Source organism: Kribbella sp. NPDC058245 (assembly GCF_042882005.1).
Lineage (GTDB): Bacteria > Actinomycetota > Actinomycetes > Propionibacteriales > Kribbellaceae > Kribbella.
Genome location: NZ_JBHVWY010000012.1, coordinates 54,866 through 111,114, shown reverse-complemented (window position 1 = coordinate 111,114; position 56,249 = coordinate 54,866). Strand labels below are relative to the sequence as shown.

Here is a 56,249-nt window from a genome sequence, read left to right as displayed (position 1 = left end):
GGCGGGAAGGGCGTGGGGGTGGCGGGGGCGGACCGCCAGCACCGTCGAACTCTGCACGGCTCGGACAGTCCACGCTCAGCATCACCTGCACGAGCAGCCGCACGAGAGGTTAGACGGTGACCCAGGTCCGGCATCCCGGGGGCGCGCGCCGGACACAATCCGGGGATGAGCACCCCCCGCGGGGACCTTGAACACGCTATGCCTTGTTCACAGTCCCCATTTCCTGTCCACACCCCCAGCAACTACAAGCACGTCACCCACCGCCAACGGTGGCACAGCGCCCAGCCAGCCCACCGGTCAACCGACCCACCACACGGGGAAGAGACCAGTACGCCGCACCACCCACGAATGGATCAGAAGAGCCCAAAACTTAGCCGGACGCCGATCGTCCGGAATCGTCGTTAGCGTGAGGACTATGACTGAGAACTTGGTGGGGCGGGACTTTCGTGGGGGTTTGGTGCGGGAGGTGGACTTTCGGGGCGCTCGGTTCGAGCGGGTGGGGTTCATCGGAGCCGTCATGCGTGGGGTGGAGTTCAACCGGGCTTCGGTCGATGGGGACATCGAGGGGTTGGTGATCAACGGGGTGGAGGTGGGGCCGTTGATCGAGGCGGAGCTGGATCGGCGGGATCCCGAGCGGGTGAAGATGCGGCCTGCCGACGCGGACGGGTTCCGCGAGGGGTGGGACGTGGTGGAGCGGTTGTGGGCGGGGACTGTGGAGCGGGCCCGCGCGTTGCCGCCGGCGAAGTTGCATGAACGGGTGGACGGTGAGTGGTCGTTCATCCAGACGTTGCGGCACCTCGTCTATGCGACGGACGTGTGGATGTGCCGGGTGATTCAGGGCGATCCGGAGCCGTGGGATGCGCTGAGCCTGCCGTTCGACGGGGCGACGCCGGATCCGCGGTTGCCGTGGGACCTCGACGTACAGCCGAGTCTCGACGAGGTGCTGAAACTGCGGCACGACCGGATGGGCCGCGTCCGCCGGTACGTCGACCAGTTGACCGACGCGGAACTCGATTCACAGACCACGCCGGTCGAGGGTCCGAGCTGGCCCCGGCGGCGGCGTACGACATCAAGATGTGTCTCGAGATCATCCTCAACGAGGAATGGCAGCACCGCCTGTACGCCGAGCGGGACCTACAGTTGCTGTAGTCGCTGCTGTATCGCGGCGGGGCAGCGGGTGTCGTGATCGTCCGTGCACAACATCGCGGCGGGATCGTCGAGGACCAGTTGGCGGGTCGCGTCGAGGACGGCGGCGATCGGTACCCGGCGGGCGCGGCAGTCGCCGATCATCACCTCGGTGGTTGCCGGACGCAACAGTGGCTCGATCAGATCGAAGTGTGTGCTCGACCCGGAGATGTTCGGGAGCTCCGCCCACGACCCGTCGCCGACCTTCGCGTACCGGTAGAACCGCGACCGCCCCAGGTGCTGCTCAGCCACGTGAATCGTCGTGTTCGACGTGTGCCCGACTCCCAGCAGCAGTACGTCACCGCCGAGCGCCTCGATCGGGCCGAGCGGCCAGTCCAACCGCTGCGCCGCTAGAACTTCCGACGCCCGCTCCCCCACGGCCAGGAACGCCATCAGCGGATGCGAACTCCGCAGCGGCGCGAACGACGTCCGCAGTACGTCGGGGATCCGCCCCAGCCACCGATCGACCGGCAGATCATCCCGGTACGCCGTCGCGCGGGCGACGCTCGCGTCGAAGGTCGCCCAGTCCTCGGTCGGCGGATACGCGTTGTGCGATCGCGCCAACCCCGGCGGCGCCCCAACCCCGGTGAGGTCGAAGGTCCACCCCGGCATCAACACCGTGCCACAGGTCTCCACGAGCGCCTGGCACACCGCCTCCGCCCCACCATCGACGTACCCGAAGGAACTGAGCGACGAGTGCACGAGTACGTCGGACGACCGGTCCAGCCCCAACCGTCGCAGGCCGTCGGTGATCTCGGTGCGAGTGACCATCGCAAAAGCATGTCAGCTGAAACCCCACCACGCCTTAGAATTTCGGCATGCGTGAGCGGGTATTGAGGGCGGCGGCGGAGTGGTCTTGGGTGCCGCCGGATGCGCGGGACGTCGTCACCGACGACTACCGGGCGATTGTGTACGGCGGACGTGGGCCGACCGTGCAGTGGTCGTCGACCGGGCGGCCGCTCGATGAGGTGATCGCGGAGGTGCGCGAACTGGGACAGCCGGTGCGGTGGTGGGTGGATGATCGCACCCGGCCGGCGGATACCGGAGAAGTCTTGCAGGGCAAGGGATTTCGCGAGGTCGAGGTGGTTGAGGTGCTGGCGCATGAGCTGCCAGGCGACCTCAGCGCGAGGCTCGACGTACCGGATGATGTGGTGGTGCGGCCGGCGTTGGATGCGGCCAGCATCGAGGCGGCCGCGGCGGTGGACTCCGAGGTGTTCGGATGGCCGCCGCCGAGCCGGAATGAGCTCGATCACGAGATTGCCGCGGCGGCGCGCGGTGAGCGGTCGCCGCTGCGGTTCGTGGCGGAGATCGACGGCGAGATCGTGGGCGCGGCCGGGTACACGTTGCTCGGTGACGTGGTCGGCCTGTGGGGTGCCAGCGTCCTGGAGAAGGCGCGCGGCCGAGGTGCCTACCGAGCCCTGATCGCCGCCCGATGCGAGGCCGCGGTCCAGGCCGGCGCAAACCTCGCGCTCGTCAGCGCCCGCACCGCGACCAGCGCCCCCACCCTCCTCAGAATCGGATTCATTGCCTACGGCACCAAACGCTGCTACCAGCTCTGAACGCACCGGTAGGTCGTGAGCGCACCGATCAGGTGAGAGGGTTGGGGCGTGGAGGCGTTGAAGCGGTGGGCGTTGGCGGCCGGACTTGGGTTGGGACTGGTCTGGGCGGTGGTGGTGTCGGCGTCGATGCCGAGTTGGTGGGATCCGAGCAAGTCGTGTTTCGAGAAACTCGGCCCGAGGGTCAGCCCGGACGCGACCGTCCATACCGGCTGGTTCCCGCCGTCCGCGACCTGTGACTTCGGCGGCGGCGACGTTCGTGACTACCTCTCGACCACCCAGTCGGTGGTCCTCTCGATCGCCGGCCTCCTCATCCTGGCGATCATCGTCGCGGGCATCGCCTTCACCCTCCAAGGCCTCAAAGGCGACCCGGGCCTGACGAGATCGGCCGACGGCGTCGATCTCAAACGGAGGCACCGCAACCACCTCCTGTACGGCGCTCTCGACGTACTCGTGGTCGTCGCAGTCCTGACCGGGCTCAATGTGGCAGCCATCATCTTCGGCGAGCTCATCGGTGGGATCCTGTTCGCGATCACCGCTCTCGCGGGCCTCGCCGCGCTCGCCGCCGTCCTGGACCGCCATACCGGTCCACTCCCCAGCACTGCGCTCGCCAGCCGCCGCCGCGGCGCCGCGACCGGTGCGATCATCCTCGGCGTGGTCGTCGCGGCCACCGGCCTCACCGGCCAACTCCCGTTCTTCCGCCTCTGGGCCGCCCCACTCGCCGCCGTCACGTATGCCGTCGTCGTCCACCAGCAGTGGACCAAAGCAGCCGTCCCCGTAAAGTCTGAACTGTGAGCATCATCGGCGGAGCAGGTCAGGTCCTCAGTGAGGACGAGGTCACGACGTTCATCGGTACCGCGCTGGACGGTGCAAACCTTGCCGGCCGCAGCGTCTGTGTGATCGTGCCGGACGCGACGCGTAGTTGCCCGCTGCCGCTGCTGATCCGCGCGGTGCACGATGCGCTGCACGGCAAAGTCAGTAAGCTCACCATCTTGATTGCCCTCGGCACCCATGCCGAGATGACGCCGGAGGAACTCCGCAAGCACCTCGGCGGCGAGTACGACGGAGTGCTCAACCACGAGTGGTGGAAGCCGGAAACCTTCGTCGACCTCGGCACGATCAGCGCTGAGAGGGTCCGCGAGATCTCCAACGGAATGCTGAACGACGAGGTCCCGGTGCGGCTCAACCGAGCCGTCGTCGAGCACGACGTGGCGCTGGTCGTCGGCCCGGTCTTCCCGCACGAGGTCGTCGGCTTCTCCGGTGGCAACAAGTACTTCTTCCCCGGTGTCGCCGGCCAGGAGGTCATCGACGTCTCGCACTGGCTCGGCGCCCTGATCACCAGCGCGAGCATCATCGGCACCCTCGGCGTCACCCCGGTACGCGCCCTGATCAACGAGGCCGCCGCGCTGATCCCGGCCGAGAAGCTGGCACTCGCCGTCGTCGCCCAATCCGGTACGGATGCGCTGCACGCCATCGCGTTCGGCGACACCGTCGAGGCGTGGCAGGAGGCGGCTCAGGTCTCCGCGCAGACCCACGTCACCTACCTCGACAAGCCGGTACGACGGGTTGTCTCGGTGATGCCCGAGAAGTACGCCGACATCTGGACCGCGGCGAAGGGCTTCTACAAGCTCGAGCCCGTGGTCGCCGACGGCGGCGAGGTCATCCTCTACGCGCCACACGTCACCCGGATCGCCGCGATGCACCCCGAGATCGAGGAGATCGGGTACCACTGCCGCGACTACTTCCTCGGCCAGTGGGAGAAGTTCCGCGACGTCCACTGGGGCGTCCTGGCCCACTCGACCCACCTCCGCGGCGCGGGCACCTGGGATCCGGTCACCGGTGAGCACCTCCGCGTCCAGGTCACCCTCGCGACCGGCATTCCGGAGGACGTCGTACGGGGGGCGAACCTCAACTACCTCGACCCGGCGACCGTCGATCTGGCCGCGTACGACGCCGACCCCGACACTCTCGTCGTACCGAATGCCGGTGAGGTGCTGCATCGCCTGGCAGGAAGCGGAAAGACCGGTTCCCACGAGGCGTGACCGACCGGTAACCTCGGGCCCTATGACAGAGGTCGTGATCATCGGGTCCGGTTTCGCCGGTTTATGCATGGCGATCAAGCTCAAGCAGGCCGGATGCGAGGACTTCGTCATCCTGGAGAAGGCCGACCGCCTCGGCGGCACCTGGCGCGACAACACCTATCCCGGGTGCGCGTGTGACATCCCGTCGTACCTCTACTCGTTCTCCTTCGAGCAGAACCCGCACTGGACGCGGATGTTCGCACCCTGGGACGAGATCCTCGAGTACCTCGAACGCACCGCCGACAAGTACGGCGTCGCCGACAAGATCCGGTACGGCGCCAAGGTCACGGAGGCCGCGTTCGACGAAGAGAGCGGCTACTGGACGGTGACGGTCAACGACGAAGAGGTCATCCAGGCCCCGGTCCTGGTGGCCGGCGTCGGCGGTCTGCACGAACCCAAGCTGCCCGACATCCCGGGCCTCGACTCCTTCGCCGGTACGACGTTCCACACCGCGCACTGGGATCACACCCACGACCTCACCGGCCGCCGGGTGGCCGCGATCGGGACGGGTGCCTCGGCGGTGCAGTACGTGCCGCAGATCGCGCCGATCGTCGAGCACCTGGACGTCTACCAGCGGTCGGCGGCGTGGATCACGCCGAAGCCGGACCGCGCGATCGGGCCGCGGGAGCGCGCTCTGCATGCCCGCTTCCCGGCCGGACAGCGGCTGATCCGCAACGCGATCTACTGGGGGCTGGAGGCGCGCGGTGCCGGCTTCGCAGGCAATCCGCGGTTGATGAAAACCCTTGAGCTGCAGGCGAAACAGCACCTGCGCAAGCAGATCCCGGACCCCGATCTGCGGGCCCGCCTGACGCCGGACTATCAGATCGGCTGCAAGCGGATGATGGTCTCGAACGACTACTACCCGGCCTTCAACCGGTCGAACGTCGACCTGGTCACGACCCCGATCACCCGGATCACGCCGACCGCCGTCGTCACCGCCGACGGCATCGAACGGCCGTGCGACACGATCGTGCTCGGCACCGGGTTCGCGCTGTCGGCGAACCTGACCCGGATGCCGATCCTCGGCAAGGACGGCACCGATCTCGCCGAGCACTGGAAGCGCGACGGCGTCGGCGCTCACCTGGGCATCACCGTGGCCGGCTACCCGAACCTGTTCCTGCTGATCGGGCCGAACACCAACACCGGTCACTCCTCCGCGGTCTTCATGATCGAGGCGCAGGTGCGCTACGTGATGCAGACGCTCGACCTGCTCCGGCGCCGAGGAGCGAAGTACGTCGAGGTCCGCGAGGAGGCTCAGCAGAAGTTCGTCGACGGCGTCCAGCGCGACCTCAAGGGCACCGTCTGGGAGTCGGGCTGCACGAGCTGGTACAAGGACGCCGACGGGCGGAACACCGGTATCTGGCCGCACTTCACGACCAGCTACTGGCGCCGTACCCGCAAGCTCGATCCCTCGGACTTCGTGCTCGTGAAGTAGGGGTCGCCCGGACTCCCTAAGGATGAGTCCTCAGGGTCGGGTATACGACCTAGGGATGAAGCGAATACCGGTCTAGGGACCGATGTCCGGAAGGGCGATCTGAAGGAACCTTGAGATATGGAAATCCTTCAGATCGCGGGAGCAGCAGCCATCGTCATCGGCATCATCGTGATGGCCCTGCTCGCCATCGTGCCTTCGGTCGTAGACCGTTAAGTCTCTCCCCAACGGGAGAGTCAGTCGGCGGACAGATGGACCAGCAGGTCCTGCCGGGTCAGTACGCCCACCGGCTTGCCGTCGTCCAGCACCATCAGGGCGTCGCGACCCTCGAGCAGCTCGACCGCCTTGCTGACGGCCTCGCCGGCACCAAGGGACGGCAACGCCGCATCCATGTGCTGCTCGACCATGTCGGCCAGCCGCGCCTTGCCGGAGTACAACGCGTCCATCAGCGTCCGCTCCGACACCGCGCCGGCCACCTCGGCCGCCATCACCGGTGGCTCCGCGCGGACCACGGGCATCTGGGAGACGCCGTACTCGCGCAGGATCGCGACCGCTTCGGCGATCGTCTCGTGCGGGTGGGTGTGCACCAGCGGCGGCAGGCTGCCGTCCTTGCCGGCCAGCACGTCACCGAGCGTGGTGCCCTGCCGGGCGTGCGCGAGGAACCCGTACTGCGCGAGCCAGTCGTCGTTGAAGACCTTCGTCAGGTAGCCACGGCCGCCGTCAGGCAGCAGTACGACGATCACCGCGTCGGGATCGTTGATCTCCTGCGCGAGCCGGATCGCCGCGGCGGCCGCCATACCGGCTGAGCCGCCGACCAGCATCGCCTCTTCGCGGGCGAGCCGCCGGGTCAGCGCGAACGAGTCCGCGTCCGAGACCTCGATGATCCGGTCGCAGATGTCACGGTCGTAGGTCTCCGGCCAGAAGTCCTCACCGACGCCCTCGACCAGGTACGGACGGCCGGAGCCACCGGAGTAGACCGAGCCCTCGGGGTCGGCGCCGATGATCTGCACCTTGCCGCCCGAGACCTCCTTGAGGTACTTGCCGGTGCCGCTGATCGTGCCGCCGGTGCCGACGCCCGCCACGAAGTGGGTGATCCTGCCGTCGGTCTGCTCCCAGAGCTCAGGACCGGTGGTCTCGTAGTGCGAGCGCGGGTTGTTCTCGTTGGCGTACTGGTTCGGCTTCCAGGCGCCCTCGATCTCGCGGACCAGGCGGTCGGAGACGTTGTAGTACGAGTCCGGGTGTTCCGGCGCGACCGCGGTCGGGCACACCACGACCTCGGCGCCGTACGCCTTGAGCACATTCCGCTTGTCCTCGCTGACCTTGTCCGGGCAGACGAAGACGCACTTGTAGCCCTTCTGCTGGGCCACCATCGCGAGGCCGACCCCGGTGTTCCCGGAGGTGGGCTCGACGATCGTGCCGCCCGGCTTCAGCTCGCCGGAGGCCTCCGCGGCCTCGATCATCCGGACCGCGATGCGATCCTTCACCGAGCCACCGGGGTTGAAGTACTCGACCTTGGCCAGGACGAGTGGTTTCGCCCCGTCCGTGGTCTTGGTCAGTCTGACCAGCGGGGTGTTGCCGACCAGGTCCAGGAGAGATTCTGCGTAGCGCACAGCCTCAGACTAGCGATCCTCGTGTCGTTTCCCCTATTTCACTTGCGTGTACGTGACAGCGTGTAATCCTTGTACTCATGAGTAAAGGCAAAGCCAGGGCCGCGAAGAGATTGGCCCAGGCCGCAGCCTTCGGGGGCGGGGGGCTCGGACTCATCGGAGCCACGCTGTACGGCGTACTGACCGCAGAGGCCGAGTACGCCAAGCGTGTGATCGGCCCGATGCGGTACTACCCCACTCCGGGGAGCGGTCTGTACGGCAGATATCCAGGTCACCCGATCACGTTCGCCATGCTCGGCGACTCCAGCGCGGCCGGCTACGGCACCGACACCCCTGACGAGACTCCCGGCGTGATGCTCGCCTCCGGGCTCACCGACCTGGCCGAGCGCCCGGTCCGGCTGGTCGACGTCTCCAAGACCGGTGCCAAGTCGTCCGATCTGGCCCAGCAGGTCGACGCCGCCCTCCAGGCCGGACCGCACGTCGCGGTCATCCTGATCGGTGCGAACGACATCAAGGCGCAGATGTCGCCTTCGGTCTCCGTCCGGCTGCTCTCAGCCGCAGTACGGCGGTTGCGCGCGGCGAACTGTGAGGTCGTCGTCGGCACGTGTCCGGACCTCGGCGTGGTGCCGACGATGATGCCGCCGCTGCGCCAGTTCGCCCGGGCGTGGAGCCGCCGGCTCGCGGCCGCGCAGACCATCGCCGTGGTCGAGGCCGGCGGCCGGACGGTGTCGCTCGGCTCGCTGCTCGGACCGACCTTCAAGGCCGACCCGTTGATGTGGGGCCGGGACAACTTCCACCCGTCCGCCATCGGGTACGCCGCTGCCTCGGCCGCGCTGCTGCCCTCCGTGGCGGCCGCGATGGGCGTTGGGGCGGAGTCGTTCGTCCACCCGGAGTCGTTCCGGGGCGAGAAGATCCTGCCGATCGCGGACGCCGCCGTACAGGCTGCTCGCACGGCCGGCACCGAGGTCGTGGCGACCGAGGTGGCTGGGCGCACGCGCGGGCCGCGGGGTCGCTGGGCCGAGCTGCGGCACCGCCGCAGGCACCCGAAGGCCGAGATCGACCGGGTCGAGCCGGAGGCCGAAACCGAATCCGGGTCTTTGATCAACAGCTGAAACAAGTTCCGGAACCGGCAGGGCGTTGACTGGGAGCGCTTCCAGTCACACGCTCCAACTCCCGCCCCATGAGTTCCGGAGGTCGTCATGACCAGGTTCCGCCCCGCCCTGCTCGCCGTCGCCGTACTGGGTCTTCTCGGTGCTGCACTGACACCAACAGCCGGCCAGGCCGCCACCACCGCGATCGGTGGCAGCTTCGTCGACAACTTCGACGGGTTCGACACCGGCCGCTGGCACAAGGCCGACGGCTGGAGCAACGGCAGCATGTTCAACGTCGGCTGGCGTGCCGACCACGTCTGGTTCAGTGGCGGGGTGATGGGCCTCAACCTGGACACTGCCTCCTGCCCGGGCGGCTGTTCGGGTAAGCCCTACGCCTCCGGCGAATACCGGACCAACAACCTCTTCTCGTACGGGCGGTTCGAGACCCGGCTGAAGGCGGTCAAGGCGTCCGGCACGGTGACGTCGTTCTTCACCTACACGGGCTCGAGTGACAACCAGCCGTGGGACGAGATCGACGTCGAGATCCTCGGCAAGAACACCACTCAGATGCAGACCAACTACTTCACCAACGGCGTCGGTGGCCACGAGACGATCATCAACCTGGGCTTCGATGCCTCGACCGGCTACCACGACTACGCGATCGAATGGTGGAACCAGGGCACGATCAACTGGTTCGTGGACGGCCGGCTTGTCCATCAGGAGAACGGATCCCGCGGCGCGCTGCCGACCCATCCGATGCGGATGATGCTGAACCTGTGGCCCGGGATCGGCGTCGACGGCTGGCTCGGACCGTTCAACTACACCGGGCAACTGACTGCGACGTACGACTCGGCGCGCTACACCAAGTACTGAGCCCTGCCTCACGCCTGAGCCCATCTCCCACTTGAACCCATCTCCCGAAGGGGACACGTCCTGAAATGGGACAGACATGAAGAAGGCCTTGCCTGTAGGCGTCTTCGTGGTGCACAGTCGATAGCAACGCGATACCCCGATCAACGGGAGGCGACGATGGGCTTGAACCACTCCGAGGAAACGCACCAGCGTTTGGTGGAGAAGGTGCCCAGATGCACCGGACGCGGCATGACCGAGTGGTTCCAGCTGATGAACGACGGACCGTCGTTCCTGCGCTTCGACGACCGAGTGCGGTGGCTCTCCAGCGAGTACGAGCTCGCGCATGGGCACGCAACCGCCATCGTCCATGAGTACGACCTCGTCAAAGCACACCGGCGAATGAGCTGACAGCCGAACAGGAGAAGAGTTCCGTAGAGAGGACCTGCCCCTACAGGTGGAGGGGCGGGTTCTCTTTGTTTACAAGGGCTTCTGAGCGATCAGATCCAGTTCGTTGCCTTCGGGATCGGCGATCGAGCAGCGACCCGGTTGTTCGTCGCGGATGTTTCCACCGGCCTGCAGCGCTTGCTCGACGCGGGCCGGTAATTGGTCGTGCGCGACGTCGAGTTCGAGCCGGATCCGGTTGCGCTGCGCGCGCCGCTCGGTCTCGCCCGCATCCATCTGCTGGAAGATGAAGCCCGGGTTGAGCCGCCGCGGATCGTAGCTGTCGTCGGTGCCGACATACCCGAGAGCCCTTGTCCAGAACGCCTTCACCGCCGGTGCGTCGACTGCCGCGAGCCCGATTTGCACGAAGCGGATCGTGTCCGGCTTGGCGGTCAACCCCAGATCACGTGCTGCGGTCTGGACCTGCTTTGCCAGCTCAACGAAAGGCTCGCCGGCTACTTCCCACGCATCCTTGCCGTGGTCGATGATGACGCCGTCGGCGCGAACGTCAAGCATCAACGCGATCCCGGCCGCATCGGCCAGGTGGGCAACGGCTGTCACCAGCTGAACCGCCTGCTCTGCTGATGTGGTGGGGTAGAAAGTCATTGCTGCGAACAACGTTTGCCAGTCTTCCGCTGCGAACGCGTCGCCCGGGACCAGATCCAGTTCGTTGCCTTCGCTGTCCGGGAGCATCACACCCCAAGCACCCGTCGGCTGCCGCCCCGCCCTGACGGCCTCGACGGTCTGCGCCGGTCGGACCACATCGATATGGAAGCGGTTCTGCAGCGGCCGTGCGTCCTGGCGCTCCACGACCAGGAGCTCCGGGTCGCGGTGCAAGGGGTCCTCCAAGCGTTGGCCGTCTGGATAGCCGAACCCGTTGCGCCAGAACTCCCGGACGCCAGGCACATCCACCGCGTCAAAGACGATCCGCAGCTCCTGCAGCGCCGCCGGATCACTCGGGACCCCCGCCAGGGCTGAGATCCACTCGGTGTCGTCTCCCGCCGGCACCCGGACTCGGACCCCGCTCGGCCGCACATCCACCTCGGGCAACGGACCAGCCGCGGCGATCCGCCGTACCAGCTCTGCCCCTGCCGTCAGCGACGGCTGCTCGAACCACGCCGCCGTTCGCTGCCCGATAGCCCGCCACCCGTTGTCAGCCATGCGAGGGAGCCTAGGCCTTGTTCCGGACAATCCCCGTCCGGATACGGCCGAAGGGCCGGCCCTGGTGGGCCGACCCTTCGATTCGTCTGTGGTGCGTGGTGACTAGTCGCCGCCGCGGAGGATGGCGAGGATGCGCAGGATGTTCCAGTACAGCCAGACCAGCGTGACGGTCAGGCCGAAGGCCGCGCGCCAGGCCTCGTTCTGCGGGGCGCCGGCGCGAACGCCCTGCTCCACCATGTCGAAGTCGAGGATCAGGTTGAAGACCGCCAGGCCGACGCCGAGGGCGGCGAACAGCAGGCCCAGCGGGCCCATCCCGCTGATCCCGGTGGTGATCCCGAGTAGTCCCAGCACGAAGTTGACCAGCAGCACCCCGGCGAAGCCCATCGTCGCGAGGATGACCATCTTCTGGAACCGCGGTGTCACCTTGATCGCGAAGTACTTGTACGCCGCCAGCGTCAGGCCGGCCGTCACCATCGTGGCCAGGATCGCCTGCACGACAATGCTGGAGTCGCCACCGACGTAGCTGACGATGACCTTGCTGCCGACCCCGAGGAAGACGCCCTCGAACGCCGCGTAGACCATCACCAGCACGGGGTTGATCTTGCGCGAGAACGACAGCACCATCGCGATCGCGAAGGCCAGCAGCGCACCGCCGAGGAAGGCCGGCAGCACCAACCGGTCCGGCACCTTGTTCCACGCGATCGCACCGACGACCGCCACGACACCCAGCGTGATCGCCGTCTTGATGATCACATCGTCCAGCGTCATGGGGCGGCTGCCGGCCGGTGCACCCTGGTACTGCTGGGGCGGCACACCCGGTCCGCCGTACTGACCGGGCTGCTGACCGTACGGAGCGGCCCCCGGATAAGCCTGGCCATGGCCAGGCGCAAACGCACTCGACCGGTTCAGGACCGGGTTACTGCTCTGCATGACATTCCTCCTGGTGACCCACATCCGGGGCCGTATCGAAATACTACGGTCCCACCCTTAACAACATCTGAGAACCCGACTCCCGTTCCCCAACCGAAATCCCAGTGGGGCAACAATTTCAATAAGCCACCGATGCATTCAGCCACCGCAACCGCTCGGCAGGCAGCACCCCGGCCCCAGCCCACAGCCAGCGCAGCACATTCGCGGCATTCATCGGGCGCCGCACGTGCTCCAGCCCCTCACGCATGGCCTCAGTGCCGAGAATCTCCTGCAGTCGCCGGTCGACCCGCCGGTACAGCCAACGCGCATAGGTCGCAGAGATCAGAAGCACCGCCAGCACGACCGCCGCCATGGTGACCGCCCATTCGGGCAACAACGGCAACGCGAACAGCCGGTCGACGACCACGACAGAGGCTGCCGCCATGACGAGATAGCCGACCTGCAGGATCCGATGGTGCCGGTGCATGCCGAGCGCCGCTCTCTGCAGGGACTCCGCCACTACAAGGTCGAACAAAGGCGTACACCACTGCGACACCCGGCGGTCCAACTGCAGGACCGGCGCAGCCACGCCCCGAGGCCTCAGTACTGCCCAGATTTTGGCGTTGTCCACCCAAGTGATCGACGGCAGTGGATACCCCACGGCGGTCGCCAACTCCCCCACGCGCACAGTCAGTTCCTGATCGTTCACGGGCTCAGGTTAGGCGGCGGAGGCGGTCGATGGAGCGGGGGCGCATGCCCATGCGGATCCAGAAGAGGTTGGCCGGGCGTGGGCGGGTGGTGGCGTCGAGGCGGAGGGCTTCGATCAGTTGCTCGCGACCGAGGATCTGGATCAGGCGGTCGTCCTGGCGGCGGGCGAAGTGCCGGGACCAGATCGCGATCGGGAGGATGCAGAAGGCCAGTACGACGACGAACGCGACGATCGGAAGGACCAGCACCACCGCGCCATAGGTGTCAGCGATGTAGCTGCCGACGCCGGCGATGACGCCGATCAGCACGATGAGGCCGATCCGGATGCTCCAGATCAGCGTCTTGTACTCCCGATTGATGCCGAGGCGGTCCGACACCAGCGCTTGGGCAATCAGGAAGTCCTGGAGCGGCTCGGGCTTCTCCTCGAGATGCGAATGGACGACCAGCGCCGGACCGAGGGGGCCGGGTGGGAGCGTGAAGGCACAGGGCTGCTGTTCACTGCCGTCGATGCGGTTGATGGGCGGGGCGTCGTGACCGACCCGGACGGCCATGGCGGCGACGCGTTCTTCGAGATCCACGAAGAGGATCATGACGCAGAGTGGTCTGGACCGCCAGAGCGCGCGGCTTGGCGTCGTACCTGTATGGGCAGGTACGACGCTTGCCGGCGGCCACCCAGGACGTCTTGCTCCCGCAGGCCGGTCAGTGGGGTTGGGCGATCAGGGCGGTAGCGACCTGGTCGGCCAGGGCTACGGCCACCTGGCGTTGTTCGAGGTCGGGGCGGGCGATGTGGGTCGCGGCGGTGAGGAGGAAGCGGCCACGAACGCGGCCGGCGTGCTGGATAGGGAGTTCGATCTCGGCGTTGGTGGGGAGCCCGTCGCGCTCGACCTTGAGGACGTGGCCGCCGCGGGTGACCGTGCCGTCGGGGTTGAGCTGCGGCGCCGACGTCCGGTTGCCACCAGCAACGAAGCGCACCCGGTCGATCCCCAGTACGACGGTGATCTCCGCGGCCACGTGGTCGATCAGGTCCTGCGTGGAACCACCTTCGGAGACCGCCTGCGAGGTGGTGATCACGCCGTCCAGGTAACCGCGGTGACGGGACGCGCGAGCTTGTTGCCGTCGGCCCCAGATCGCGATCTCACTGACCGCGACCCCGATCAGCACCAGCAGGATCGTGGTCTCGACGTCATCGCCGCTGTCGATCGTGAACCGGTTGTACGGAACCGTCAGGAAGAAGTCGAACCACACCGCACTCGACACCGCGGCCAGCACGCCCGCCGACCGCCACCCGGCCGCGGCGACACCGACGATCACGACCGCCAGCAGCAGCGCGGCGTTCGCATTGTCGAAGCTGTCCCGCAGCAACGCGAGCAGACCACACACCACCGGCGGCACGACCAGAGCGAGCGCGAGCACACGATTGCGATTCACAATCCCATTGACTCTCTTCAACGCGCTGCGATCAACCCCTCTCACAGACGTCTATCAGCCGTAATCCGGTGGCCCGGCGAGCGCTGCCGCCCTACCGTGCTGAGCTATGCACACCCTCCGCCCGGCCACGCTCGACGACATCGACTTCCTCCTGAACGTCGCCATCGAGGCGACCCGCACCCAAGGCCGCCTGTCACCGGAGGCCGACGAACCGGGCTGGCGCGAGGGATACGCCGACTGGACCCGCGAGCAGATCGCCGAGGACCCCACCGGTACCAGCGTCATCGAGCTCAACGGCCGACCCATCGGCCGCCTCCGCGTCACCCGCCACCCGGCGTCGATCGAACTGTGCGGTATCCAGCTCGACCCCGCCGTACAGAACCAAGGCATCGGTACGGCGATCATCCGCGCCCTGCAAGAGGAGGCGGCCGCTCGCGGCGTCCCCCTCGACCTCGGCGTCGAACGCGACAACCCCAACGCCCGCCGCCTCTACGACCGCCTCGGCTTCCGCAAATTCGCCGAAGACGACCGCGAAGACAAACTCCGCTGGCGCAACGACATCTGGACCGCCGAGGTCGCCGCCCACTACGACACCCCGGGCGACGGCATGTTCTCCGCGGACACGCTCGGCCCGACGACCGCCCGGCTCGCCGAACTCGCGGGTTCCGGACGGGCCCTGGAATTCGCCATCGGGACCGGACGGGTCGCCGTACCGCTGGCAGCCCGCGGCATACCGGTCAGCGGCATCGAACTCTCCCCGCCGATGGTCGAGGTCCTCCGCACGAAAGCCGACGAGGCCACGATCCCGGTCACGATCGGCGATATGGCGGCCGTCCGGGTGCCGGGCGAGTTCTCCCTCGTCTACCTGGTGTTCAACACGATCTCCAACCTGCTCACGCAGGAAGACCAGGTCGCGTGCTTCCGCAACGCCGCCCGGCACCTCTCCCCCGGCGGCCGCTTCGTCATCGAGCTCTGGGTCCCCGAACTCCGCCGCCTCCCACCCGGCACACCCGCCACGGTAGGTATCGCCGACCCCGACTACATCCTTCTCGACACGTACGACGTACTCCATCAGCACGTCACGTCGTACCACTTCCGTTTCACCGCGGACAGCACCGAGGCGCACCTCGAGCGCTCACCCCACCGCTACATCTGGCCGGCCGAACTCGACCTGATGGCCCAGCTGGCCGGCTTCACCCTCGAGTCCCGCCACGCCGACTGGACCGGCACCGAGTTCACCGCCGCCTCCCCCTCCCACGTCTCCGTCTACCGCCAAATTTGAGGGGATCTCCGTTGAGGTTGCCGGTTCTCCCCTCGAATTTTGAAGGGAGAACCAGCAACTTGAGGGGATCTCCCCTGAAATTGCCGTTGGCTGGGGCGGGTCATTGGGTCGCCTGAGAGGGGCCGTACCGAAGGACTGGTAGTACGTCACCCAACCTGCCCGTCGCGACGCTCAGCATGCCCGCCGATCCCGGCTTCAGCACGCCCTCTACCAGTCCGTCGGTACGCATACTGCTGTACATGGCAGACGAAGCGTTGTTCACGCGGCTGGCGCCGGTACTGAATGTCTCCGACCTCGCCGCCGAGCGGGCGTTCTACGAGAAGCTCGGTCTTCCGGTGATCTACGAGGGCACGGAGTATCCGGACTTCATCGCGTTCGGTACGGAGACGATCCATTTCGGGATCCAGCGCGCGAGCCGGGAGAACGATCCGCCGAGTGTGCTGACGTGGCAGATCGCGGTGTCCGACGTCGATGCGGCGGCTGAGGTGTGCCGGGCGGCGGGGCTGGAGTTCGAGCTGGAGGTCAACCGGCCGGCGCCGGACTGGACGTACCGGCGGCTGCTGCTGCGGACCCCGAGCGGCTATCGGCTGGCGCTGGAAGGGCCGACCGAATAGGCGGTGTCTTGCGGTTCCGTGACGGCTGAGCGGATGGCTCGGTGATCGCGGGGAACAGGGTCACGATAGGCCTGTGGATGATCACTCCCGCGAGGGATTCCGGTGGGTGAGATCACTCCCAGAGGGTTTGTGAAAGTTTTCACGAACGGATAACCTGAAGTAGACATGAAGTCGTAAAGCCACTCAGGGAGAGTGAACCGGATGACAGCCCAGGTGCCGCACATCCTCGTCGTCGGAGGCGGTTACGTCGGGATGTACACCGCGTACGGACTGCGTCGCGCGGCCAGGAAAGGCAAGATCAAGGTGACCGTGGTGGACCCGCGGTCGGTGATGACGTACCAGCCGTTCCTGCCGGAGGCGGCGGCCGGTTCGGTGGAACCGCGGCACGTGGTGGTGCCGCTGCGCAAGACGCTCAAGGGGTGCCGGGTGGTGACCGGCCGGGTGACCGGGATCGACCATGAGCACAAGGTCGCGAAGGTGATGCCCGAGGAGGGCCCGGAGTACGAGCTGCCCTACGACCAGGTCGTGGTCGCGCTCGGCTCGATCGCCCGCACGCTGCCGATCCCGGGTCTGGCCGAAGAGGCGACCGGGTTCAAGAACGTCGAAGAGGCGATCGCCCTGCGTAACAAGGTGCTGGACCGCCTGGACGTGGCGAGCTCGCAGCCCGACCCCGCGCTGCGCAAGTCGGCGCTGACCTTCGTCTTCGTCGGCGGTGGGTACGCCGGTGTCGAGGCGTTCGCGGAGCTGGAGGACATGGCCCGCTACGCCACCCGGTACTACGACAACGTCAAGCCAGAGGACATGCGCTGGATCCTGGTCGAGGCGACCAACCGGATCCTGCCCGAGGTGGGCCCTGATCTCGGCAAGTACACGGTCGACCAGCTGCGCAAGCGCAACATGGACATCAAGCTGGAGACCCGGCTGGAGTCCTGCGAGAAGGGCCGTGTGGTCCTCAGTGACGGCGAGGAGTTCGACGCCGACACGATCGTCTGGACCGCCGGTGTGAAGGCGAACCCGGCCCTGGCCGCGACCGACTTCCCGCTCGACGAGAGGGGCCGGGTCAAGTGCCTGGCCAACCTGCGGATCGAGGGCGTCACCGATGCCTGGTCCGCCGGTGACAACGCCGCCGTACCGGACCTGACCTCGGACAACGGCGCGTACTGCGCACCCAACGCCCAGCACGCCGTCCGCCAGGCCAACCGCCTCGCCGCCAACATCCTTCGCACCGTCGACGGCCAGGCGCCGCAGGACTACGAGCACAAGTACGTCGGTTCGGTCGCCAGCCTCGGCCTGCACAAGGGTGTCGCCCAGCTGTTCGGCATCAAGATCAAGGGCTGGCCGGCCTGGTTCCTGCACCGCACGTACCACGTCAGCCGCGTCCCCACCTTCAACCGCAAGGCCCGCGTCATCCTCGACTGGACGCTGGCCCTCTTCTTCCGCCGCGAGGTCACCTCGCTCGGAACCCTCCAGACCCCCAACGAAGAGTTCCGCCGCGCTACCGAGTCCTGACGGTTTCCCCTTCCCTGCCCCGGCCACCAGTTGTGGCAGGGGACAGGCAATCGGGGCCGGAGACCTGTGGCACGGGGTCTCCGGCTACCAGTGCGTGTCTCGCGCCACAACTGGTGGCGCGGGCCGGGCTCAGTGGTCGACGGGTGGCGTGCCCCAAGTGGTCGGGGTGTCGGTCATCTGTACGTCGATCCGCCCGCCGTGCGTGGTGAACGACTCCGGCAGCCATGACTCGGAGCGCTGCCGCCCGTTCAACTGGGCCGACTGCACATACTGATTCGCATCGGTTGTCGCCGGAGCGTTCACAGTGATCCGTACGCCGTTGCTCCGGCGGAGCTCGACCTTCGGGAACAACGGGCTGCCGACGAGGAGTTCAGCCCGGCCCGCGGTCTGCGGGAAGAGACCGATGGCGGCGTAGATGTACCAGGCCGAGAGCGTGCCCAGGTCGTCGTTACCCGGCAGCCCGGCCGGGCCGGTGCCGTAGACGGTGTCGACGATCTCGCGGGTCGTGGCCTGCGTCTTCCACGCGACGCCGAGGCCGTTGTAGAGCCACGGCGCGTGCAGACCCGGCTCGTTGGTCGGGTCGTACCGGACTGCGCTGCCACCCTTGACCGCCCAGTTGCCGTTCGCGTCGTGGAAGAACCCGTCCAGCCGCTCGACAGCCTTGCCGTTCATGAGCGTGGCGAGCCCGGAGACGTCCTGCGGGACCATCCACGTGTACGTCGCACTCGAACCCTGCGCGAATCCCGTCTGAGTGTCGGGGGCGAAGCCCGGCTCCCAGGTCCCGTCGGCTCTCCGCGCACGCTGATAACCGACGGCCGGGTCGAAGGTGTTCTTCCACCAACTACCTCGCGCCTTCAGATCCGGTGCGCTGACTCCGAGCCGTTCTGCCCACTGGGCGAGGGAGTAGTCAGCCAACGAGTTCTCGAGAGTTTCGGCAGCGCCGCCCCAGCAGTGGCAGGCGTCCTGGGGTGCGTACTGCTTGGCGATATAGGTGTCGAGCGCAGGTCGTTGCCCCGTGCATTGCCCTGGGCAACCACCGTCGTTCTCGGCCTCGGCGTTCTGCACGCGAGCCTGGTGCGCCAGCGACTCGAACGCACCCCGTACGTCGAAGTTGCGCACCCCCATCGCGGTGAACGTGGCCAGCGTCGGTGCCGCCGGGTCGCCGGTCATCACATGCGTCGGACCGTTGTTGTGCAGCCAGCGATCCCAAACGCCGTTATTTTGCTGGGCAAACTGATACATCGACTGCGCGAAGTCACCCGCGACATCCGGCTTCAACAACGCGAGCAGCTGGATGTGCGCCCGATACTGATCCCACCCGGAGAACGTCCCGTACTGCGCCTTCTGACCGCGCGCGAGCCGGTGAATCTTCAGATCGCTGCCCAGGTAGCGCCCGTCGACATCGTTGAAGATGTTCGGCTGCAACAGCACGTGGTAGAGCGCGGTGTAGAACGTCGCACGCTGCGCATCCGTCCCGCCCGTGATGTCGATCGCGTGCAGTTCACGTTGCCAGGCCGCGTACCCTTCCGCCGCAATCCGGTCGACGGTCGCGTTCCGCCGTACCTCGGCTCGCAGGTTCTGCTCGGCGCCGGCCAGGCTCACGTACGAGATCCCCAGCTTCATCCGCACCTTCGCGCCGGGCGCGAACGACACGTAACCGCCCGAGCCACGACCGGCCCGATCCGCGCCGGTCGCGTAGCCCTCGCCGCCGGTCGTGTGCGTGCTGCCCGCGGCCAGGTCGCCGTTCTTCCAGGTGCCGTTGGCAACGACCGGCTGGTCGAACGACGCGGTGAAGTACAGGCGGTAGTAGGTCTTGCGGTTGTTGATTCCCCCGTTGGCCCGGCGACCGCAGAACGCGCCGGTGAGCACGGATCCGGTCACCTTCCGGCCGGTCGGGTCGATGGTGATCTCCGCGTCCTCGCTGCCGTTCAGGGAGTTCGACGTACGGAAGAGCAGGTTCGCGGTCTGGTCGGCCGGGAAGGTGAACTCGCCGACGCCGGCCCGCGTGGTCACCGCCAGGTCGGTCTTCACACCGGAGTCCAGCGCGACCGTGTACCGGCCGGGGACGGCCTTCTCGTTCGCGTGACTGAAGTTCGTCGCGTACTTGGCATCCTTCGTGTCGGCTGTTGGTGACGAGTCGACCGTTCCGACGTACGGGAGGATCGGGATGTCACCCGCGGCACCGGGGTTGCAGCCCGCGCCACTCAGGTGCGTGAGGCTGAACCCGCGGACGCGCGTCACGTCGTACTGGTATCCGTTGGCCGCACCCGTGCTGGTCTGGTCGCCGCGCGTGCTCGTCGGGCTCCACGAGATCATCCCGAACGGCCGGACCGCGCCGGGCCAGGTCGTCCCGTCGCGCTGCGAGCCGATCAGCGGATCGACGTACGACGCGGGGTCGTAGGACGGATTGTGCGCTTCAGCTGGTACGGCGGGGATCAGCAGAGCGAGGGTGAGACCGGCTGCGACGAAGCGCATGGGGGAGCCTCCCGTTGGGCGGACGGACGTTCCAACGATAGAAGCTACAGGTGACCGGGAGGTGTCCTACTCGTGGAGCCAGTCTGCGTCGTGCACGAGGAGCGCGATCTGGACCCGGTTGTTCAGGTCGAGTTTGGTCAGAATCCGGGAGACATGCGTCTTGACCGTCGGGACGCTGAGATAGAGCGTCGCGCTGATCTCCGCGTTGGACTTGCCTTCGCCGACCGCGACGGCGATCTCCCGTTCACGCTCGTTCAGCCCGGCCAGCCGGCCGACGGCCTTGGTCTTGCGCTGGTCCTGCCCCGAGGCCGCGACACGGGTGATCAGTCGCTTGGTGACGGCTGGCGACAACACCGGCTGCCCGCCGGCGACCCGCCGTACCGACTCGACGATCTCGGCCGGTGGGGTGTCCTTCAGCACGAACCCGGCCGCCCCGGCGCGTAAGGCCCGCAGTACGTGCTCGTCGGCGTCGAACGTGGTCAGGATGATGATCTCCGGCGCGCCCGGGCGTCGCCGTACCGTCTCCGTCGCGGTCAGGCCGTCGGTGTTCGGCATCCGGATGTCCATCAGTACGACGTCCGGCGCGAGCCGCTCGATCAGCCCGGTGATCCCGGTCCCGTCGCCGGCCTCGCCGACCACGCGAATGTCCGGCGCACCGCCCAGCATCAGCTTGAGGCCGGCGCGCAGCAGCGGGTCGTCGTCGACGATCACTACCCGGATCATGACGGCCACGGTAGCCAGGCCTGGAGCCGGAAGTCGCCCTCGGGGGTGCGGCCATGATCGAATCGGCCGTCCACCAGGGCGGCTCGTTCCTTGAGTCCCTTGAGGCCTTGCCCCTCGCCCCGGCGCGGGTTGGGGGCCGGGTTGCGGACCTCGACCTCGAGTCCGTTGCCTGGGGCACCTGTCACACTGATGGCGACTCGCTCCCCCGGCGCGTGTTTCATCGCGTTGGTCAGACCTTCCTGGACGATCCGGTACGCCGTACGGCCAATGTGGTCGGGGAGGGCGCCGGCCACGTCCTGCTGGATTTCCACCTGTACGCCGGCCGCCTGGGACGCCTCGACCAGCGCCGGGAGGTCCGCGAACGTCGGTTGTGGCAGCTCCCCGACGGGAGCCCGCAGTACGCCGATCACCTCGCGCAGATCCTGCAGCGCTTGATGTGCACTGGCCCGGATCACCTCAGCCGCCGCGGTCACCTCCTTGGGCGACGCGTCCTCGCCGCGGTAGGCGAGGGCGCCTGCGTGCACACTCAGGAGTGAGAGCCGGTGGCCAAGTACGTCGTGCATCTCGCGAGCGATCTCTTCCCGGGCTCGGAGCTGACCCTGCTCGGCCTGGAGCCGAGCCACGGTCTCAGCCCGATCAGCCCGGTCCCGCAGGGTTTGCAGGAGCTGGCGGCGGGAGCGGATGTACAGGCCCCAGCCGGCGACCGCGAGGTAGATCGCGATGGCCGCGACCGCCACCGCGACCCCGTCCGCCTGTTTCTTGACCTCCAGGTAAACCATCAGCGACACCGCGTTGACCGCGAACACCAGCAGCGTGATCCGCAGCGGCCGGTAGACCGCAACGGACAAAATCAGGATCAGCGTCGGCCCGCTGGCCGTCTCGGAGAACACCGAGACCACCGAGGCGATCAGGGCCAGCTGCACCGGCCAGCGCCTACGGAACCACAGGGTCAGGGACAACACCAGCCCCGAGATCAGGTCCAGCGCCGCCATCACCTCCCCGCCCGGCGGCTTGACGCTGTCGTCGAAGACGATCAGGCCGAAACCGATCGCGGCCACGAACACGACGCTGTCCACGATCCAGTCGCGAGTACTGCGTCCCGGCCGGTCCATGAGCACGACGGTACCGCCGGTCGAGCGCCTATCGGCGGCATCGAAGCTGTCCGGATACCGAAGTCGAGGTGATCCGCTCCTTTGGTTGACGGTAGGTTCCCGGCATGAGTCAGCTCGCAGTCACCGTCATCGGCCCGGACCGCCCGGGCATCATCGCGGACGTCACCGAGGCCCTCGCCGGGACCGGGGTCAACCTCGAGGACTCCACGATGACGCTCCTGCGCGGTCATTTCGCGATGATGATCGTCTGCTCCGGTTCACTCGACGAGGTCAAGGCAGCCGTCGAGCCACTCCGCGGTGACCTGGTCATCACGGTCCGCGCGATGGGCCCGGAGAACGAGCACGCGGCGATCGGACCGTCGTACCTGCTGAGCGTGCACGGCGCCGACCGCCCCGGCATCGTCGCCGCGGTCACCCGGATGCTCGCCGCCGCCGGCGGCACCATCACCGACCTCGCCACCCGGCTGAGCGGCGACCTCTACGTCCTGACCGCAGAGGTCGAGCTGCCGCTCACCGCCGACCTCGAAACCCTGGACCGCGCCCTGGAGATCGCCGCCGAAGAGCTCGGCGTCGGCGTCTCTCTCAGCCCGGCGGAGAGCGACGACCTGTGAGCGTCGCCCACCTCAACCAGACCCTCGCCAGCTGGAGCCCCGCCCAGCTCACCGTCGTCGGCGACGTCCTCGAGGTCGTCCGCGCCCCCAACCCGGTCCTCGCAACTGAAGGCTTGGCCGTCGACCCGCTCGACCCGGTGACGGTCGCCCTGGCCGCCGACCTCGTCGCCACCATGCGCGTCTCCCCCGGCTGCGTCGGCCTCGCCGCCCCCCAGGTCGGCATCTCCGCCCAGATGTTCTCCCTCGACGTCACCGGCCACCCCAAGACCCGCACCTGCCACGGCGTCTTCGTCCTCTGCAACGCCGTCATCGTCGAGGCCTCCCGCCAGGAGAAGGCCCGCGAAGGCTGCATGTCCGTCCCCGACTTCACCGGCGACGTCAAACGCGCCACCAGGTTGACGGTCACCGGCGTCCTCCCCGGTACGACGGACCAGGTCACCATCACCACCGACGCCTTCGAAGCCCGCGCCCTCCAGCACGAGATCGACCACTGCACCGGCAAACTCTTCCTCGACCGAGTCGCCGGAGCGCACGCCGTACACCCCCGCAAGGTCTACAAATAACGTACCCTCGACCCGCGCCCGGGTGGCGGAACGGCAGACGCAGCGAGCTTAAACCTCGCAGCCGAAAGGCGTACGGGTTCGAATCCCGTCCCGGGCACTGGTAATCCCCCCGCGTGCTCCGCAGCCGCTTCCCTCGTCGCTCCGCGCTCCACTCTTCCAGCCCGGCCGAGCAGGTTCGCAGGTGGTCACGGCCGCCTGCAAGGTTCCTCCCCAAACCGCTTTGGGGAGGAACTGCACCAGTGCCGAGGTGATTTGGGGAGGATCGCGGACCGATTCGGGGGGCAAATCCTCCCCACATCGGGGTGATGGCGGCGTATCGCCCCCCGAACCGGTTTGGGGAGCCATGAGCGGGCTCCTTCTGGGTGCCTCTGAGGATGCCCATCACCCACCAAGTCGGATGGCATTGGGGTCGGCACGCTCACGCGAGCGTGGCTGGCGGGCGCCGAACGAGGTTGGTGGGTGATGGCGGTCCGCATCTTCAGTCGCAGAAGGCCTTGTCTAGGAAGGCGTCTACGGCGGGGTCGGGGTTGGTGGTGAAGGTGGGGGTGACGAAGAGGGTGGCTCGGCGGTGGAGGTCTTCGGTGGCGTAGGACCAGGCTTGGTAGGCGAGGGCGTCGCCGTCGTTGCCGTAGACGGTGGTTCCGCAGGTGGTGGTTTTCCGGGCCAGGCCTAGGCCGTAGTGGCCGTTCTCGGTTCCTGGGGTCTTCATTTGGTGGAGGAGCGCGGGCGGAAGGAGGTCGCCGCCTAGTAGGGCTGTCATGAAGCGGTCGAGGTCTTTGGTGGAGGAGATCATCTCGCCGGCGGCGCCGAAGAGGGACGGGTTCATGGAGGTGAAGTCGAGGAGTTGGCCGTCGGGGGTCGGGACGTAGCCGTGGGCGTGGGGGCCGGGGATCCGGGGGCTGGTGCCGGGGACGCTGGTGTCGTGGAGGTGCAGCGGGCGGATCAGGCGGTGCTCGATCTCAAACGCGTAGGTGTGGCCGGTGACCTTCTCGACGATCTTGGCCAGCACGAGGTAGTTCGTGTTCGAGTACTTGTATTCGGGGCCTGGCTTGGATGTCGGCGGGTTGGCGAGGGCGCGCTGGATGAGTTCGTCGTTGGTCCAGGTCCGGTACCGGTTGGCGTAGAACTCGGGCTGGGGTGGGCGCGGCAGGGTGTAGAGGACGTCGTACAGGCCGCTGGTGTGGTTCATCAGCTGCCGCACCGTGGCGCCGTTGGTCGGCAGACCGGGCAGCCAGCGCGCGACCGGATCGTCGAGCCGGAGCAGCTTCTCGTCGACCAGTTGGAGCGTCACCGTCGCCAGGAACGTCTTCGTGATGCTGCCGATCCGGAACTGCCCGGTCAACGGCACCGGCCGCGGCGAACCCAGCTCGGCCACACCGCTCCGACCGCGCCAGACCGCGGCGCCGTTATGCACCTCCGCTTGGGTACCGACGGCGGCCGCGCTGACCACGTCGTCCAGCCCGCGTTGCAGCCCGTACGGCGTTGCCTGGGCTCGCAATGGCAAGGCCAGCAAGGCGATCACGGCAACTCCGACAAGTCCCACACGTCTCTTCATCCCCCCACCCTGACCCGCAACGAAACAAAGAGCACCCGGGATCGCCCCGAGTTCTCCCCCGGCCTTTATTCGGTTGACATGGGTGACCGCGGTCGAGGACGGTGGCCATTCACCGACACAAGGAGTGGATCACCCCATGCGCCAACTCGTGAGCTCGTTGCCCTACACCGACTGCTCACGAGGACACACATGGACCGATCTCCCGTACTCCCCCGCCACTGGCTGAACCTTGGCGTGCTGGCGCATGTCGACGCCGGCAAGACGAGCCTGACCGAGGCGCTGCTGCAGCTCGGTGGTGCTGTCGCGCAGCGCGGTCGGGTCGACGACGGTACGACGCAGACCGACAGCCTGGCGATGGAACGCCGTCGCGGGATCACCATCCGCGCGGCCGTTGCGACCTTCTACGCCGCGGATGTGGGCGTCAACATCGTCGATACCCCGGGCCACCCTGACTTCATCGCCGAGGTGGACAGGTCGTTGTCCGTCCTGGACGGTGCCGTGCTGGTGGTCTCGGCGGTCGAAGGTATTCAGGCGCAGACGATCGTGCTGCACCGCGCGTTGCGCCGCCTCGACGTGCCGACGATCTTCTTCGTCAACAAGGTCGACCGGTCCGGCGCGGATCCCGGCCGGACGATCCGGCAGATCCAGCGGCATCTCACCGAATCCGTTGTCACGTTGAGCGCAGTACACGATCCCGGTACGGCGAACGCCCGGGTGGAGGCGGTCGGGCGGGAAGCGCTGTGTGCGGAGCTCGCGGGTTACGACGATGCGCTGCTCAGGGACTGGGTCGACCACGGACCGCCCTCGGCTGAGCGGCTCTGGCAGAGTCTCCGATCGACCAAGCAGGTCTCGGCCGTCCTGGCAGGGTCGGCGCGGACAGCAGTCGGTGTCGAGCAACTGATCGACGCAACGCTCCGTCTGTTCCCGACGTCGAGCGGCGACCACACAGGCCCAACCTCCGGGCAGGTCTTCAAGATCGAACGGACAAGCAAACGGGCCCGCGTCTGCTCGATCCGCCTTCGCACCGGATCCCTCGCCGTACGAGACCATGTGGCGCAAGGTGTCGTGACCGCGCTGCAGATCCAGCAACCCGGGGGTGCGATCGCCGGAACGCGCGCGACCGCGGGTCAGATCGTCCAGGTCGAGGGGCTGGATCAGGCACGGATCGGCGACTGGATCGGTACCCGGCCGACCGATGTACCGGCTCCGAATTTCCTGCCGCCCGCACTGCAGTCCACCATCACGGCGGTTGATCCTGGTCAGCAGAACGACCTGCACAAGGCGCTGACGGAGCTTGCCGATATCGATCCGCTGATCACGTTGCGGGTTCGGCAGGACGAGCTGCACGTGAGCCTGTACGGGAAGGTGCAGCAGGAGGTGATCGCCGAAACGCTCGCCACCGAGTACGGCATCGAGGTGGTGCTCGGTCAACCGTCCGTGATCTGCGTCGAGCGCCCAGCCGGGAAGGGCTACGCCGTACTGCGGTATGGCAGTCCCGAGCAGCAATACCCGTACACGATGGGCGTCACGGTCGAACCGGCCGCGCCTGGAAGCGGCATAGAACTGGTGGTCGCCGCCGAGCACGGGAGTCTTCCGCTGCACGTCTACGGCACGATCGAGGGATTCCGCGAGACGGTGTTCAGGTATCTCGACGAGCCCCTGGCCGCCGGGCCCAACGGGTGGCAGGTCACCGACGCCAAGATCACTGTTGTCGAGAGCGGCTACCCACCGGCCGCTCCGCATCCCGCCCACGTCCGCTACACCACCGCCCTGGTCGTCAAGGAGGCTTTGGACAAGGCCGGAACCACGGTGTGCGAACCCATCGACGGGGTCAGCGTCGAGTTCCCCAGCGAGACGATGCCGGAGGTGCTGAAGGTCCTGGGCCGGTACGGCGCGATCGCGGAGACGACCGCGTTGTCGAGTGAGCTCGCCGTCGTACGGGGTGCTGTGCGGACCGGGTCGATTGATGCCCTACGCAACGAACTGACGAGCGCGGCGCATGGGCTCGCGGTGCTGGACGCCCGACTCGACCACTACGCGCCGGTCAGACGTCAGCCAGTTCGCGGGCGCGGGTGAGGACGGCGTCGGTCATGGCTTCGGTGAGCCGGCCGGTGAAGGTGTTCTGCTGGCTGGGGTGGAAGCAGCCGATGACGGTGACGCCGTCGATCTGATGCTCCACAGCGTGACCGAACTTGGGGCGTGGCTTCGGTACGGCGGCGCCCAGCGAACTGAGTCCGGCCAGCAGCGCGTCGTACCCGAACTTGCCGAGGCAGATGATCACCCGCGTAGTCGGCAGCACGAGCTCGAGTTCGCGGCGGAACCACGGGGCGCAGGTGTCGCGCTCGACCGGCATGGGTTTGTTGGCGGGCGGCGCACAGCGTACGGCCGCGATCATCCGGGTCGCGTGCAACTGGAGCCCATCACCTGCATGTTCACTGGTGGGCTGATTGGCGAGCCCGACCCGGTGCAGCGCCGCGAACAACCAGTCGCCGGACCGGTCGCCGGTGAAGACGCGGCCAGTACGGTTCCCGCCGTTCGCGGCAGGCGCCAACCCTGCAATGAGAATCCGTGGCTCTGAAGCTCCCCAGCCCGGAATCGGACGACCCCAGTACGGCTGGTCCGCGAACGACGCACGCTTGCTGTGGGCAACATCTTCCCGCCACTCCACCAACCGCTCACACGCCCGGCACACCGAGACCCGAGCCTCGATCTCCGCCAGTCCCCCGACGGCCAGCTCCACGACCTCATCCGCCGACCGCGCAACCGCCGTACCGGGCTCTGCCGGATCCTCCGGCCAACCAGTCCCCGGTGGCACCGGGCTCTCGAACAACTCCCCGGTCAACGGATGCGGCAGCTTCATCCCATCAGACTAGTCATCGGCATCGCCTTGGGAGCACGCCGATGGTGGTGTACCCGCGAGCGACGCTGGCTGCAGCGCAGCCCCTGCCACCAGTGGTGGCCTGAGACACCTTGCGATTGCCGGAGACCTGTTGCACAGCGTCTCCGGCCCCAGTTCCCTGTCTCCGGCCGCAAGTGGTGGCGCGGGACAGAGGGTGCAGGGACTTTTGCCTGTCGAATCTGGTCTATTTCACTCCCCGAGGAGGCGGCGGGGCGGCCGCCCCCTGCAGGTGTTAGCCGACGAGCTCGGGCTGGGCGACGACCGTCGTACGGCGGGCGGTGGGGATCGCCAGCGCTAGTACGACGGCGGCGGCGGAGAAGGCGGAGAGCAGCAGGAAGGTGTTGGTGAAGCCGGACTCGGCGGGGAGGCCGGACGGTTGGAGGTGGCCGGTGATGATGGAGCTGGCCAGCGCCGTACCGATGGAGCCGCCGATGGTGCGGATGTTGGCGTTCATGCCGGTGGCGGCGCCGGTGTGTTCGCGCGGAACGCTTTGGACGATGAGGCTGGTCATCGAGGCGTAAGCGAGGCCCAGGCCGATGCCGAAGATGGCGGTCGAGATGGCGACCTGCCACGGCTGGTCGTGGAACTCGGCGAACATCAGCGACGCGACGAGGCTCAGCGCGGAACCGCTGATGACCTGCAGTTTCACCGGGAAGTACGGCGCCAGGTGGCCGCTCAGCGAACCGGTGACGGCCATCGTCACCAGCATCGGGAGCATCAGCAGGCCGGCCTCCGAGACGGTCGATCCGAACCCGAAGCCCGCCACGGTCGGGATCTGCATGAACTGCGGCACGAAGGCGTAGACCGCGAACATCGCGGCACCGAAGAGCAGCGCGACCAGGTTCGTCGTCCAGACCGCCGGCAGCCGCATCATGCGCATGTCGATCAGCGGGTTCTTCGACCGCAGCTCCACGCTCACCCAAGCAGCAGCCAGTACGACGGCCGCCGCGAACAGCCCGATGGTCCGGAAGGAACCCCAGCCCCACGAGCGTCCGCTGCTCAATGGGAGCAGGAGTGCGATCAGCCAACTCGATAGCAGTACGGCGGCCAGCCAGTCGATGCGTCCGGCCGAGCGATGCGGTGAGGCCGGGATGAAACGCCGTACCAGCACGATGGCGACGATCAGGACAGCGAGCGGCAGCCAGAAGAGCCAGCGCCAGCCGAGGTTCTCGACGATCGGACCGGCGAGCACAATGCCGAGCCCACCACCCGCAGCGATGATCGCCGAGACGACGCCGACGGTCGCGGGGACGCGTTCGGCCGGGAACTCGTCGCGGATGATCCCGAACGAGAGCGGGACGACGACGCCACCGACGCCCTGGATGACGCGGGCAATGATCAGTACGCCGATGGTCGGCGCGAGGGCGGCGAGCAGACAGCCGATCGCGAGGGCGACCAGTCCGATCAGGAGCGTACGGTCCTTGCCGTACATGTCGCCGACACGTCCGAGCAGCGGCGTCGAGACCGACAGCGAGAGCAACAAAGCGGTGAACACCCAGGTGGCGGTCGCCGGAGTGGTGTGCAGATCGTGCTGGATCACCGGTAGCGCGGGGCTGACCAGTGACTGCAGCATCGAGAGCGCGGCGACGACGGTGGCGAGCACCGCGAGCGTGAGCCGCGAGGAATGTCCAGGCATGCCAAAGTCCTTCGAAAGAAGTGTGGAGTTTCTCGGCCTGGTAAAGTCGAGGTATACCTCCACTATAGCGGAGGCATACCTCCGGTATCAAGATGAGACGGTGACCCCATGGCGACGGACACGACCAGACCCGCCCTCCGGGTCGACATCAAGCGGCCGCAGCGCGCGGACGCCCGGCGGAACTTCGACGCCCTGCTGACCGCCGCCCGCGACGCGTTCGCGACCCGCGGCGTCGAGGCGTCCCTCGAGGAGATCGCCCGCCAGGCCGGGGTCGGCATCGGCACGCTCTACCGGAACTTCCCGACCCGCCAGGACCTGCTGAACGCGGTCTACTTCGGCGAGATCGAGGAGCTCTGCATCGCCGCCGAGGACGTCGCGGACCTGCCTCCGTGGGAGGCGCTGACCAGCTGGCTGCAGCGCTTCGTCGCGTACGTCGCGACCAAGCGCGCGATCTGGGAGTCGCTGAACCGCGACACCGACAGCTTCCGCGAGGCCCGCGCGGCGATGTACGCGGCCGGCACCCCGCTGTTCGAGCGCGCCCAGGCCGCCGGCGAGGCACGCACCGACGTCTCCTTCGACGACCTGCTCCGGATGGTCAACGGTCTCACCGGCGCCGGTTTCGTCGACGACGCCCAGCGCGACCGCGTCCTCCAGATCGCCCTCGACGGCGTCAGAGCACGATAATCAGGGCCCGCTAGCGCAACAGGGAGAGCGCGACTCCGTCGAGGATGTCGTGCTCGGAGACGATGACCTCGCCGACCGCCATCCGGTCGTAGAGGCGCTGCAGGATCAGCGCGCCCGCTCCGATCACATCCACCCGGCCTGGGTGGATCGCCGGGTTCTGGATGCGCTCCGCCTTGGTCGAGCGAGTCAGCCAGTACGACGTCTCGCGCAACTGCGGTCCCGAGATCCGCGCGTGGTGGATCTTCGCCGAGTCGTATTCGACCAGCTTCCCCACCACCGCAGCAACCGTCGTGACCGTCCCCGCCACCCCGATCAGCGCCCGCGCCGCGGTAACCGGCACGGTCGTCGTGTCCAGCAGCGCGTCGATGTCCTTGGTCGCGGCCGCCAGCTCAGCAGCCGTCGACGGATCAGTCTTGATGTGCCGCTCGGTCATCCGCACCGAACCGACATCCAGCGACTCAGCTGCCAGCACTCCCGACGCGTCCCCGAGAATCAGCTCGGTCGACCCACCGCCGATGTCCGCGACCAGGTAAGGACCCGGTACGGCGAGCGCTCCGAGCCCGCCCGTGGCTCCCCGGAAACTGAGCGAGGCCTCTTCCGCACCGGAGATGATCTCCGGCTGGACCCCGAAGCGCGCGGCGATCCCGGCGAAGAATTCGTCCCGATTGCTCACGTCCCGTGCGGCGGACGTCGCCACGAAGCGAGTCCGGACCACGCCGGCCGCGCGGATCACATCGGCGTACTCGTCGGCAGCCTTGAACACCCGCTCCAACGCCTCCGGAGCGAACCGTCCGGTCGCGTCCACGCCCTGCCCGAGCCGAACGATCTGCATCCGCCGGTCGATCTGTTGCAGCCCGCCATCAGCGCCGCCGGAAGCGATCAGCAGCCGGATCGAGTTCGTGCCGCAGTCAATGGCTGCGACCCGCTCAGACACAGGGCCCCCGGCGACCCCAGTCCTCCAACGCATCGAGCGTCTCGTCGCCGAGCGGGTTCACTCCGCGCCCAGCCGCCAGCGAGTGGCCGGCCAGGACGTGCAGGCACTTCACCCGGGTCGGCATCCCGCCCGCGCTGATCCCGTCGATCTCGTCGACGTGCTGGATCGACTCCCGGTGCGCGAGATACGACTCGTGCGCGGCCCGATAAGCCTTGGCCAGCTCAGGGTCCTCACCGAGCCGGTCGGTCATCTCCTTCATCACGCCGTCGGCCTCGAGCGTGCCGATCGCCGACGCCAGCCGCGGGCACGTCACGTAGTAGGTCGTCGGGAACGGCGTACCGTCCGGCAACCGGGGCTCGGTCTCGACCACGTCCGGCAGGCCGCAGCTGCAGCGGTGCGCGATGGACCGGATACCGCGCGCGGTCCGGCCGAGCTGCTTGCCGACGGCCTCGATGTCGTCGGGGCTGACGCTCAACGGATCACCTTTCGGGCGAGGGGGTCAGGATCGGTTTCGGCGTCGGTGCCGTCGGCCGCTTCGTCGGTGCCGCCGGTGGCTTCCCGGCGCCTTCGACACTCCCCCACAACTTCGTGTACCAAACCGGCTTCGGAGCCTCGTCGCCCGGCTCCACCGGGGCGCCCGGCTCCGGCGGTGCGCCGAGCGGCTTGCCGTCGGCACCGATCACCCGGTAGCCGACCTCACCCGGCATCACCCAGCCGAGCCGCTGCCGCGCCTGCGCCTTCACGAACGCGTCGTCGTTCCAGCGGTCGATCTCGTTCTGCAGTTCCGTGACCCGCTTCTCGCGGTCGTGGATCTCCTGGTTCAGCGCGGTGATCTGCTGGTGCTGGTCGAACCACACCCGCAGGCTCTGCGCGTACGACACGATCAGCGCACCGAGCACGAGCAGTACGACGGCCGCCCGGCCAGTGAGGTTACGGGAGCCTCGGGTCCGGACCGGGCCGGCGCCCGCCGAAACCGCCGGACGGCGTTTCGGCTGGTCACCCCGACGGGCCGGTGGACGCGTCTGGGTACGGCTGGAGGGCCGTGATCCTGGACGTGCACCGGATTCCCGTCGGGACGACATGTCTTTTCTCCTGCGTCAGCCCTGGTAGCGAGGGAAGGCCGAGCGACCGGCGTACACGGCCGCGTCGTCGAGCTCCTCCTCGATCCGGAGCAGCTGGTTGTACTTCGCCGTCCGGTCGGACCGGGCCGGGGCGCCGGACTTGATCTGGCCGCAGTTGGTCGCGACCGCGAGGTCGGCGATCGTGGTGTCCTCGGTCTCGCCCGAGCGGTGGCTCATCATGCAGGTGAAGCCGTTGCGGTGGGCCAGGTCGACCGCGTCCAGGGTCTCGGTCAGCGAACCGATCTGGTTCACCTTCACCAGCAGGCTGTTCGCGGACTTCTCGTTGATGCCGCGCTGCAGCCGCTCGACGTTGGTGACGAACAGGTCGTCGCCGACGATCTGGATCTTGTCGCCGAGCTGGGCGCTGAGGTTCTTCCAGCCTTCCCAGTCCTCCTCGTTCAGCGGGTCCTCGATCGACACGATCGGGTACGACGCCACCAGGTCGGCGTAGTAGGCGATCATCTCGTCGGCCGACTTCTTGCCGCCCTCGAAGGCGTAGACGCCGTCGGTGTGGAACTCGCTGGCCGCGACATCCATCGCCAGGGCGATGTCGGTGCCGAGCTTCAGGCCGGTCTTCTCGACCGCGACCGCGATCAGGTCGAGCGCCTCGCGGTTGCTGGCCAGGCTCGGCGCGAAGCCGCCCTCGTCGCCCAGACCGGTGGACAGGCCGCGCTCCTTCAGGACCGCCTTCAGCGCGTGGTAGACGCTCGCACCCTGCATCAGGGCCTCGCCGTACGTCGCGGCGCCGATCGGCGCGATCATGAACTCCTGGACGTCGACGTTGCTGTCCGCGTGCGCGCCGCCGTTCAGGATGTTCATCATCGGGACGGGCAGGACGTGCGCGTTCGGGCCGCCGACGTAGCGGAACAGCGGCAGGCCGGAGCTGTCCGCGGCCGCCTTCGCGACGGCGAGGCTGACGCCGAGGATGGCGTTCGCGCCCAGCTTGGCCTTGTTCGGGGTGCCGTCGAGGTCGAGCAGCGCGTGGTCGATCAGCCGCTGCTCGTGGACGTCGTACCCGACGATCTCCTTGTCGATGTCCTCGAGGATGGCCGTGACGGCCTTCAGGACACCCTTGCCGCCGTACCGGGCCTTGTCGCCGTCCCGGAGCTCGACGGCCTCGAACTGACCGGTGGAGGCACCCGACGGCACAGCGGCCCGGGCAACGGTGTCGTCGTCGAGGAGAACCTCGACCTCGACAGTGGGGTTGCCGCGCGAGTCGAGAATCTCGCGGGCGCCGACGGCCTCGATGGTGGCCACAATTGACTCCCAGGTTTCGATGACGAATCGGCTCCGAGCCTAGCGGTGAGACCACCGGGCAGGGTGGACCGCGTCCACGATCGCATCCGGCGGGACCTCCCGAACCAGCAACACCCCGTTGGGCGCCCGATACACGGCCAACTTAACGGGATTCACACCTAGCAGCACCTCCGCCCGCGGCCGGTGGCTCCGATCGGCCGCCAGATGGACGTGTGTCCGCCGCCCAGGCTTGAGTCCCTCACGCTGAATCAACGGAACCACACCCTGCGTAGTTCCGTGCCACAGGAGATCGGTGGGGTGAACCCGTTCCCAACTGTTCTCCAAAGCTTCACGGGTGACCGGCATTCCGGCGAGCGAATGCCCCTGACACGCCCGGATCCGCTCCCCGTCCACCTGCAACCGCTGTTTGTCGTTCTCCTCGACCGCTCTGTCGAGTCGCGCTCGGTCCAGCTTGAGGATCTTGAGTACGTCGGCGATCGCGGCCCAGCCGTCAGCACTCATCGCGAGTCCACGCTCACCCGCGGTGTGCCGGAGCAACTTCGACAACGCTCGGCTGTCGGTGCTCACAGCATCAGCTTCTTGAGCTCGTCACCACGATCGCCGCGGGTGATCACGTAGTACCGGATCGGTGGAAGGTCCTTCACTGGGATCTTCCGTACGGCGCTCGTCGTGCGCACCGAGCCGTTGACGACCGCCGGACCGACCCCAAGCTTCACGAAGTGGACCAGCAATTCCCACCCCTCCGCCTCGACCGCAACTGACCACCGCACGCCCTGGTCCAGCAGCGCTCGCTCCAACTGCTCGCGATGCGGCCGACCTTTCGGCGGTACGACGAGTGTCTCGTCCTGGAGGTCCTTCAGCCGGACGGTACGGCGCTTGGCCAGCCGGTGATCGGACCGGGTGATGAGTGTCTGCGGATACTGACCCAGCAGTTCACAATCGAGGTCATCCGGTGGGATTCCGAGCGCGGTCACGCCGACGTCCGCCGTACCGGCTCTTAATGCCTCCAGCGTGCGCGACGCATCGCCGGTGAGTAGTCGCAGCTCGCGGCCCTTGCCGACGTACCGGCGGATCGGTTCGCCCAGCAGGTAGAGGTAGGCGCCGGAGCCGGCCATCAACACGGTCGGCCTTGGCGGCGCGGCACCCAGGGTGCGGAGAAAGTCCGTCGCCCGGTCGGCCTCTTCGTTGGCATACAGCGCGAGCCGCTCGCCCGCATCCGTCAGGTGTAGCAGGCGTCCACACTTCACATACAGCTCGTGACCCAGTCGCTCCTGCAGCTTGCGGATCCGGGTGTGCAGAGCGGGCTGACTCACGTGCAGCTCCTCGGCAGCCCGCGTGAAGTTCCGGTGTCGCGCGAACGCCGCGAACACCCGCAGATCCTCAGCCACCAGAGTCATCGTGGAAAACTATAGCTCTATCGACAATTGCTAGTTCCGTTGAAGTTCTGCAGTGTCGACCCTGGAACCATGAACAAACTAGGTATCGACATCGGCCGGGTGATCATCAACGGCACAACAGGTCCCGGCGACACGTCGTTCTTCGCCGGCGACACCACGGCGATGCTCCGGACTCCCGCCGTACCGGATGCTTTCGACACGATCGCTCGCCTGGTGCCGCGGTTCGCCGACACCTGGCTCGTCTCCAAGTGCGGTCCGCGGGTTCAGGCCCGGTCGATGGAATGGTTGCGGCACCACGACTTCTTCGATCGCACCGGCATCGCCGCGGATCACGTCCGGTTCTGCCTGCGTCGGCCCGAGAAGGCCTTGCACTGCGCGGATCTCGGGCTGACCCATTTCGTCGACGACAAGGCCGACGTGATCGCCGCCGTACGACCGGTCGTGCGGCACGCCTACCTCTTCAAGGACTGGGCCTCCACCGAGGCCGCGATCCTGGAGTCACTCGCCCCGGCGGTCTCCGCACCTCGACCTTGAGCACCCACCAACCAGTCCGGGGCCGCAGATGTGGCTGAACCGTGCTCAAGGTGCCGCTGGCGACGCGTCAATCGGCGTGAGCTTCAAGGACTGGGGAGGATTACCCTCCGGATTCGGCACGAAATGCTCCCCAGACCGACGTTGAGTCCTTCACGCCGCGAAAACCGCTCACCCATCGGCGCCGCTGGTGGCCTGAGACAGGAACTGGTGGCCGGAGACCCATCACCACATGTCTCCGCCCGCCACATCCTGTCTCCGGCCCCTAATTCCCTGCCCGCGCCACTACTGGTGGCCGGAGACGGTGGAAGGTCAGGTGGGGGACTCGGCGGCGCGGATCTGGTTGGTGAGGTGGAGCAGGGTGGTGCGGAGGGCTTGTTCGGCGTCTACGCCTTGGGCGCGGGCTTCGCGGACCAAGGCCAGGAGTTCGGCGCCGATGCGGGACTGGGCGTCCGGGGTGGGGAGCGCGGGGTCCGCGGGGAGGACCTTGGCGGCGCGGCCGAGGATCTTGTCGGCTAGGGCCAGGGCGGGGAGGGCGGTGGGGATGCCTTCGAGGACGGAGGAGCGCTGCTTCTCGGCGGCCTTGATCGACTCCCAGTTGGCTTCGACCGCGGCTGCATCAGCGGCGTCGACGGTGCCGAAGACGTGGGGGTGGCGGCGGATGAGCTTGTCGACGATGCCGCCGGCGACGTCGTCGATGGTGAAGGTGCCGTCGTCCTCGGCGATGCGGGAGTGGAAGGCGACCTGCAACAGCAAGTCGCCGAGCTCTTCGCGCAGGTGGGTGCGGTCGCCGGTGTCGATCGCCTCGAGGGTTTCGTAGGTCTCCTCGAGCAGGTACTTCGCGAGGCTCTCGTGGGTCTGCTCCTGGTCCCACGGGCAGTTGCGGCGCAGGCGGTCCATCACGCGCACGAGGTCGATCAGGCGGGCACCGGGGACGTCGTACGAGCCGTGCAGGATTTCGACCTCGTACGGCGGCCGCGGCTCGTGGTTGAGTTCCTCGGCGACGAGGCGGAGCAACCCGGGTTCGCCGTCCTCACCGACCAGCCACACGACCCGCTGACCGTCCGAGGCGGCGGCGGAGAGCCAGGCCCAGTGCTCACGGACGTCGCCGACGACCGTGGTCACGACGAACCCGGAGCCCACGATCGCCTGCACATCCGGGCGCACCCGAGCAGGTCCTTCGACCGACGACCCGCCGTCAGAGCCGATCAGGTCGGCGGACGACAGGGCCGTCCACGCGACCCGCGTCAGGAGACCGGGTGCGACCCGGGGGCTGGTCAGGACAACCGTGATCGACCCACCGGGGGCACCGGACATCAGTGAACCTCTTAGCCCTGGGGCTGCTGCTGTTGCTGCTGGGCCTGCTCGCCGGCCTCGCGCTTGGCCTTGGCCTGCGCGGACTCGTCGGACAGCGAGCCGGAGGCCTTGCCGTCGATGGCGCCGTCGGTCCACTTGCCGAACCGCGGCGAGATGTCGACGGTGATGTTCTTCGAGGCGTCCTTGACCACGGCCAGGCCGGCCTGCTGGGCCGCCTGCACCTTCGGGTCGGTCACGCCGGTACCGCCACCGAGCTTGATGGTCGCCACCGCGGTCGCCGCCACCTGGGAGAGGAAGTCGCGCGCCACCGGGTCGGCCTCGAACTTCTGGTACGCCGTCGTGTCCCGGACCACGAGCTTCATCGCGGCCGCGATCTCGGCGTCGCTGACCGTCACCGAGCGCTGGTCGCGGACCTCCTTGACCAGGGCGTTGTTGACCAGCTCGCTCAGCGTCACGCTCGTCTCGAACGGCTGGCCGAGCGCGTCGGACACCGCACGCGAGGTCTTGTCGACGTCGCCGACGCTGATCTCGGTGCTCCCGACCACGGCCGCCGCACCCGGGTGGGTCCCGGCCGCACAGCCGCTCGCCAGCAGCACCGTGGCAGCAGCCACACCGAGAGCCTTAAGCGCTCTGCTCACCGAAATCTCCTCGCATCTCCAGTCGACATCACGCGGGCACCACGACCGGCTCGGCGACAATGTCGTCGATCAACCGGGTACACCATTGCAGCAGCTCCTGGTCGCGGAGCGGCTGACCGCCGATCTGCCGGGTGGCAGGTCTCGGCACCAGGATCGTACGCAGTTGCGGCTTGACCAGACTCTTCGGGTACAGCCTGTTGAGCCGCAGCACCTTCGAATCGGCCAGATCCACCGGCCCGAACCGGACCAGATTCCCCTGCAACGTCACGTCCTGCAACCCGGCCTGGCGCGCGTGGTTGCGGAACTTCGCCACCTCGATCAGGTTCAGCACGGGCTGCGGGATCTCGCCGTACCGGTCGTGCAACTCCTCCACGAGCTCGGCGATCCCAGCAGCATCCCGGACGGCGGCCAGTCGCTGGTACATCTCGAGTCGCAGCCGCTGCGACGGCACGTAGTCGTGCGGAAGGTGCGCGTCGATCGGCAGCTCGATCTTGACCTCGGGCTCCTCGGCCGGGGTGTCGCCCTTGTACTCGGCCACCGCCTCGCCGACGAGCCGCACATACAGATCGAATCCGACGTCCGCGATGTGCCCGGACTGCTCGCCGCCGAGCAGGTTGCCGGCGCCGCGGATCTCGAGGTCCTTCATCGCCACCGCCATACCGCCACCGAGATCGGCGTGCTGCGCGATCGTGGCCAGGCGGTCGTGCGCGGTCTCGGTCAGCGGCTTCTCCGGCGGGAAGAAGAAGTACGCGTACGCCCGCTCGCGCCCACGACCGACGCGCCCGCGCAGCTGGTGCAGCTGCGAGAGCCCGAGCAGGTCGGCCCGCTCGACGATCATCGTGTTCGCGTTCGAGATGTCGATGCCGGACTCGACGATCGTCGTACAGACGATGACGTCGGACTGCTTCTCCCAGAAGCCCTGGATGACCTGTTCGAGGGCGTGCTCGTTCATCTGGCCGTGCGCGACGGTCACCCGGGCCTCGGGCACGAGCTGGCGGATCCGCGCGGCGGCCTTCTCGATCGTGTTCACCCGGTTGTGCACCACGAAGACCTGGCCCTCACGCAGCAACTCACGACGGATCGCCGCGGTCACCTGGCCCTCTTCGTAGGCGCCGACGAAGGTCAGCACCGGGTGCCGCTCCTCCGGCGGGGTCGCGATCGTCGACATCTCGCGGATGCCGGTGATCGACATCTCCAGCGTGCGCGGGATCGGCGTCGCGGACATCGTCAGCACATCAACGGCAGTCCGCAGTCTCTTCAGCTGCTCCTTGGCCTCGACACCGAACCGCTGCTCCTCATCGACGATGACGAGGCCCAGATCCTTGAACGCCACCTCGCCCGACAGCAGCCGGTGCGTACCGATCACGACGTCGATCGACCCGTCGGCCAGCCCGTCCAGCGTGGCCTTGGCCTCCTTGTCGGTCTGGAACCGCGACAACGGAGCCACATTCACCGGGAAAGCGGCGTACCGCTCGGCAAATGTCGCGTAGTGCTGCTGCACCAGCAGCGTCGTCGGAACCAGTACGGCGACCTGCTTGCCGTCCTGCACCGCCTTGAAAGCAGCCCGTACGGCGATCTCGGTCTTGCCGTATCCGACGTCACCACAGACGATCCGGTCCATCGGCATGACGCGCTCCATGTCGCGCTTCACGTCGTCGATGGTGGCCAGCTGGTCCGGCGTCTCCACGAACGGGAACGCGTCCTCCAGCTCACGCTGCCACGGGGTGTCCTTGGCAAAAGCGTGTCCCTTGGTCGCCTGGCGTGCGGCGTACAGCTTGATCAGCTCGCCGGCGATCTGCTTGACCGCCTTGCGTGCGCGGCCCTTGCGCTTGGCCCAGTCGCCGCCGCCCATCTTGTCCAGGCTCGGCTGCTCGCCGCCGACGTACCGGGTGACCTGGTCGAGCTGGTCGGTCGGCACATACAGCCGGTCGCCCGGTTGACCGCGCTTGCTCGGCGCGAACTCGATTACGACATACTCGCGCGTCGCCTTCTGCGAGCCCGTCCCGACGGTGCGCTGCATCATCTCGACGTACCGGCCGACGCCGTGCTGTTCGTGCACGACGAAGTCGCCGGGCTGCAGCTCGAGCGGGTCGACGGCCTTCTTCCGGCGGCTCGGCATCCGTTGCTGGGAACGGCGTTCGGCCGCGGACCGCTGCCCGGCCAGGTCGTTCTCAGTCAGTACGGCGAGCTTGATGCCGTCGGCAATGAACCCGTGATCGAGCGCACCCTGCGAGATCAGTACGACGCCAGGCGCGGGCACCGAGTCGATCCCCTCGACCGCGCGGGCCGGGACCTCGGCCTCGGACAGCAACTCGGCCAACCGCTGCGCCGGGCCCTGTCCCTCGGTCACGCAAACAACGCGCCAGCCGTCGCGCAGCCAGCCGCGGACATCCTCGACCGCGGCCGCCGTCTCACCGCGGTACGGATCGACCTCGTGCGCCGCGACCACCCGGCTCCGGACGGCACCGGCCTCGGTGTCGATGTCGAACGAGACCCGCGCACCCATAGAGTCGCGCAGCTCGGGCCCGTCGTCGGTCGGCGCCGCCGAGAACGGCGACATGCTCCACCACGCCAGGCCCTTGCTCAGCGCGTGCGACCGGACGTCACCGAGTGAGATGTACGCCGCAGCGCCCAGATCGATCGGCGCCTCGCCACCACCAGCCGCAGCGGCCCAGGACGCTTCGAGGAACTCCTGGCTCGTCGCCACCAGGTCGTGCGCTCGCGCGCGAACCCGCTCAGGGTCGCTCACCACGACATGCGTGCCGGCCGGCATCAGGTCGACCAGCAGCTCCATGTGGTCGACGAGCACCGGAGCCAGCGACTCCATGCCCTCGACCGCATGCCCCTCGGCGAGCTTCTCGAACAGCTCAGCCAGCGTCGGGTGTTCCTTGGCCAGTACGGCGGCGCGCGACCGGACCTCGTCGGTCAGCAGCAGCTCGCGGCACGGAGGCGCCCACAGACCGTGCTCCGCGATCTCCAACGACCGCTGGTCGGCGACTGCGAAGTACCGGATCTCTTCCACGTCGTCACCGAAGAAGTCCACCCGCAGCGGGTGCTCCTCGGTCGGCGGGAAGACGTCGATGATGCCGCCGCGGACCGCGAACTCACCGCGCCGCTCGACCAGGTCGACCCGGTTGTACGCCGCGCCGGACAGCCGCTCGACGACGTCCTCGAGCTCGACGGTGTCACCGACGTGCAGCTGCACCGGCTTGAGGTCGGCCAGCCCGGCGACCTGCGGCTGCAGGACCGACCGCACCGGCGCGACCAGGATCTTGATCGGCCCGGTCGTCTCGTCCGACGGGTCCGGGTGCGCGAGCCTCCGCAGTACGGCGAGGCGCCGGCCGACCGTGTCCGACCGCGGCGACAGGCGCTCGTGCGGCAGCGTCTCCCAGGCGGGGTAGTAGGCGACCGAACCGGGCTCGACCAAGCACTGCAGCGCCTCGGTCAGCTCCTCGGCCTCGCGGAACGTCGCGGTGACCGCGAGCACCGGGCGATCGGCCCCTCGCTCGGCCGCCAGCGCGGCCAGCAAGACCGGTCGGATCGGGCCGGGCGCGGCCAGGTCCAGCGCCGTGACCACGTCCCCGCGAGCGTCACGGACGGCCTCGGCCACCACCGGATCGGTGACCAGGGTGTCGATCAGACCGCTGAGTTTCACGAGGGTTCGTCCATTCAGGTGTTGTAGAGCCCTTGGGTTGTTTCCAGGCCCGCCGTCATCAGCGATTCCACGGCATCCGCGGTCCGGTCGACGGCGAACGGGAGGTCCTTGCGCTCGGCCGAGGAGAACTCGTTGAGGACGAAGTCGGCGGGGTTCTGCCGGCCCGGTGGACGACCCACACCGAACCGCACTCGATAGTACTCACCGGTGCCAAGGGATTTTCGCAGCGACTTGAGCCCGTTGTGCCCGTTGTCCCCGCCGCCGAACTTGGCCCGCAGGACCCCGAAGTCGATGTCGAGCTCGTCGTGGACGGCGATCAGGTTGGCCGGGTCGACCTTGAAGAACTTGAGCAGGCCGGAGACCGGGCCGCCGGACTCGTTCATGTACGAGCGCGGCTTGGCCAGAATGGTGCGGAGCCCGCTGATCCGGGTCTCGATCACCTCGGCCTTGACCTGCTTGTGCTGCTTGAAGTTGCTGCCCGTCCGGGCGGCCAGCTCATCGGCCACCAGCTGCCCGATGTTGTGCCGGGTCCGGGCATACGAAGGGCCGGGATTCCCCAGCCCGACGACCAACCACACGTCGTCCGCCACGGATCCCGGCCCTCCTACAGTCTCTTTACTGCAGTGTCTTTACTGCGGCAGTGCTATCAGGCGGGAGCGGCGGTCGGCTCGTCGCGAACGACGCCCGCCCCGGCCTCGGCCTCGGCCATCTCGGCGTCGACCTGCTCCGCGGTGCTCGCGGTGGTGATGTTCACGATCAGGGTGTCCGGGTCGACGGCCAGCGTCGTACCGGCCGGGAGCTTCAGGTCGGAGGCGTGGATCGCCGTACCGGCCTCGAGGCCCTCGATGCTCAGGACGACACCGTCCGGGATGTGGGTCGCCTCGGCCTCGACCAGGATCGACGCGTTCTCCAGCACCACCAGGGTGCCGCCGACGGCCTCACCCTCGAGGTGGATCGCGATGTCGACCTCGACCTTCTCACCGCTCTTCACGATGACCAGGTCGACGTGCTCGATGGTGCCCTTGATCGGGTCGCGCTGGACCTGCTTCGGCAGCGCCAGCAGGCTCTCGCTGCCGGTCACCTCGATCAGCAGCAGGGCGTTGGCGGTCTTCAGCGCCAGCATGGTGTCGTGACCAGGCAGCGTGATGTGAACCGGGTCCGTGCCGTGGCCGTAGAGAACGGCGGGCACCTTGTTGTCCCGGCGGATTCGGCGGGCAGCACCCTTGCCGAACTCCGTGCGCGATTCGGCTTGGATCTTGACCTCGGCCACGAGATGAACTCCTCAGATGCGTTGCGGTGATCTGTTGACTGGCTGAAACTCGGCTGCGGCCTCAGCGGGCGCCTGCTGACACCGAGAAGGCATCAAGCAACGAACCACCGCGTCGATCACGGAGCCGCGCCCATCAGTTCTCGGGGGGCGTCCCTCGCCGAGGCAACCTCATTAGTCTACCCACGGGTGCGCTCAGACGAGAAATCCGGTCCCCGTGGTGCCGAATGACGACTTTTGGGCGTCATCCGGGCGGGAACTGACGGACCCTAATGAAAATGATTGTCGATTCAGATAAAGTCCGGCGCTGTGACCGCCACTCACTCCCGTCCAACGCTGCTGTCTGCCCTCCTGAGCCTCGTTCTCGGTGCCCTCTGCCTGCTCGTCCCTTGGACCGCCGGCGCTGCCGGTGTGCCCGAGGTGCTGCGTGCGGTCCACACCGACGCGCTCCACACGACGTACGACGGAAGTGCCTTGCGCCTGGCCAGTCGGGTGGGCACCGGCGACTACCGCGAGGCCGACCCGGCCGGTCTGATCTTCAACCTGGAAGACCGCGGCTCCGCCCGGATAGAACTCCCCGACCTACCGGCCTTTTCCTTCCTCGGTACGCCGGGGAGCACGGTCTGGATGGCGCCGGAATCCCAGGATCCCGAGCTGATCTGGCCGGGCTGGGACACCGAGACGATTCCTGCCGGTGCTTTGCGCGACGACACCGTCGACCTGACGCTGCTGAACGCCGAAGGGCCGGGTGCGGTCGAGGTCTTCTACAACTACGACGAGTTCACCGGTGCCGTACCCCGCGTCTTCAGCTCGGTCGACCCTGCCTACAAGACCCTGCACCAGCGCGTCGGCCGGCACGTGCACGCCAACTGGTCCTTCGCCGCGTTGGGCACCTACCACCTCACCTTCCAGGCATCCGCGGTGACGGCAGCGGGCACGGCAGTCACCTCGGGCCCCGTCACCTACACCTGGGTCGTCGGCCCGTACGAGCCGACCACTCCCACTCCTTCGGCAACACCGACCAGTACGCCGCCATGCGTGACCACGGTGCTGTCCGTCGGGCACGTGGATGTGGCGGCACGTACGGTCGGCGACCGGCTGCGCTTCCAGGTGAAGGACGGCACGCACGGAACCACTCCGGTATGGCGGGATCCGGCGACTGTCGCGTTCCAGGTGAAGCCCGAGGGTGACGAACTCGTCCCGGACGACCCGCGCTATCGCTTCCTCGGCTCCCCCGGCGCCACCATCTGGCAGATCCCGCAGACCCAGGCCGAGAACCTCCTCTGGGCCGGCTGGAACACCGAGTCCGTCGACTACAGCAAGCTGTCCGGCCCGGTCCACTGGTCCCTGGACAAGGTGGAGGGCCCCGGCAAGCTCGCCGTCTTCCAGTTCGACCAGTTCGGTGGCCCGCTCGTCTCCTTCGACAGCGGCAAGCAACTGCCCCAGTCGATCGCCCTGGCCGCCCCGACCCACGCCCACGGCAACTGGGCCTTCACGCACCAAGGCCTCTACCGACTCACCTTCACCTACTCCGCGACCACCAAGACCGGCCAGCACCTCACTGACACCGCCACTCTCCCGGTAGTCGTAGGCAACGACCTCAAGCCCCTCTGCCCGAGCAACCCGCCAACCACCACTCCCACCAAGCCCCCAACCACCCCGCCACCCAGCTCGCCCCACCCGCCAGCTTCGACACCCCCATCGGCGTCCACACCTCCGCCCGGCTCTCAGCCGCCTGGCTCCACGCCCTCTGGCCAGCCACCGGCTACCCCTCCGGGCTCGCCTAGCTCAACCCCCGCCTCCCCGGCCGATCGCCCCGGAACTACGCCCACCACTGCGCCGGGGAACCCGAAACCCTGCATCACCACAACCACCGCACCTCCGCCACCCGGCCCGTCCGGCAGCACGCCAACCGCACCGACACCGTCCACCACCCAGCCGGCCACCGCGAGCACCACGCTCTCGAACGGTCACGCGGACTACGCCGTACGGCTAGTTGCTGGTGCACTGCAGTCCCGCATCAAGGACGGCACCCAACCCGGTACGCCGGTCTGGCGTGACCCGTCCGCAGTCACCATCCGCCTCACCTCAGCAGCCGGTACCACCTCCCCCGGCGGCGCCTTCAGCTTCCTGGGCCCCAAGGGCACGCCCGTCTGGCAGATCCCCCAGACCCAGAAGCAGGGCGTCATCTGGCTCGGCTGGAACACCGAGGAGCTCAAACCCGGCCAGGTCCCGGGCAACACCGTCACCTGGCGCCTCGACAAGGTCACCGGCCCCGGCCGCGTCTCCGTCTTCGAGTTCAACTCGTTCGGCCAGCCGCAGATCGTCTTCAACTCCGCCGACGGCCTCCCCGACACCTACCAGATCCCCATCGGTACCCACGCCCACGGCAACTGGTCCTTCACCAAACCAGGCACCTACAACCTCACCTTCACCCACGCCACCCCCACCCAACACACCGCCTCCACCCTCAAGGTCGTAGTAGCCCCCGGCGGCGCCCGCTCCCTCCACCTTGAGCACCCCTCAACCACATCCACCCCCGCCAAATGGTCGAACGGTGCACAAAGTGCCGCGGAACGGCTGGTGGGTGCACAAGGTGCGGGGTCGGGATGTGGGTTGGCCGCGACCGGGGCCGACGTACGGGTTGGTTGGTTCGTGGCGGCGGGGCTGTTCATCCTGCTGGGCGCAGCACTGCTCGTGGCGACTCGGCGAGGTGCCAAGTGAAGCGGGCGATCGCAGCAGCGCTGTCGCTGACACTGCTGACCGGGTGCGCAGCCACGGCGGCAGGTAGCGACGGGAAGCTCAACGTCGTCACCACGACCGAGATCCTGGCCGACCTCGTCCAGCAGGTCGGGGGCAGCCGGGTGAACGCGTCGAGTCTGGTCCCGTCAGGCGGCGACCCACACTCCTATGAACCGACCCCGGCCGACGCCAAGCGCGTGGCCAAGGCAGACGTCACCTTCACCAACCACCTACTGCTCGAACCCCAGAGCCTCATCAAGACCATCGACGCCAACGCCGACAAGGACGCCCCCAACGTCTCCCTCGCCGAAGCGGCCGAGTCGTACGGCGCCCACGTCATCCCGCTCGTGGAAAACCTCGGCCTCGACGTCCTCTGGCTAGGACTCCGGGTGCGAGGGACAGGCAAGCAGCGAGGAGCAACGCGCACCTCGTCAGTCCAACTGGCAGCCACCAAACTCGACGGACCCGGCCAACTGGTCGCCTACCTCACCGAGTCTCTTGGCCAACCAGACCGCTACTTCGACTCCACCAACGGCCTCGACAAATCCGACAGTACGACGCTCCCACCCGCCGCCCACACGCATCTCAACTGGGCGTTCACCAAGCCGGGCATCTACCACCTGACTCTCAACGGCACTCTCGACAACAACGACGGCAAGCTCCAACCGCTCGGCCAAGGCACCTTCACCTTCGCGGTCGGCGTCGAACCCCACACCGTCAAACCAGCAGCCGGCGGCAAAGCGACCGTCCTCGCAGACGGCCACACGGACCTCACAGTCGACCTCGACTCCGGCCAGGTCTACGCCTACTCCGACGCGCACAAAGCCGGGACCCAGTCCCAGGTCCCCGCCGGCAACGTGGTCATCGACGTACCGAACAAAGCACTCGTCCCTATCCCGGACGACCCACGATTCGCGTTCCTCGGCAAGCCCGGAACGCAGATTCACCAACTCCCACAAGCCGTCCTGGGCAAGCACGTGCACGGCGAGATCGACCCGCACCTCTGGGAGGACGTCGCCAACGCCAAGGCCTACGTCCAGCTCATGCGCGACACCCTGATCTCGAAGGACCCGGACGGCAAGCAGACCTACGAGGCCAATACCAAGGCCTACCTCAGCAAACTCGACGAGCTCGACGAATACGTCCGTACGACGCTCGCCACCATCCCGCCCGATCGCCGCCAGCTCATCACCACCCACGACGCGTTCGGCTACCTGGCCTCGGCGTACGACATGACCGTCGCCGGCTTCGTGGTCCCGAACCCGGCCCAGGAACCCAGCGTCGAGCAGGTCCGCAAGCTGTCCGACACCATCCGCAACCTGCACGTACCGGCCGTCTTCACCGAGCCGAACCTCGCCCAGCGCGCCTCCGTCCTGATCCAGGTCGCCCGCGACCAGGGCGTCCAGGTCTGCTCCCTGTACGGCGATGCCTTCGACGACCACGCAAGGACCTATGCCGACATGATGCGCCACAACGCCGACGAGCTGAAGCGCTGCCTCGGAGCCACCAAATGAAGCTACTCGCCGCCCTCCTCCTCGCCGTCGCACCACTGGCGCCACAAGCAGAACCCGTTGTCATCAGCAACGGTCACGTCGACCTCGGACCGAAGTTCGTCGACGGCCGCTGGACGGTTCAGCTCCGCGACGACACCACCGACCCGGCCACCTGGCGCGACCTCGACGCGGTCGTCCTCCAAGCGACCGGCAAGGCGAAGGTCGCCGTACCGGATGATCCGTCGTACCAGTTCCTCGGCAAGCCGGGGCAGTCCGTCTGGGTGATCCCGCAGGTCCAGCAGGCCGGAATCGTCTGGCCTGGCTGGAACACGCAGGACACCGAGGTGGCCAGCCGGGTCGACCGCGAGGTCACCTGGTCATTGGAAGGCGTCCGCGGTCCGGGCGCGTTCACGCTGTTCCTCAACTCGGACTTCGGCAAACCGCAGCCCGTCTTCGACAGCCGCAAGCCGTTCCCGCAGCAGACCGGCATCGACGTCAACACCCACGTCCACGGCAACTGGACGTTCGATGCCCAAGGCACCTATCTCCTCGACGTCGCGATGACCGCCAAGCTCACCGACGGAAGCTCCGTCACCGATCGCCGAACCCTTCGCATCTACGCAGGTGACGGAGACGCCCGTACGGCGTTCGCCGCGCCGGCCGCGGTCCCAGCGCCTGAGGGCACTCGGGTCGAACTCTGGTGGTTCATCGCCGCCGCAGCCGTACTCGTCCTCGCGACCACCGGTGTCGTCGTAGTGCGGAGACGCCGATGACCGTCCTCACCGTCACTGACGTCGCCGTGGATCTGGGCGGTCGCCAGGTCCTCCACGATGTCTCGCTCAGCATCGCGGCTCGTGAACACGTCGGCCTGATCGGCCCGAACGGCGCCGGTAAAACGACCTTGCTCCGCTCGCTCCTCGGCCTCCTCCCAACCACCGCCGGCAGCATCACCATCGATGGCAAGACGCCGATGGAGGCGCGCGGGTCGATCGGCTATGTCCCGCAGCGCCATGAGTTCGTCTGGGACTACCCGGTCCAGGTCCGAACGGCGGTGATGACCGGTCGCACGCATCGCATCGGCTGGCTTCGCAGACCACGCCAGGTCGACCGCGACGCTGTACAGGAGGCTCTTGAACGGGTTGACCTGACCGACCTCGCAACGCGGCCGATCGGCGAGCTGTCTGGGGGCCAACGGCAACGAGTTCTGGTCGCCCGGGCGCTCGCGCTCAAGCCGAGTTTGCTGTTGCTGGACGAGCCGTTCACCGGTCTTGACGTACCGACGCAGGAGATTCTCACGCGGTTGTTCAAGGACCTCACTGCCAAGGACACCGCGATCCTGATGACCACGCACGACCTTCCGGCCGCGGCCGACACCTGTCATCGGTTGTGCCTGCTGAACGGCACAGTCGTCGCCGATGGTTCTCCGGACGAGCTGCGCGACCCGGCGATCTGGTTGCGCGCCTTTGGGGTCGCCCGGTCCGAACAGCTCTTGCACAGCCTGGGAGTGACCCGATGATCGAGTTCTTCACCGAACCGTGGACGCATGTGTTCATGCAGCGCGCGTTCCTCGTCGTACTGATGTCCGGCGTCGTCTGCGGAGTCATCGGGACCCATGTCGCGCTGCGCGGGATGGCGTTCATCGGGGACGCGGTGGCGCACTCGGTCTTCCCCGGGATCGCGATCGCGTTCGTCCTCAAGACCAGCCTGGTCCTCGGCGGCATCGTCGCGGGGCTGATCACCGCGCTGTCGGTGGCCGTGTTCTCGCAGAACCGGCGACTCAAGGAGGACACCGTGATCGGGGTCTTCTTCGCCGCCGCGTTCGGCCTCGGCATCGTGGTGATGAGTACGGCACCCGGGTACGGCGGTTCGCTGGAGTCGTTCCTGTTCGGATCGGTGCTCGGCATCGGCAACACCGACGTGATCACGGTCGCGATCGCGGGCGCCGTACTGCTGATGATCACCGGAGCGCTGCACAAGGAGTTCGTCACCGTCGGCCTGGACCGGGAGACCGCGCGGTCCGTCGGACTGCCGATCTTCTGGCTCGACCTGGCCATGTACGCGATGGTGACGGTGTCGATCGTGATCTCGATCCAGGCCGTCGGCAACATTCTCGTGCTGGCGCTGCTGATCACACCAGCTGCTTGTGCTCGGCTCCTGACTGACCGGATCGGCGTGATGATGCTGATCGCGCCGGTGATCGGCGCCGTGTCCGGACTGACCGGCCTGTACCTCTCCTACGCGTTCAACCTCGCCGCCGGCGGGTTGATCGTCCTCACCGCCACTGCGGTGTTCATCGCGTGCTGGGTGTTCGCACCCCGGCACGGCCTGCTCTCCCGTCGTACCTCACGTACACGGGTCTTGGTTTCCGCCTAAAACCGCTGAAAGGCAGTGTATTTTGAAAAAACTGAGCATGCGCGCCACTCATCGCTTGATGCTGTCGGCAACGACAGTGCTAGCGCTCACCGGCCTGGCCGTCCCAGCCAACGCCGCCAGCTGTGTAGTACTCGACCAGGGACATGTCGACGTCGTCGGCATCGCCTGGGAGGACAACGCCTTCAACCTGCACGTCCACGACGAGGAGCACGGGGTCGAGTACACCCCGGCCGAGGTGCAGCTCACCGCTAAGCCTGGCTCACAGATCGCCGTACCGGCAGACCCTGCGTACAGCTTCCTCGGTACGGCGGGCAGCGCCGCGTGGGTGCTGCCCCAGGTCCAGGACCCCGAGCTGCTCTGGCCCGGGATCGGCGCGGAGGAGATCGCCGCCGGCGTGTTCACCGGTGACGCTCTGAAGGTCACCCTGGTCGGAGTCAGCGGACCGGCCGATTTCAGCATCTTCACCACCGATGCATTCGGTACGCCGACCCGCCTGGCGGACAGCGGCGACGGACTGCCGGACACCATCAACACGACGGCCGGCGGTCACCTGCACGCCAACTGGGCCTTCGAGGCGGCCGGTACGTACAAGCTGAAGTTCAAGGTCAGTGGCACGCTCGCCGCCACCGGCCAGAAGGTCACCTCGGCCATCGCGACCTACACCTTCAAGGTGCAGCAGTGAAGGCGCGTGGGCTGGCCGGCACCCTGATCGCCGGTTTCGCTGCCACCGTCCTGTCGGTGTCCCCAGCGTTCGCCGCCACCACGATCTCGTCGGGTCACGTCGACGCCATCGACGTCGACTGGACTGGTACCGCACTGACGCTGGACCTCAAGGACGGCACCGTCACCCCGGCTGTCGATCGCGCCCCGGCTGACGTCGTACTGAACGCTGTGTCAGCCAGCAAGACCACAGTGCCGTCCAACTCGGCGTACTCGTTCCTGGGCTCGCCTGGTGATCCGGTGTGGATCCTGCCGCAGACGCAGGCCACCGGCATCCTCTGGCCGGGCTTCAGCACGGAGGACGTCCCCAGTGGCGTCCTGTCCGGCAACACCGTCTCCGTGAAGCTCCTGTCGGTCAGCGGACCGGACGCAGTCGCCGTCTACACCACCAACTCACTCGGTACGCCGACAGTGTGGTTCGACAGCGGCAACGGCCTCCCGGACACCCGTTCCATCGCCATCAACACCCACGCCCACGCCAACTGGGCCTTCGAAGCCGCCGGCACCTACACCGCCGTCTTCGAAGTCACCGCCACCACCACCGGCGGCACAGCCATCACCACCGGACAGAAGACCTACACCTTCACCGTCCAGCCGTAACAGCACCGAGAATCAGCAGGGGGCTCGGCGCCGAGCCCCCTGCACCTCGGAAACGCTAAATTGCCGCCATGGGGATGCCCGTGCTCGTGGTGTTGTTGCTGCTTGGCGGCACCGTGCTGATCGTCGCGCTGGTGCTGGGGATCATCGCCTACACCAACCGTCGTCGCGCCGCTCTCCAACAGCGAGCACACGAGATGGCGCAGTACGGCTGGTATCTGGCAGCAGCGAATCCGTGGCTGGCCGACGTGGCCGCCGCGATCTACACGCGTGGCCGACCCGGTGAGATGTTCGCGGGCGATTACCGCGGTCGCGGTATGTGCGCGCTGGACTACTTCTACACAACCAGCAACGGCAAAAGCTCGCAGACCCACAACGTGCACCTGGTAGTACTCAGCCTCCCCGCCGCACTCCCACCACTGACGGTCTCGAAGAAGTTCGCTCGAAGGAAACGAGTCTTCGGCAACAACATCGAGCTGGAGAGCCAAGTCTTCAACGACACCTTCCGCATCGACTGCCCCGACCAGCGCTACGCCTCCGCGGTCCTGCACCCGCGGCTCATGGAGTGGATGCTCGCCAACCCCGGCCTCGAATGGCAGTTCGCCGGCAACGCCCTCGTCTCCTGGGGATACGGCGGCTTCACGGCCCCCGACGTACAGGCTCGTCTCGAAGCCATGACCGGCGTCATCGAGCGCATCCCACCATTCGTCCTCCAGGACTACGGCAGGCCGACCGCAGGGTAGCTCCACAGGGTTTCCCGGCAGCGGTGGTCAGGCCTGGTCGGGCGCCGACATACTGAACTGCAGCTACCGCTCGATCGCTTCGACTACAACGCCACCTACGGCCACTATTGGGTCCAGGACTTCGGCACCGTCTAAGCGAGCTTCGTCCAGACCTGACGGAGTGCCCGGGCCGCATCCCCTTCCAGCCCCGCTTCGTCCAGGGTCTCGGCCAGCTCGTCGAACTCCGGCCCCCACCGCCACGCCACGGCCCGCAGTTGCTCCGGCAACTGCGGGTCGCGCAGTGAGCCCGCATCCGCCCGAACCTGCTGCGCCACCAGCGCGTCCGTCACTCCATGCTTCTCAGCCAGCTGGAACGCCAGCACCGCAAGGGCCGCCTTGCCCTTGTTGTACAACGCGTACGCCGACTTCGCCGCACTCGCCGCCCCCGGCTCCGCCCCAACCACCCGCGGCGTCACCGCCGTACCGGCCCACAACGCAGCAACCTCTTCCGCCGCAGCCCCCGACAACATCAGATGTGTAGGACTAGCCCCACCCGTCGGCGGCGGCCCCACCACCCCCGCATCCACAAACGTCGCCCCCGGTACGGCGGCCTGCGCCTCCCGCAACGAATTCGGCGACAACGGATTCGCCTCGACGTACAGACCGCTGAACCCAGCACGACCTACCTGTTGCGCAATCCCCACCGCCCCTTGCGGAGCACAAGAACACAGCACCACCTCAGCGCTCGCGACCGCCTCACCAAACGCCGTACCAATCAGCCCCGCCGCATCAGCACGCGCGGCACTGGCCGGACTCCGCCCCTCCGGCACCCAAAACACCTCATGCCCAGCCCCAACCAGCTCCCCAGCCAGCCGCGACCCCATCGCCCCCGGGTGAAACGCCACAATCCGCATACCCCGAGCACATCACATCCCCGCACCGGGCTATCACCGCCGCCCGGAAAATGCGGCTCTCCTACCCGATGTGTGGATGGTCCGACGTTGCCGGGGTCCAAGGTTCCCGGGGTCCGAGGTTCCCGGGGTCCGAGGTTCCCGGGGTCCGGGGTTACGGCCGGGGGCTGGGCGGGAAGCTGGGATGGATCTGCCACCACATTTGCCTGGCTAGGCACGGAAATGGGGGGTTATGTACTCATAACCAGGGTGCGGAACCCCTGATTTGGGTGGCTAGGCAGGCAAATCGCTCGGGGCTGCCGGACACCGCCGCCGCCAGCCGGCGCCCGTCGTACCGGCCACCGGCCGGGTCAAAGGCCGACGACGTACCGCGACGGTTAGCCGAACCTCCGACGTCAGCCGGCGACCGTCGTATCGGCCGCGCATTTCAGGGGATCTCCCCTCAAGTTGCCCCTTCTCCCCTCGAAATTTCAGGGGAGAAGGGGCAATCTGGAGGGATATCCGCTCAAATTGGGGAGGCGCGTGGTCAGTGGCCGAGAGCCCGAGGACGGGGCCGGAGGTCGAAGGCCCGGGGGTGGAGGCGAGCCGCTAGTCGTTCGGACCGCGGCGGCGGGTCAGGCGTGGCCGTCGAAGAGGCTGGTGACGGAGCCGTCTTCGAAGACTTCGCGGATGGCTCGGCTGATCAACGGTGCGATGGAGAGCTCGGTGAGTTTGTCGAACCGGCGTTCGGCGGCGATCGGCAGGGTGTTGGTGACGATCACTTCGCTGGCCTGGCAGTTCTTGAGGCGGTCGACGGCGGGGCCGGACAGGATCGCGTGGGTGGCGGCGATCACCACGCCGGCGGCGCCCTCGGCGTACAGGGCGTCGGCGGCTTTGGTGATGGTGCCGGCGGTGTCGATCATGTCGTCGACGAGGATGCAGACGCGGCCCTTGACCTCACCGACGACGCGGTTGGCGACGGTCTCGTTCGGGCGGTCGATGTCGCGGGTCTTGTGGATGAAGGCCAACGGGGAGTTGTTCAGGCGGGCGGACCACTGCTCGGCGACCTTGATCCGGCCGGCGTCCGGCGAGACCACGGCCAGCTGCTGGTCGCCGTACTTGTCGCGGACGTAGTCGCTCAGGATCGGCAGCGCCATCAGGTGGTCGACCGGGCCGTCGAAGAAGCCCTGGATCTGGGAGGTGTGCAGGTCGACGCAGATCAGCCGGTTCGCGCCGGCGGTCTTGAACAGGTCGGCCATCAGCCGGGCCGAGATCGGCTCCCGGCCGCGGTGCTTCTTGTCCTGCCGGGCGTAGCCGTAGAACGGGAGCACGACGGTGATCCGCTTGGCCGAGGCGCGCTTGAGCGCGTCGACCATGATCAGCTGCTCCATGATCCACTCGTTGATCGGCGAGGTGTGGCTCTGGATCACGAAGGCGTCGCTGCCGCGCACCGACTCCTCGAAGCGAACGTAGATCTCGCCGTTGGCGAAGTCGTACGCCGAGGTCGGCACCAGGCCGGAGCCCAGCTGCTCGGCGACCTCGGCGGCCAGCCCGGGATGGGCTCTGCCGGAGAACACCATCAGGTTCTTCTCGGTGGTTCGCTTCATCCCGCTCATGGCCGGCCTCCCGTTACTTCGTGTCGCCAGTATCGGCCGCGGCTTCTGCTTCCGCAGCAGCCTGCGCCGTCTTCGTTCCGGCCCGCTTGCGCGCGACCCAGCCCTTGATGTTGCGCTGCCGCCCGCGGGCCACGGCGATCTCGCCCGGCCCGACGTCCTCGGTCAGTGCGGTCCCGGCGGCCAGGTAGGCGCCGTCCGCGACCGTCCGCGGGGCGACGATCACCGAGTTGCTCCCGATGAACGAGTGCTTGCCGATGAACGTCGGGTACTTCTTCACGCCGTCGTAGTTCGCGAAGATCGTGCCGGCGCCGATGTTCGCGCCCTCGCCGATCGTCGCGTCGCCGGCGTACGTCAGGTGCGGCACCTTGGCGCCGTCACCGATGCTGGTGTTCTTGGTCTCGACGAAGGTGCCGATCTTGCCCTTCACGCCGACCTTGGTGCCCGGGCGCAGGTAGGCGAACGGACCGACGCTCGCGCCGTCACCGAGCACCGCGCTCGACCCGTGGGTGCGGATGATGCTCGCGCCCTCGCCGATCTCGACGTCGGTCAACGTGGTGTCCGGACCGATCGACGTACCGCTGCCGGCCGTGGTGGCGCCGTGCAACTGCGTGTTCGGCAGCAGCGTGACGTCCTGGGCCAGTACGACGGTGCTGTCGACCCAGGTGGTGTTCGGGTCGACGATCGTGACGCCGCCCCGCATCAGCTTGTCGAGGGTACGGCGGTTCAGCTCGGCCCGGAGGGTGGCCAACTGGACGCGGTCGTTCACGCCCTCGGTCTGCATCGCGTCGTCGGTGACATAGGCCCCGACCCGCTTGCCGTCGGTACGAGCGATCGACAGTACGTCGGTCAGGTACAGCTCGCCCTGCGCGTTGTCAGTGGTCAGCCGGCTCAGTCCGTCACGCAGCGTGGCCGCGTCGAAGACGTAGATACCGGCGTTGATCTCGTCGATCTGGCGCTGCTCTGGAGTCGCGTCCTTGTGCTCGACGATCGCGGCGACCGTACCGTCCGCGCCCGGGATGATCCGCCCGTACCCGGTCGGGTCGGCGACCCGCGCGGTCAGCACGGTGACGGCGTTTCCCTGCTTGTCGTGCTCGGCGACCAGCTCGTGCAGCGTCTCCGACTCCAGCAGCGGCACGTCACCCGACGTGACCACGATCGAGCCGTCGAAAGCAGCCGGTACGGCGGTCAGTCCGGAGCGCACGGCGTCACCGGTACCGAGCTGCTGCTCCTGGACGGCGGTCTTCACGTCCGGGTCCAGCGCGGTCAGGTGCGCCTCGACCAGCTCACGGCCGTTGCCGACCACGACCACCAGGTGCTCGGGGCTCAGCGCACGCGCCGTCACCACGGCATGACCGACCAGGCTGCGCCCGCCGATCTCGTGCAGCACCTTCGGGGTCGACGATTTCATCCGGGTTCCGAGCCCGGCGGCCATGATCACGACCGCCGCGGGGCGATGGGAAGTCACGCGGTCTTCTCCTCGAGTTCCCTGCGAGTTTCTGGAACAAGTATCTGCACAGGCACCCGATTCAGTGCCCGCGCAAGCCTACTTCTTCTTCGCGGGGATCCCGCATCGGCCTGTTCAGGCGGGGAGAGCCGCGTGACCGATCCCACATCCCCCATCAGGTACCTGGCCGGGGCAGCTCATCTGACAACTCTCCGTAGCGGAACGCCGTACTGTCGGTGCGGCGCGCGAGAATCACGTCCAACCTCACCGACCCGGGAGAAACCATGGGCCTCACCCTCGGCGCGATCATCGTCAACGTCCCCGACACGACCGCGGCCTCCACCTTCTGGAGCCAAGTCCTCGACTACACGCCGCAGGCCGGCAACCACGACTTCCTGCTCCCACCAGACAGCCGCCCCGCCACCCGCCTGCACTTCGACTCCAACGACCGCACCCACCTGGACCTCTGGGCGACCCCGGATACGACGGTTGCCGCTGAAGTTGCCCGCCTCGAAGCCCTCGGCGCACGCCTGGTCGACGACTGGACCTACCCGAAGGACGCAGACTTCACCGTCCTCGAATCCCCTGACGGCATCCTCTTCTGCCTGATCCACCCATAACTCGCTGTCGATTCCGGCCGCACCCATCCGTCATCCCCAGGACAGCCGCACCCCGAGACGAGGCCCTCCATGCCCAAATTCCTGATCTTGATGACCGAAGCCGACCACGACGCCCGCTGGGCGGCTGCCGACGCCGCCGCCCAGGACAAGCTCCTCACCGCCATGGATACCTTCGCGACCGCCGTCCGCACCCACGGAACCCTGCACGCCGTCCTCCCGCTCATCCCCACGGTGCCGCCCAACGACCTCCACGGCGTCTACCTCGTAGACCTCCCCGACCTCACCGCAACCACCAACCTCACCGAACTGCTCCCCTATGCCTGCGAGATCCGCGAGGTGATGGACGTCGGCATCCCCATCACCGCCTAGGCGAACGGCACCTCGGCAAAGCTGAGCCCACCCCTCTGCGCCATGGTCAGTACTTGACCCGAGACGTGCTGCGGCTCCTTGCGGAAGTACTGCGTATACCCAGCCGAGCGCACCCGGAGATCGAAGTTCTGGCCCTCGATGTGCCACAACGCAGCAGGCGGCCCATCCGGCGAGTCGAGCCGATGCAGGTCGGCGATCTCCAGCAGGTTGCCGTTCGGCGCAAGGTCGCCCTCGACGTGCCATGCCGCTTCGAACACCAATGTGGCCGGAGCGATCCAGAACGAGAAGTACCGCGACGGCTTGGCGGGATCGACCCATTTCACGATGTAGTCCAGGTCCAGTAGCAATCGCGGTACTTGCTCGTCCTCGCGTTCGCCGACGCTGATCGCACGGATCTTGCCGTCGTGCCAACCCATCACCTCGAAGTCGGCG

At 67.6% G+C, this 56,249-nt stretch carries 53 protein-coding genes, 1 tRNA gene and 2 pseudogenes (1 of these 56 cut by a window edge); 28 read left to right on the top strand and 28 right to left on the bottom strand.

Annotation, left to right across the window (positions count from 1 at the left end; translation table 11 throughout):
- The first annotated feature begins 415 nt into the window (after positions 1-415).
- Complete coding sequence (locus ACFVWG_RS26620; protein ID WP_391546131.1) at positions 416-1,186, top strand: DinB family protein; 771 nt, start codon at positions 416-418, stop codon at positions 1,184-1,186.
- On the opposite strand, the gene ACFVWG_RS26615 is transcribed toward ACFVWG_RS26620, so the two are convergent.
- Complete coding sequence (locus ACFVWG_RS26615; RefSeq protein WP_391546130.1) at positions 1,135-1,956, bottom strand: AAC(3) family N-acetyltransferase; 822 nt, start codon at positions 1,954-1,956, stop codon at positions 1,135-1,137. The two genes, ACFVWG_RS26620 and ACFVWG_RS26615, sit on opposite strands and share 52 nt — an antisense overlap.
- 47 nt (positions 1,957-2,003) lie before the next feature.
- On the opposite strand from ACFVWG_RS26615, the gene ACFVWG_RS26610 reads away from it, so the two are divergent.
- From ACFVWG_RS26610 to ACFVWG_RS26595, 4 genes are read left to right on the top strand one after another with little or no spacing between them, the layout of a single operon-like run.
- The gene (locus tag ACFVWG_RS26610) at positions 2,004-2,744 is read left to right on the top strand and encodes a GNAT family N-acetyltransferase (protein WP_391546129.1); all 741 of its coding nucleotides are present in this window, start codon (positions 2,004-2,006) and stop codon (positions 2,742-2,744) included.
- A 48-nt stretch (positions 2,745-2,792) separates the two neighbouring features.
- The gene (locus ACFVWG_RS26605) at positions 2,793-3,536 is read left to right on the top strand and encodes a hypothetical protein (RefSeq protein WP_391546128.1); all 744 of its coding nucleotides are present in this window, start codon (positions 2,793-2,795) and stop codon (positions 3,534-3,536) included.
- Positions 3,533-4,783 carry a lactate racemase domain-containing protein gene (locus ACFVWG_RS26600; RefSeq protein WP_391546127.1) on the top strand — a complete coding sequence of 417 codons (1,251 nt, stop codon included), beginning with the start codon at positions 3,533-3,535 and terminating at the stop codon, positions 4,781-4,783. Before ACFVWG_RS26605 ends, ACFVWG_RS26600 begins: the two co-directional genes overlap by 4 nt.
- Positions 4,784-4,805: 22 nt before the next feature.
- Entirely contained in the window at positions 4,806-6,257 is a 1,452-nt protein-coding gene (locus ACFVWG_RS26595; protein WP_391546126.1) for a flavin-containing monooxygenase, read from the top strand.
- 233 nt (positions 6,258-6,490) lie between these two features.
- Here ACFVWG_RS26595 and ACFVWG_RS26590 read toward each other — a convergent pair whose 3' ends face one another.
- Positions 6,491-7,864, bottom strand: coding sequence for a cystathionine beta-synthase (locus tag ACFVWG_RS26590; RefSeq protein WP_391546125.1), 1,374 nt, complete (start codon positions 7,862-7,864; stop codon positions 6,491-6,493).
- A gap of 77 nt (positions 7,865-7,941) precedes the next feature.
- On the opposite strand from ACFVWG_RS26590, the pseudogene ACFVWG_RS26585 reads away from it, so the two are divergent.
- The 4 genes and pseudogenes from ACFVWG_RS26585 to ACFVWG_RS26570 all read left to right on the top strand — a co-directional run.
- A pseudogene (locus ACFVWG_RS26585) lies at positions 7,942-8,682 on the top strand (SGNH/GDSL hydrolase family protein); the annotation flags it as partial.
- A gap of 144 nt (positions 8,683-8,826) precedes the next feature.
- A pseudogene (locus tag ACFVWG_RS26580) lies at positions 8,827-8,940 on the top strand (SGNH/GDSL hydrolase family protein); the annotation flags it as partial.
- A 120-nt stretch (positions 8,941-9,060) separates the two neighbouring features.
- Complete coding sequence (locus ACFVWG_RS26575; RefSeq protein ID WP_391546124.1) at positions 9,061-9,825, top strand: glycoside hydrolase family 16 protein; 765 nt, start codon at positions 9,061-9,063, stop codon at positions 9,823-9,825.
- Positions 9,826-9,981: 156 nt separating this feature from the next.
- Positions 9,982-10,212 (top strand): DUF4287 domain-containing protein, encoded by a 231-nt coding sequence (locus ACFVWG_RS26570; RefSeq protein WP_391546123.1) that lies wholly within the window; start codon positions 9,982-9,984, stop codon positions 10,210-10,212.
- Positions 10,213-10,281: 69 nt separating this feature from the next.
- On the opposite strand, the gene ACFVWG_RS26565 is transcribed toward ACFVWG_RS26570, so the two are convergent.
- From ACFVWG_RS26565 to ACFVWG_RS26545, 5 genes are all read right to left on the bottom strand, one after another.
- On the bottom strand, positions 10,282-11,406 hold the full coding sequence (locus ACFVWG_RS26565) for a VOC family protein (protein WP_391546122.1): 1,125 nt from the start codon (positions 11,404-11,406) through the stop codon (positions 10,282-10,284).
- Positions 11,407-11,508: 102 nt separating this feature from the next.
- Entirely contained in the window at positions 11,509-12,336 is an 828-nt protein-coding gene (locus tag ACFVWG_RS26560; RefSeq protein ID WP_391546121.1) for a Bax inhibitor-1/YccA family protein, read from the bottom strand.
- A gap of 118 nt (positions 12,337-12,454) precedes the next feature.
- Positions 12,455-13,024, bottom strand: coding sequence for a hypothetical protein (locus ACFVWG_RS26555; protein ID WP_391546120.1), 570 nt, complete (start codon positions 13,022-13,024; stop codon positions 12,455-12,457).
- A 4-nt stretch (positions 13,025-13,028) separates the two neighbouring features.
- Positions 13,029-13,613: a hypothetical protein gene (locus ACFVWG_RS26550; protein ID WP_391546119.1), complete on the bottom strand. Its 585-nt coding sequence runs from the start codon at positions 13,611-13,613 to the stop codon at positions 13,029-13,031.
- Positions 13,614-13,722: 109 nt separating this feature from the next.
- Positions 13,723-14,451, bottom strand: a complete 729-nt coding sequence (locus ACFVWG_RS26545; RefSeq protein ID WP_391546118.1) for a DUF4118 domain-containing protein — start codon at positions 14,449-14,451, stop codon at positions 13,723-13,725.
- Between the two features lie 106 nt (positions 14,452-14,557).
- On the opposite strand from ACFVWG_RS26545, the gene ACFVWG_RS26540 reads away from it, so the two are divergent.
- The 3 genes from ACFVWG_RS26540 (at position 14,558) to ACFVWG_RS26530 (ending at position 17,856) form a co-directional block, all read left to right on the top strand.
- A complete protein-coding gene (locus ACFVWG_RS26540) occupies positions 14,558-15,733 on the top strand; it encodes a GNAT family N-acetyltransferase (RefSeq protein ID WP_391546117.1) in 1,176 nt (391 codons plus the stop codon).
- A gap of 239 nt (positions 15,734-15,972) precedes the next feature.
- Positions 15,973-16,347 carry a VOC family protein gene (locus ACFVWG_RS26535; RefSeq protein ID WP_391546116.1) on the top strand — a complete coding sequence of 125 codons (375 nt, stop codon included), beginning with the start codon at positions 15,973-15,975 and terminating at the stop codon, positions 16,345-16,347.
- A 201-nt stretch (positions 16,348-16,548) separates the two neighbouring features.
- Positions 16,549-17,856 carry an NAD(P)/FAD-dependent oxidoreductase gene (locus tag ACFVWG_RS26530; protein ID WP_391546115.1) on the top strand — a complete coding sequence of 436 codons (1,308 nt, stop codon included), beginning with the start codon at positions 16,549-16,551 and terminating at the stop codon, positions 17,854-17,856.
- A 129-nt stretch (positions 17,857-17,985) separates the two neighbouring features.
- Here ACFVWG_RS26530 and ACFVWG_RS26525 read toward each other — a convergent pair whose 3' ends face one another.
- From ACFVWG_RS26525 to ACFVWG_RS26515, 3 genes are all read right to left on the bottom strand, one after another.
- Positions 17,986-20,331: a GH92 family glycosyl hydrolase gene (locus ACFVWG_RS26525; RefSeq protein WP_391546114.1), complete on the bottom strand. Its 2,346-nt coding sequence runs from the start codon at positions 20,329-20,331 to the stop codon at positions 17,986-17,988.
- 66 nt (positions 20,332-20,397) lie between these two features.
- Positions 20,398-21,054 (bottom strand): response regulator, encoded by a 657-nt coding sequence (locus tag ACFVWG_RS26520; RefSeq protein WP_391546113.1) that lies wholly within the window; start codon positions 21,052-21,054, stop codon positions 20,398-20,400.
- Complete coding sequence (locus ACFVWG_RS26515) at positions 21,051-22,166, bottom strand: sensor histidine kinase (protein WP_391546112.1); 1,116 nt, start codon at positions 22,164-22,166, stop codon at positions 21,051-21,053. Before ACFVWG_RS26515 ends, ACFVWG_RS26520 begins: the two co-directional genes overlap by 4 nt.
- Before the next feature lie 104 nt (positions 22,167-22,270).
- On the opposite strand from ACFVWG_RS26515, the gene ACFVWG_RS26510 reads away from it, so the two are divergent.
- From ACFVWG_RS26510 to ACFVWG_RS26500, 3 genes are all read left to right on the top strand, one after another.
- The gene (locus ACFVWG_RS26510; protein WP_391546111.1) at positions 22,271-22,777 is read left to right on the top strand and encodes a glycine cleavage system protein R; all 507 of its coding nucleotides are present in this window, start codon (positions 22,271-22,273) and stop codon (positions 22,775-22,777) included.
- Positions 22,774-23,340 (top strand): peptide deformylase, encoded by a 567-nt coding sequence (locus tag ACFVWG_RS26505; RefSeq protein WP_391546110.1) that lies wholly within the window; start codon positions 22,774-22,776, stop codon positions 23,338-23,340. Before ACFVWG_RS26510 ends, ACFVWG_RS26505 begins: the two co-directional genes overlap by 4 nt.
- Before the next feature lie 16 nt (positions 23,341-23,356).
- Positions 23,357-23,437: transfer RNA gene (locus tag ACFVWG_RS26500), tRNA-Leu, on the top strand.
- 381 nt (positions 23,438-23,818) lie between these two features.
- Here ACFVWG_RS26500 and ACFVWG_RS26495 read toward each other — a convergent pair.
- Positions 23,819-24,895 (bottom strand): serine hydrolase domain-containing protein, encoded by a 1,077-nt coding sequence (locus ACFVWG_RS26495; protein WP_391546109.1) that lies wholly within the window; start codon positions 24,893-24,895, stop codon positions 23,819-23,821.
- Positions 24,896-25,084: 189 nt separating this feature from the next.
- Between ACFVWG_RS26495 and ACFVWG_RS26490 the strand changes: the two genes are divergently transcribed.
- On the top strand, positions 25,085-26,971 hold the full coding sequence (locus tag ACFVWG_RS26490) for a GTP-binding protein (RefSeq protein WP_391546108.1): 1,887 nt from the start codon (positions 25,085-25,087) through the stop codon (positions 26,969-26,971).
- Here the strand turns inward: ACFVWG_RS26490 and ACFVWG_RS26485 are convergent.
- Positions 26,940-27,755 carry a uracil-DNA glycosylase gene (locus ACFVWG_RS26485; protein ID WP_391546107.1) on the bottom strand — a complete coding sequence of 272 codons (816 nt, stop codon included), beginning with the start codon at positions 27,753-27,755 and terminating at the stop codon, positions 26,940-26,942. The genes ACFVWG_RS26490 and ACFVWG_RS26485 overlap by 32 nt on opposite strands.
- A gap of 271 nt (positions 27,756-28,026) precedes the next feature.
- Entirely contained in the window at positions 28,027-29,430 is a 1,404-nt protein-coding gene (locus ACFVWG_RS26480) for an MFS transporter (RefSeq protein ID WP_391546106.1), read from the bottom strand.
- Positions 29,431-29,538: 108 nt separating this feature from the next.
- Between ACFVWG_RS26480 and ACFVWG_RS26475 the strand changes: the two genes are divergently transcribed.
- Complete coding sequence (locus ACFVWG_RS26475) at positions 29,539-30,114, top strand: TetR/AcrR family transcriptional regulator (protein ID WP_391546105.1); 576 nt, start codon at positions 29,539-29,541, stop codon at positions 30,112-30,114.
- Between the two features lie 10 nt (positions 30,115-30,124).
- Here ACFVWG_RS26475 and ACFVWG_RS26470 read toward each other — a convergent pair whose 3' ends face one another.
- The 6 genes from ACFVWG_RS26470 to ACFVWG_RS26445 are packed head-to-tail and all read right to left on the bottom strand — an operon-like array spanning position 30,125 to position 34,823.
- Entirely contained in the window at positions 30,125-31,048 is a 924-nt protein-coding gene (locus tag ACFVWG_RS26470) for an exopolyphosphatase (RefSeq protein WP_391546104.1), read from the bottom strand.
- Positions 31,041-31,523 carry a DUF501 domain-containing protein gene (locus tag ACFVWG_RS26465; RefSeq protein ID WP_391546103.1) on the bottom strand — a complete coding sequence of 161 codons (483 nt, stop codon included), beginning with the start codon at positions 31,521-31,523 and terminating at the stop codon, positions 31,041-31,043. Before ACFVWG_RS26465 ends, ACFVWG_RS26470 begins: the two co-directional genes overlap by 8 nt.
- A 4-nt stretch (positions 31,524-31,527) precedes the next feature.
- Positions 31,528-32,130 carry a septum formation initiator family protein gene (locus ACFVWG_RS26460; protein WP_391546102.1) on the bottom strand — a complete coding sequence of 201 codons (603 nt, stop codon included), beginning with the start codon at positions 32,128-32,130 and terminating at the stop codon, positions 31,528-31,530.
- 15 nt (positions 32,131-32,145) lie between these two features.
- Entirely contained in the window at positions 32,146-33,426 is a 1,281-nt protein-coding gene (eno, locus tag ACFVWG_RS26455) for a phosphopyruvate hydratase (RefSeq protein ID WP_391546101.1), read from the bottom strand.
- A gap of 39 nt (positions 33,427-33,465) precedes the next feature.
- Complete coding sequence (locus ACFVWG_RS26450; protein WP_391546100.1) at positions 33,466-33,993, bottom strand: RNA 2'-phosphotransferase; 528 nt, start codon at positions 33,991-33,993, stop codon at positions 33,466-33,468.
- Positions 33,990-34,823 (bottom strand): LysR substrate-binding domain-containing protein, encoded by an 834-nt coding sequence (locus ACFVWG_RS26445; RefSeq protein WP_391546099.1) that lies wholly within the window; start codon positions 34,821-34,823, stop codon positions 33,990-33,992. Before ACFVWG_RS26445 ends, ACFVWG_RS26450 begins: the two co-directional genes overlap by 4 nt.
- A 69-nt stretch (positions 34,824-34,892) precedes the next feature.
- Between ACFVWG_RS26445 and ACFVWG_RS26440 the strand changes: the two genes are divergently transcribed.
- Positions 34,893-35,357, top strand: coding sequence for a hypothetical protein (locus tag ACFVWG_RS26440; RefSeq protein ID WP_391546098.1), 465 nt, complete (start codon positions 34,893-34,895; stop codon positions 35,355-35,357).
- 309 nt (positions 35,358-35,666) lie between these two features.
- On the opposite strand, the gene ACFVWG_RS26435 is transcribed toward ACFVWG_RS26440, so the two are convergent.
- Genes ACFVWG_RS26435 through ACFVWG_RS26415 form a run of 5 tightly spaced genes read right to left on the bottom strand, consistent with a single transcriptional unit; the run spans position 35,667 to position 42,234 of the window.
- Positions 35,667-36,671 (bottom strand): MazG family protein, encoded by a 1,005-nt coding sequence (locus tag ACFVWG_RS26435; RefSeq protein WP_391546097.1) that lies wholly within the window; start codon positions 36,669-36,671, stop codon positions 35,667-35,669.
- An 11-nt stretch (positions 36,672-36,682) separates the two neighbouring features.
- Positions 36,683-37,309 carry a hypothetical protein gene (locus ACFVWG_RS26430; RefSeq protein WP_391546096.1) on the bottom strand — a complete coding sequence of 209 codons (627 nt, stop codon included), beginning with the start codon at positions 37,307-37,309 and terminating at the stop codon, positions 36,683-36,685.
- A 28-nt stretch (positions 37,310-37,337) separates the two neighbouring features.
- Complete coding sequence (gene mfd / locus ACFVWG_RS26425; protein ID WP_391546095.1) at positions 37,338-40,964, bottom strand: transcription-repair coupling factor; 3,627 nt, start codon at positions 40,962-40,964, stop codon at positions 37,338-37,340.
- A 14-nt stretch (positions 40,965-40,978) separates the two neighbouring features.
- Entirely contained in the window at positions 40,979-41,554 is a 576-nt protein-coding gene (gene pth, locus ACFVWG_RS26420; RefSeq protein WP_391546094.1) for an aminoacyl-tRNA hydrolase, read from the bottom strand.
- A 56-nt stretch (positions 41,555-41,610) separates the two neighbouring features.
- On the bottom strand, positions 41,611-42,234 hold the full coding sequence (locus ACFVWG_RS26415) for a 50S ribosomal protein L25/general stress protein Ctc (RefSeq protein ID WP_391546093.1): 624 nt from the start codon (positions 42,232-42,234) through the stop codon (positions 41,611-41,613).
- A 306-nt stretch (positions 42,235-42,540) separates the two neighbouring features.
- Between ACFVWG_RS26415 and ACFVWG_RS26410 the strand changes: the two genes are divergently transcribed.
- The 8 genes from ACFVWG_RS26410 (at position 42,541) to ACFVWG_RS26375 (ending at position 50,899) form a co-directional block, all read left to right on the top strand.
- Positions 42,541-44,955 (top strand): choice-of-anchor M domain-containing protein, encoded by a 2,415-nt coding sequence (locus tag ACFVWG_RS26410; protein WP_391546092.1) that lies wholly within the window; start codon positions 42,541-42,543, stop codon positions 44,953-44,955.
- Positions 44,952-46,487: an anchored repeat ABC transporter, substrate-binding protein gene (locus ACFVWG_RS26405; RefSeq protein WP_391546091.1), complete on the top strand. Its 1,536-nt coding sequence runs from the start codon at positions 44,952-44,954 to the stop codon at positions 46,485-46,487. The genes ACFVWG_RS26410 and ACFVWG_RS26405 overlap by 4 nt, the downstream gene beginning before the upstream one ends.
- A complete protein-coding gene (locus tag ACFVWG_RS26400) occupies positions 46,484-47,239 on the top strand; it encodes a choice-of-anchor M domain-containing protein (protein WP_391546090.1) in 756 nt (251 codons plus the stop codon). Before ACFVWG_RS26405 ends, ACFVWG_RS26400 begins: the two co-directional genes overlap by 4 nt.
- On the top strand, positions 47,236-47,982 hold the full coding sequence (locus ACFVWG_RS26395; RefSeq protein WP_391546089.1) for an anchored repeat-type ABC transporter ATP-binding subunit: 747 nt from the start codon (positions 47,236-47,238) through the stop codon (positions 47,980-47,982). The genes ACFVWG_RS26400 and ACFVWG_RS26395 overlap by 4 nt, the downstream gene beginning before the upstream one ends.
- Entirely contained in the window at positions 47,979-48,839 is an 861-nt protein-coding gene (locus ACFVWG_RS26390; protein WP_391546088.1) for an anchored repeat-type ABC transporter permease subunit, read from the top strand. Before ACFVWG_RS26395 ends, ACFVWG_RS26390 begins: the two co-directional genes overlap by 4 nt.
- Positions 48,840-48,876: 37 nt before the next feature.
- Entirely contained in the window at positions 48,877-49,521 is a 645-nt protein-coding gene (locus tag ACFVWG_RS26385; protein WP_391546087.1) for a choice-of-anchor M domain-containing protein, read from the top strand.
- Positions 49,518-50,159, top strand: a complete 642-nt coding sequence (locus ACFVWG_RS26380) for a choice-of-anchor M domain-containing protein (RefSeq protein ID WP_391546086.1) — start codon at positions 49,518-49,520, stop codon at positions 50,157-50,159. Before ACFVWG_RS26385 ends, ACFVWG_RS26380 begins: the two co-directional genes overlap by 4 nt.
- 68 nt (positions 50,160-50,227) lie before the next feature.
- Positions 50,228-50,899 carry a hypothetical protein gene (locus ACFVWG_RS26375; RefSeq protein ID WP_391546085.1) on the top strand — a complete coding sequence of 224 codons (672 nt, stop codon included), beginning with the start codon at positions 50,228-50,230 and terminating at the stop codon, positions 50,897-50,899.
- Positions 50,900-51,030: 131 nt separating this feature from the next.
- Here the strand turns inward: ACFVWG_RS26375 and ACFVWG_RS26370 are convergent, their stop codons facing one another.
- The 3 genes from ACFVWG_RS26370 to glmU all read right to left on the bottom strand — a co-directional run bounded on the left by ACFVWG_RS26370 (position 51,031) and on the right by glmU (position 54,849).
- A complete protein-coding gene (locus tag ACFVWG_RS26370; protein ID WP_391546084.1) occupies positions 51,031-51,708 on the bottom strand; it encodes a DUF1932 domain-containing protein in 678 nt (225 codons plus the stop codon).
- 695 nt (positions 51,709-52,403) lie between these two features.
- Positions 52,404-53,384 carry a ribose-phosphate diphosphokinase gene (locus ACFVWG_RS26365; protein WP_391546083.1) on the bottom strand — a complete coding sequence of 327 codons (981 nt, stop codon included), beginning with the start codon at positions 53,382-53,384 and terminating at the stop codon, positions 52,404-52,406.
- Positions 53,385-53,397: 13 nt separating this feature from the next.
- Entirely contained in the window at positions 53,398-54,849 is a 1,452-nt protein-coding gene (glmU, locus tag ACFVWG_RS26360; RefSeq protein WP_391546082.1) for a bifunctional UDP-N-acetylglucosamine diphosphorylase/glucosamine-1-phosphate N-acetyltransferase GlmU, read from the bottom strand.
- Between the two features lie 263 nt (positions 54,850-55,112).
- Here glmU and ACFVWG_RS26355 point away from each other — a divergent pair, with 263 nt between their 5' ends.
- Both ACFVWG_RS26355 and ACFVWG_RS26350 read left to right on the top strand, forming a co-directional pair.
- Positions 55,113-55,448: a VOC family protein gene (locus ACFVWG_RS26355; protein ID WP_391546081.1), complete on the top strand. Its 336-nt coding sequence runs from the start codon at positions 55,113-55,115 to the stop codon at positions 55,446-55,448.
- Positions 55,449-55,517: 69 nt separating this feature from the next.
- Positions 55,518-55,817, top strand: coding sequence for a hypothetical protein (locus ACFVWG_RS26350; RefSeq protein WP_391546080.1), 300 nt, complete (start codon positions 55,518-55,520; stop codon positions 55,815-55,817).
- On the opposite strand, the gene ACFVWG_RS26345 is transcribed toward ACFVWG_RS26350, so the two are convergent.
- A protein-coding gene (locus tag ACFVWG_RS26345) for a hypothetical protein (RefSeq protein WP_391546079.1) crosses the window boundary here: on the bottom strand, positions 55,814-56,249 show its 3' portion. The gene runs 47 nt beyond the window's last position; the window shows 436 of its 483 coding nt (coding positions 48-483); the start codon falls outside the window, past its right edge — the gene reads right to left on this strand; it ends in the stop codon at positions 55,814-55,816. The genes ACFVWG_RS26350 and ACFVWG_RS26345 overlap by 4 nt on opposite strands.

What these genes read in the sequence shown, in the direction of transcription:
- ACFVWG_RS26495 (WP_391546109.1), bottom strand. Translation starts at nt 24,895, where the DNA reads ATGAAGAGACGTGTGGGACTTGTCGGAGTTGCCGTGATCGCCTTGCTG.
- ACFVWG_RS26620 (WP_391546131.1), top strand. Translation starts at nt 416, where the DNA reads ATGACTGAGAACTTGGTGGGGCGGGACTTTCGTGGGGGTTTGGTGCGG.
- ACFVWG_RS26515 (WP_391546112.1), bottom strand. Translation starts at nt 22,166, where the DNA reads ATGGACCGGCCGGGACGCAGTACTCGCGACTGGATCGTGGACAGCGTC.
- ACFVWG_RS26525 (WP_391546114.1), bottom strand. Translation starts at nt 20,331, where the DNA reads ATGCGCTTCGTCGCAGCCGGTCTCACCCTCGCTCTGCTGATCCCCGCC.
- ACFVWG_RS26440 (WP_391546098.1), top strand. Translation starts at nt 34,893, where the DNA reads ATGAACAAACTAGGTATCGACATCGGCCGGGTGATCATCAACGGCACA.
- ACFVWG_RS26575 (WP_391546124.1), top strand. Translation starts at nt 9,061, where the DNA reads ATGACCAGGTTCCGCCCCGCCCTGCTCGCCGTCGCCGTACTGGGTCTT.
- ACFVWG_RS26350 (WP_391546080.1), top strand. Translation starts at nt 55,518, where the DNA reads ATGCCCAAATTCCTGATCTTGATGACCGAAGCCGACCACGACGCCCGC.
- ACFVWG_RS26355 (WP_391546081.1), top strand. Translation starts at nt 55,113, where the DNA reads ATGGGCCTCACCCTCGGCGCGATCATCGTCAACGTCCCCGACACGACC.
- ACFVWG_RS26565 (WP_391546122.1), bottom strand. Translation starts at nt 11,406, where the DNA reads ATGGCTGACAACGGGTGGCGGGCTATCGGGCAGCGAACGGCGGCGTGG.
- ACFVWG_RS26460 (WP_391546102.1), bottom strand. Translation starts at nt 32,130, where the DNA reads ATGTCGTCCCGACGGGAATCCGGTGCACGTCCAGGATCACGGCCCTCC.
- ACFVWG_RS26475 (WP_391546105.1), top strand. Translation starts at nt 29,539, where the DNA reads ATGGCGACGGACACGACCAGACCCGCCCTCCGGGTCGACATCAAGCGG.
- ACFVWG_RS26530 (WP_391546115.1), top strand. Translation starts at nt 16,549, where the DNA reads ATGACAGCCCAGGTGCCGCACATCCTCGTCGTCGGAGGCGGTTACGTC.
- ACFVWG_RS26400 (WP_391546090.1), top strand. Translation starts at nt 46,484, where the DNA reads ATGAAGCTACTCGCCGCCCTCCTCCTCGCCGTCGCACCACTGGCGCCA.
- ACFVWG_RS26480 (WP_391546106.1), bottom strand. Translation starts at nt 29,430, where the DNA reads ATGCCTGGACATTCCTCGCGGCTCACGCTCGCGGTGCTCGCCACCGTC.
- ACFVWG_RS26395 (WP_391546089.1), top strand. Translation starts at nt 47,236, where the DNA reads ATGACCGTCCTCACCGTCACTGACGTCGCCGTGGATCTGGGCGGTCGC.
- ACFVWG_RS26610 (WP_391546129.1), top strand. Translation starts at nt 2,004, where the DNA reads ATGCGTGAGCGGGTATTGAGGGCGGCGGCGGAGTGGTCTTGGGTGCCG.
- ACFVWG_RS26595 (WP_391546126.1), top strand. Translation starts at nt 4,806, where the DNA reads ATGACAGAGGTCGTGATCATCGGGTCCGGTTTCGCCGGTTTATGCATG.
- ACFVWG_RS26540 (WP_391546117.1), top strand. Translation starts at nt 14,558, where the DNA reads ATGCACACCCTCCGCCCGGCCACGCTCGACGACATCGACTTCCTCCTG.
- ACFVWG_RS26385 (WP_391546087.1), top strand. Translation starts at nt 48,877, where the DNA reads ATGCGCGCCACTCATCGCTTGATGCTGTCGGCAACGACAGTGCTAGCG.
- ACFVWG_RS26570 (WP_391546123.1), top strand. Translation starts at nt 9,982, where the DNA reads ATGGGCTTGAACCACTCCGAGGAAACGCACCAGCGTTTGGTGGAGAAG.
- ACFVWG_RS26535 (WP_391546116.1), top strand. Translation starts at nt 15,973, where the DNA reads ATGGCAGACGAAGCGTTGTTCACGCGGCTGGCGCCGGTACTGAATGTC.
- ACFVWG_RS26435 (WP_391546097.1), bottom strand. Translation starts at nt 36,671, where the DNA reads ATGTCCGGTGCCCCCGGTGGGTCGATCACGGTTGTCCTGACCAGCCCC.
- ACFVWG_RS26365 (WP_391546083.1), bottom strand. Translation starts at nt 53,384, where the DNA reads ATGAGCGGGATGAAGCGAACCACCGAGAAGAACCTGATGGTGTTCTCC.
- ACFVWG_RS26375 (WP_391546085.1), top strand. Translation starts at nt 50,228, where the DNA reads ATGGGGATGCCCGTGCTCGTGGTGTTGTTGCTGCTTGGCGGCACCGTG.
- ACFVWG_RS26390 (WP_391546088.1), top strand. Translation starts at nt 47,979, where the DNA reads ATGATCGAGTTCTTCACCGAACCGTGGACGCATGTGTTCATGCAGCGC.
- ACFVWG_RS26510 (WP_391546111.1), top strand. Translation starts at nt 22,271, where the DNA reads ATGAGTCAGCTCGCAGTCACCGTCATCGGCCCGGACCGCCCGGGCATC.
- ACFVWG_RS26560 (WP_391546121.1), bottom strand. Translation starts at nt 12,336, where the DNA reads ATGCAGAGCAGTAACCCGGTCCTGAACCGGTCGAGTGCGTTTGCGCCT.
- ACFVWG_RS26445 (WP_391546099.1), bottom strand. Translation starts at nt 34,823, where the DNA reads ATGACTCTGGTGGCTGAGGATCTGCGGGTGTTCGCGGCGTTCGCGCGA.
- ACFVWG_RS26550 (WP_391546119.1), bottom strand. Translation starts at nt 13,613, where the DNA reads ATGATCCTCTTCGTGGATCTCGAAGAACGCGTCGCCGCCATGGCCGTC.
- ACFVWG_RS26520 (WP_391546113.1), bottom strand. Translation starts at nt 21,054, where the DNA reads ATGATCCGGGTAGTGATCGTCGACGACGACCCGCTGCTGCGCGCCGGC.
- ACFVWG_RS26485 (WP_391546107.1), bottom strand. Translation starts at nt 27,755, where the DNA reads ATGAAGCTGCCGCATCCGTTGACCGGGGAGTTGTTCGAGAGCCCGGTG.
- ACFVWG_RS26490 (WP_391546108.1), top strand. Translation starts at nt 25,085, where the DNA reads ATGGACCGATCTCCCGTACTCCCCCGCCACTGGCTGAACCTTGGCGTG.
- ACFVWG_RS26615 (WP_391546130.1), bottom strand. Translation starts at nt 1,956, where the DNA reads ATGGTCACTCGCACCGAGATCACCGACGGCCTGCGACGGTTGGGGCTG.